General features: G+C 34.7%; 58 protein-coding genes and 2 pseudogenes (2 of these 60 running past the window's edge). 49 read left to right on the top strand and 11 right to left on the bottom strand.

Features of this window, described 5'->3' with window-relative positions; all coding sequences use genetic code 11:
- A protein-coding gene (locus I583_RS02900) for an ROK family protein (protein WP_010763058.1) crosses the window boundary here: on the bottom strand, nt 1–76 show its start. Its footprint begins 824 nt before the window's first position; the window shows 76 of its 900 coding nt (coding positions 1–76); the start codon lies at nt 74–76; its stop codon lies beyond the left edge, outside the window.
- 110 nt (nt 77–186) lie between these two features.
- Between I583_RS02900 and I583_RS02905 the strand changes: the two genes are divergently transcribed.
- The 3 genes and pseudogenes from I583_RS02905 (at nt 187) to I583_RS17090 (ending at nt 2,006) form a co-directional block, all read left to right on the top strand.
- Complete coding sequence (locus I583_RS02905) at nt 187–924, top strand: MurR/RpiR family transcriptional regulator (protein ID WP_010763059.1); 738 nt, start codon at nt 187–189, stop codon at nt 922–924.
- 88 nt (nt 925–1,012) lie between these two features.
- Complete coding sequence (locus I583_RS02910; RefSeq protein WP_010763060.1) at nt 1,013–1,804, top strand: ankyrin repeat domain-containing protein; 792 nt, start codon at nt 1,013–1,015, stop codon at nt 1,802–1,804.
- Nucleotides 1,800–2,006, top strand: a pseudogene (locus I583_RS17090) (hypothetical protein). The gene I583_RS02910 and the pseudogene I583_RS17090 overlap by 5 nt, the downstream one beginning before the upstream one ends.
- A 12-nt stretch (nt 2,007–2,018) precedes the next feature.
- Here I583_RS17090 and I583_RS02915 read toward each other — a convergent pair.
- A complete protein-coding gene (locus I583_RS02915) occupies nt 2,019–3,368 on the bottom strand; it encodes a PTS sugar transporter subunit IIC (RefSeq protein WP_010763061.1) in 1,350 nt (449 codons plus the stop codon).
- The gene (locus tag I583_RS02920) at nt 3,368–4,822 is read right to left on the bottom strand and encodes a glycoside hydrolase family 1 protein (protein WP_010763062.1); all 1,455 of its coding nucleotides are present in this window, start codon (nt 4,820–4,822) and stop codon (nt 3,368–3,370) included. The genes I583_RS02915 and I583_RS02920 overlap by 1 nt, the downstream gene beginning before the upstream one ends.
- A gap of 229 nt (nt 4,823–5,051) precedes the next feature.
- Between I583_RS02920 and I583_RS02925 the strand changes: the two genes are divergently transcribed.
- The 8 genes from I583_RS02925 (at nt 5,052) to I583_RS02960 (ending at nt 14,077) form a co-directional block, all read left to right on the top strand.
- The gene (locus tag I583_RS02925; RefSeq protein WP_010763063.1) at nt 5,052–5,927 is read left to right on the top strand and encodes a YitT family protein; all 876 of its coding nucleotides are present in this window, start codon (nt 5,052–5,054) and stop codon (nt 5,925–5,927) included.
- A gap of 333 nt (nt 5,928–6,260) precedes the next feature.
- Nucleotides 6,261–7,298, top strand: coding sequence for a sugar-binding transcriptional regulator (locus I583_RS02930; protein WP_010763064.1), 1,038 nt, complete (start codon nt 6,261–6,263; stop codon nt 7,296–7,298).
- A gap of 40 nt (nt 7,299–7,338) precedes the next feature.
- Nucleotides 7,339–8,340 (top strand): type I glyceraldehyde-3-phosphate dehydrogenase, encoded by a 1,002-nt coding sequence (gene gap / locus I583_RS02935; protein ID WP_010763065.1) that lies wholly within the window; start codon nt 7,339–7,341, stop codon nt 8,338–8,340.
- A gap of 135 nt (nt 8,341–8,475) precedes the next feature.
- Nucleotides 8,476–9,669: a phosphoglycerate kinase gene (locus I583_RS02940; RefSeq protein ID WP_010763066.1), complete on the top strand. Its 1,194-nt coding sequence runs from the start codon at nt 8,476–8,478 to the stop codon at nt 9,667–9,669.
- A gap of 171 nt (nt 9,670–9,840) precedes the next feature.
- Nucleotides 9,841–10,596: a triose-phosphate isomerase gene (tpiA, locus tag I583_RS02945; RefSeq protein WP_010763067.1), complete on the top strand. Its 756-nt coding sequence runs from the start codon at nt 9,841–9,843 to the stop codon at nt 10,594–10,596.
- Nucleotides 10,597–10,754: 158 nt separating this feature from the next.
- Nucleotides 10,755–12,053: a phosphopyruvate hydratase gene (eno, locus tag I583_RS02950; RefSeq protein WP_010763068.1), complete on the top strand. Its 1,299-nt coding sequence runs from the start codon at nt 10,755–10,757 to the stop codon at nt 12,051–12,053.
- 166 nt (nt 12,054–12,219) lie between these two features.
- Nucleotides 12,220–12,618 (top strand): hypothetical protein, encoded by a 399-nt coding sequence (locus tag I583_RS02955; protein ID WP_010763069.1) that lies wholly within the window; start codon nt 12,220–12,222, stop codon nt 12,616–12,618.
- Between the two features lie 73 nt (nt 12,619–12,691).
- Nucleotides 12,692–14,077, top strand: coding sequence for an aldehyde dehydrogenase family protein (locus tag I583_RS02960; RefSeq protein ID WP_010763070.1), 1,386 nt, complete (start codon nt 12,692–12,694; stop codon nt 14,075–14,077).
- A gap of 56 nt (nt 14,078–14,133) precedes the next feature.
- Here I583_RS02960 and I583_RS02965 read toward each other — a convergent pair whose 3' ends face one another.
- Complete coding sequence (locus I583_RS02965; RefSeq protein WP_010763071.1) at nt 14,134–14,625, bottom strand: DUF3955 domain-containing protein; 492 nt, start codon at nt 14,623–14,625, stop codon at nt 14,134–14,136.
- A gap of 343 nt (nt 14,626–14,968) precedes the next feature.
- On the opposite strand from I583_RS02965, the gene I583_RS02970 reads away from it, so the two are divergent.
- The 13 genes and pseudogenes from I583_RS02970 (at nt 14,969) to I583_RS03025 (ending at nt 25,200) form a co-directional block, all read left to right on the top strand.
- Complete coding sequence (locus I583_RS02970; RefSeq protein ID WP_010763072.1) at nt 14,969–15,676, top strand: DUF975 family protein; 708 nt, start codon at nt 14,969–14,971, stop codon at nt 15,674–15,676.
- A 185-nt stretch (nt 15,677–15,861) separates the two neighbouring features.
- A complete protein-coding gene (locus I583_RS02975) occupies nt 15,862–16,821 on the top strand; it encodes a DUF4822 domain-containing protein (protein ID WP_010763073.1) in 960 nt (319 codons plus the stop codon).
- Nucleotides 16,822–16,899: 78 nt separating this feature from the next.
- Complete coding sequence (locus I583_RS02980; RefSeq protein WP_010763074.1) at nt 16,900–18,363, top strand: sensor histidine kinase; 1,464 nt, start codon at nt 16,900–16,902, stop codon at nt 18,361–18,363.
- 13 nt (nt 18,364–18,376) lie between these two features.
- Entirely contained in the window at nt 18,377–19,078 is a 702-nt protein-coding gene (locus tag I583_RS02985; protein WP_010763075.1) for a response regulator transcription factor, read from the top strand.
- A gap of 24 nt (nt 19,079–19,102) precedes the next feature.
- Nucleotides 19,103–20,149, top strand: coding sequence for a hypothetical protein (locus I583_RS02990; RefSeq protein WP_010763076.1), 1,047 nt, complete (start codon nt 19,103–19,105; stop codon nt 20,147–20,149).
- Nucleotides 20,150–20,223: 74 nt separating this feature from the next.
- Nucleotides 20,224–20,508 carry an SHOCT domain-containing protein gene (locus tag I583_RS02995; protein ID WP_010763077.1) on the top strand — a complete coding sequence of 95 codons (285 nt, stop codon included), beginning with the start codon at nt 20,224–20,226 and terminating at the stop codon, nt 20,506–20,508.
- A 244-nt stretch (nt 20,509–20,752) separates the two neighbouring features.
- On the top strand, nt 20,753–21,952 hold the full coding sequence (locus tag I583_RS03000) for an MFS transporter (protein ID WP_010763078.1): 1,200 nt from the start codon (nt 20,753–20,755) through the stop codon (nt 21,950–21,952).
- A 60-nt stretch (nt 21,953–22,012) separates the two neighbouring features.
- Nucleotides 22,013–23,182: a M20 metallopeptidase family protein gene (locus I583_RS03005; protein ID WP_010763079.1), complete on the top strand. Its 1,170-nt coding sequence runs from the start codon at nt 22,013–22,015 to the stop codon at nt 23,180–23,182.
- A gap of 262 nt (nt 23,183–23,444) precedes the next feature.
- Nucleotides 23,445–23,741, top strand: coding sequence for a DUF3784 domain-containing protein (locus I583_RS03010; RefSeq protein WP_010763080.1), 297 nt, complete (start codon nt 23,445–23,447; stop codon nt 23,739–23,741).
- Between the two features lie 23 nt (nt 23,742–23,764).
- Complete coding sequence (locus tag I583_RS03015; protein ID WP_010763081.1) at nt 23,765–24,019, top strand: hypothetical protein; 255 nt, start codon at nt 23,765–23,767, stop codon at nt 24,017–24,019.
- 99 nt (nt 24,020–24,118) lie between these two features.
- Nucleotides 24,119–24,475 carry a DUF2200 domain-containing protein gene (locus I583_RS03020; protein ID WP_010763082.1) on the top strand — a complete coding sequence of 119 codons (357 nt, stop codon included), beginning with the start codon at nt 24,119–24,121 and terminating at the stop codon, nt 24,473–24,475.
- Nucleotides 24,476–24,784: 309 nt separating this feature from the next.
- A pseudogene (locus I583_RS17120) lies at nt 24,785–24,868 on the top strand (hypothetical protein); the annotation flags it as partial.
- 92 nt (nt 24,869–24,960) lie between these two features.
- Nucleotides 24,961–25,200: a helix-turn-helix transcriptional regulator gene (locus tag I583_RS03025; protein WP_010763083.1), complete on the top strand. Its 240-nt coding sequence runs from the start codon at nt 24,961–24,963 to the stop codon at nt 25,198–25,200.
- Between the two features lie 100 nt (nt 25,201–25,300).
- Here the strand turns inward: I583_RS03025 and galE are convergent, their stop codons facing one another.
- The gene (gene galE / locus I583_RS03030; protein ID WP_010763084.1) at nt 25,301–26,293 is read right to left on the bottom strand and encodes a UDP-glucose 4-epimerase GalE; all 993 of its coding nucleotides are present in this window, start codon (nt 26,291–26,293) and stop codon (nt 25,301–25,303) included.
- A 735-nt stretch (nt 26,294–27,028) separates the two neighbouring features.
- On the opposite strand from galE, the gene I583_RS03035 reads away from it, so the two are divergent.
- From I583_RS03035 to I583_RS03045, 3 genes are read left to right on the top strand one after another with little or no spacing between them, the layout of a single operon-like run.
- A complete protein-coding gene (locus I583_RS03035) occupies nt 27,029–30,160 on the top strand; it encodes a type I restriction endonuclease subunit R (protein WP_010763085.1) in 3,132 nt (1,043 codons plus the stop codon).
- 16 nt (nt 30,161–30,176) lie between these two features.
- Nucleotides 30,177–31,829 (top strand): type I restriction-modification system subunit M, encoded by a 1,653-nt coding sequence (locus I583_RS03040; protein ID WP_010763086.1) that lies wholly within the window; start codon nt 30,177–30,179, stop codon nt 31,827–31,829.
- Nucleotides 31,819–33,051, top strand: coding sequence for a restriction endonuclease subunit S (locus I583_RS03045; protein ID WP_010763087.1), 1,233 nt, complete (start codon nt 31,819–31,821; stop codon nt 33,049–33,051). Before I583_RS03040 ends, I583_RS03045 begins: the two co-directional genes overlap by 11 nt.
- Nucleotides 33,052–33,096: 45 nt before the next feature.
- On the opposite strand, the gene I583_RS03050 is transcribed toward I583_RS03045, so the two are convergent.
- The 3 genes from I583_RS03050 to I583_RS03060 form a co-directional block, all read right to left on the bottom strand.
- Entirely contained in the window at nt 33,097–34,026 is a 930-nt protein-coding gene (locus tag I583_RS03050; protein WP_010763088.1) for a site-specific integrase, read from the bottom strand.
- A gap of 80 nt (nt 34,027–34,106) precedes the next feature.
- On the bottom strand, nt 34,107–35,327 hold the full coding sequence (locus I583_RS16265) for a restriction endonuclease subunit S (RefSeq protein ID WP_341853148.1): 1,221 nt from the start codon (nt 35,325–35,327) through the stop codon (nt 34,107–34,109).
- 33 nt (nt 35,328–35,360) lie between these two features.
- The gene (locus tag I583_RS03060; protein ID WP_010763090.1) at nt 35,361–35,639 is read right to left on the bottom strand and encodes a hypothetical protein; all 279 of its coding nucleotides are present in this window, start codon (nt 35,637–35,639) and stop codon (nt 35,361–35,363) included.
- A 1,452-nt stretch (nt 35,640–37,091) separates the two neighbouring features.
- Here I583_RS03060 and I583_RS16405 point away from each other — a divergent pair.
- The 6 genes from I583_RS16405 to I583_RS03085 all read left to right on the top strand — a co-directional run bounded on the left by I583_RS16405 (nt 37,092) and on the right by I583_RS03085 (nt 40,050).
- The gene (locus I583_RS16405) at nt 37,092–37,214 is read left to right on the top strand and encodes a putative holin-like toxin (RefSeq protein ID WP_069646809.1); all 123 of its coding nucleotides are present in this window, start codon (nt 37,092–37,094) and stop codon (nt 37,212–37,214) included.
- A 286-nt stretch (nt 37,215–37,500) separates the two neighbouring features.
- Nucleotides 37,501–37,854, top strand: a complete 354-nt coding sequence (locus I583_RS03065; RefSeq protein WP_010763091.1) for an MmcQ/YjbR family DNA-binding protein — start codon at nt 37,501–37,503, stop codon at nt 37,852–37,854.
- 170 nt (nt 37,855–38,024) lie between these two features.
- Entirely contained in the window at nt 38,025–38,447 is a 423-nt protein-coding gene (locus tag I583_RS03070; protein WP_010763092.1) for an SRPBCC family protein, read from the top strand.
- Nucleotides 38,448–38,637: 190 nt separating this feature from the next.
- Nucleotides 38,638–39,114: a hypothetical protein gene (locus I583_RS03075; RefSeq protein WP_010763093.1), complete on the top strand. Its 477-nt coding sequence runs from the start codon at nt 38,638–38,640 to the stop codon at nt 39,112–39,114.
- Between the two features lie 62 nt (nt 39,115–39,176).
- Nucleotides 39,177–39,500, top strand: a complete 324-nt coding sequence (locus tag I583_RS03080; protein ID WP_051094838.1) for a hypothetical protein — start codon at nt 39,177–39,179, stop codon at nt 39,498–39,500.
- Between the two features lie 34 nt (nt 39,501–39,534).
- On the top strand, nt 39,535–40,050 hold the full coding sequence (locus I583_RS03085) for a GNAT family N-acetyltransferase (RefSeq protein ID WP_010763094.1): 516 nt from the start codon (nt 39,535–39,537) through the stop codon (nt 40,048–40,050).
- Nucleotides 40,051–40,220: 170 nt separating this feature from the next.
- On the opposite strand, the gene I583_RS03090 is transcribed toward I583_RS03085, so the two are convergent.
- Genes I583_RS03090 through I583_RS03100 form a run of 3 tightly spaced genes read right to left on the bottom strand, consistent with a single transcriptional unit; the run spans nt 40,221 to nt 43,667 of the window.
- Nucleotides 40,221–41,555: a hypothetical protein gene (locus I583_RS03090; RefSeq protein ID WP_010763096.1), complete on the bottom strand. Its 1,335-nt coding sequence runs from the start codon at nt 41,553–41,555 to the stop codon at nt 40,221–40,223.
- A gap of 50 nt (nt 41,556–41,605) precedes the next feature.
- Entirely contained in the window at nt 41,606–42,916 is a 1,311-nt protein-coding gene (locus I583_RS03095) for a GHKL domain-containing protein (protein ID WP_010763097.1), read from the bottom strand.
- Nucleotides 42,909–43,667 (bottom strand): LytR/AlgR family response regulator transcription factor, encoded by a 759-nt coding sequence (locus I583_RS03100; RefSeq protein ID WP_010763098.1) that lies wholly within the window; start codon nt 43,665–43,667, stop codon nt 42,909–42,911. Before I583_RS03100 ends, I583_RS03095 begins: the two co-directional genes overlap by 8 nt.
- A gap of 196 nt (nt 43,668–43,863) precedes the next feature.
- Here I583_RS03100 and I583_RS16270 point away from each other — a divergent pair, with 196 nt between their 5' ends.
- The 16 genes from I583_RS16270 to I583_RS03185 form a co-directional block, all read left to right on the top strand.
- Complete coding sequence (locus I583_RS16270; protein ID WP_010763099.1) at nt 43,864–44,553, top strand: winged helix-turn-helix domain-containing protein; 690 nt, start codon at nt 43,864–43,866, stop codon at nt 44,551–44,553.
- 56 nt (nt 44,554–44,609) lie between these two features.
- On the top strand, nt 44,610–45,284 hold the full coding sequence (locus I583_RS03110; RefSeq protein WP_143139981.1) for a hypothetical protein: 675 nt from the start codon (nt 44,610–44,612) through the stop codon (nt 45,282–45,284).
- 10 nt (nt 45,285–45,294) lie between these two features.
- Nucleotides 45,295–46,368, top strand: a complete 1,074-nt coding sequence (locus I583_RS03115; protein ID WP_010763101.1) for a WxLIP family cell surface protein — start codon at nt 45,295–45,297, stop codon at nt 46,366–46,368.
- Nucleotides 46,369–46,380: 12 nt separating this feature from the next.
- Nucleotides 46,381–46,692 carry a hypothetical protein gene (locus I583_RS03120; protein ID WP_010763102.1) on the top strand — a complete coding sequence of 104 codons (312 nt, stop codon included), beginning with the start codon at nt 46,381–46,383 and terminating at the stop codon, nt 46,690–46,692.
- A 305-nt stretch (nt 46,693–46,997) separates the two neighbouring features.
- Complete coding sequence (locus I583_RS03130) at nt 46,998–47,726, top strand: WxL domain-containing protein (protein ID WP_010763104.1); 729 nt, start codon at nt 46,998–47,000, stop codon at nt 47,724–47,726.
- Nucleotides 47,727–48,046: 320 nt separating this feature from the next.
- Complete coding sequence (locus I583_RS03135) at nt 48,047–48,304, top strand: WxL protein peptidoglycan domain-containing protein (protein WP_081631825.1); 258 nt, start codon at nt 48,047–48,049, stop codon at nt 48,302–48,304.
- Nucleotides 48,305–48,540: 236 nt separating this feature from the next.
- A complete protein-coding gene (locus I583_RS03140) occupies nt 48,541–50,817 on the top strand; it encodes an RICIN domain-containing protein (RefSeq protein ID WP_010763106.1) in 2,277 nt (758 codons plus the stop codon).
- Between the two features lie 126 nt (nt 50,818–50,943).
- Nucleotides 50,944–51,999, top strand: coding sequence for a WxLIP family cell surface protein (locus I583_RS03145; RefSeq protein WP_010763107.1), 1,056 nt, complete (start codon nt 50,944–50,946; stop codon nt 51,997–51,999).
- A gap of 159 nt (nt 52,000–52,158) precedes the next feature.
- Complete coding sequence (locus tag I583_RS03150) at nt 52,159–53,619, top strand: amidase (RefSeq protein ID WP_010763108.1); 1,461 nt, start codon at nt 52,159–52,161, stop codon at nt 53,617–53,619.
- Between the two features lie 9 nt (nt 53,620–53,628).
- On the top strand, nt 53,629–54,474 hold the full coding sequence (locus I583_RS03155) for a transporter substrate-binding domain-containing protein (RefSeq protein ID WP_010763109.1): 846 nt from the start codon (nt 53,629–53,631) through the stop codon (nt 54,472–54,474).
- Nucleotides 54,475–55,155, top strand: a complete 681-nt coding sequence (locus I583_RS03160) for an amino acid ABC transporter permease (RefSeq protein WP_010763110.1) — start codon at nt 54,475–54,477, stop codon at nt 55,153–55,155.
- 138 nt (nt 55,156–55,293) lie between these two features.
- Nucleotides 55,294–55,482, top strand: coding sequence for a hypothetical protein (locus I583_RS03165; protein ID WP_010763111.1), 189 nt, complete (start codon nt 55,294–55,296; stop codon nt 55,480–55,482).
- 30 nt (nt 55,483–55,512) lie between these two features.
- Nucleotides 55,513–55,896: a PTS sugar transporter subunit IIB gene (locus tag I583_RS03170; RefSeq protein ID WP_010763112.1), complete on the top strand. Its 384-nt coding sequence runs from the start codon at nt 55,513–55,515 to the stop codon at nt 55,894–55,896.
- Nucleotides 55,897–56,007: 111 nt separating this feature from the next.
- Entirely contained in the window at nt 56,008–56,430 is a 423-nt protein-coding gene (locus tag I583_RS03175; RefSeq protein WP_010763113.1) for a helix-turn-helix domain-containing protein, read from the top strand.
- 101 nt (nt 56,431–56,531) lie between these two features.
- The gene (locus tag I583_RS03180; protein WP_010763114.1) at nt 56,532–57,530 is read left to right on the top strand and encodes a LacI family DNA-binding transcriptional regulator; all 999 of its coding nucleotides are present in this window, start codon (nt 56,532–56,534) and stop codon (nt 57,528–57,530) included.
- Nucleotides 57,531–57,604: 74 nt separating this feature from the next.
- A protein-coding gene (locus I583_RS03185) for an alpha-glucosidase (protein ID WP_034683078.1) crosses the window boundary here: on the top strand, nt 57,605–57,671 show its beginning. Its footprint extends 1,613 nt past the window's final position; 67 of the gene's 1,680 nt are visible here — the first part of the coding sequence; its start codon is at nt 57,605–57,607; the stop codon falls past the right edge of the window.

Genomic DNA, 57,671 nt, shown 5'->3' on the forward strand with positions numbered 1-57,671 from the left:
GCCCTAATGATCCATCAGTCATTAAGCCATATTTGATGAATGTACCACCAATATCTAACACAAGAATTTTTTTCATCCATGTTCCCTCCTAAATGTTTAAATGAACAAATTGAATTCGCTTCCTTTACTTATACCAAAAGCTTTACTATAATGTACACATAAATTTAACATAAGTAGGGTAAGCGAATGCTAGAAAAAATATCATCAGTCAAACAGTTGTCTGATGCCGATGAAGTGCTACAAAATTATATTTTTAGAAATCTAGAAACTGTTTTTACACGTTCTGCTCGAGAAATTGCAGCACAAATTCCATGTTCTCCGTCAACCGTTACCCGTTTTGTAAGAAAGTGCGGCTTTGATTCCTATCACGATTTTCAACGTTATGTCAAAAATGAAGTAAGCCAACTTGCGGGTAAAGGCATGACTGATACGATTTCACTTGAACAGATCTTTGTGAATCAAGTTTTTGCTGAAAATGTACTTGAACAAGTAGAGACAGCCAGTGTTTTATTAAAACAATCAAGTTTCATTTACTGCGTAGGAATGGGTTCTTCTGGTATTATGGCCAGTTATGCGGCTCGGAAATTTAATACAATTGGGTTCAAAGCGATGTATTCAAATGAGCCCTACGCACCATTTCTGTCTACTCAAATGAAAGAAAACAATAGTGTCATCATTATTTTTTCTAGTTCAGGCGAGACGGCAGAAATCATCGAAATGGTTCAACTTTTAAAATCTAGCAGCAACCAAATTATCAGTATAACCAATACTCATAATAATACTTTAGCTAGACTTTCAACAATCAATATTCCATATTATATTGAGCATCAACGGTTGCCATATAATTTTGATTTATCCTCTCAGATACCAACAGTCGCTTTAATTGAATACTTGGTGGCTTTTTGTTTTAACAAGAAAAAATAGTTCATCGTTCACTTAGCGGACAACGTTTATAATTTGTTTATATCTATCCTTTATACTAAGTGTAAACGTAGTTAAAAGGAGGAGCGCTATGACTAAAATGCTATTCCAAAAGATATCAGTCCTGTTTTTTACTTTAATTCTTTTTTCGGCGTGCCAAACTAAAACAGCTGATACAAAACAATCGGTAAAGGAGAGTACAAGTATGACAACGGAAAAAAGTAGTACAGGTCAAACAAATGAATTAGAAACAGTTTCAACGAGTAGTACACAACAAGCTAATCAAACTTTTCCAGCGGGAACATTGATTCAAGCAGTGAGAGAAAATGATGCTGCCAAAGTAGCAACAATACTTCAAGACAAAAACTACGTGATCGATGAAGTGAATGATAAAGGTGAGACGCCGCTATTGATCGCAACACATGAAAACTTTATCGACATCGCCAAACAACTGATCGATGCAGGTGCTGATATCAATGTTCAGGATCAAATTTCGGATAGTCCATATCTTTATGCTGGAGCCCAAGGGAAAACAGAAATTTTAGCATACATGTTGGACAAACAAGTGCCAGATCAACAAAAAGTGAATCGCTTTGGTGGGAACGCTTTGATTCCAGCAGCTGAAAAAGGTCATCTTGAAAATGTGAAATTGCTTTTAAAAGATGGTCGAGCTGCTATTGATCATCAAAATAATTATGGGTATACAGCGTTGATCGAAGCGGTCGCGCTAAGAGATGGCTCTGAAATCTATCAACAAATCGTCAAAGTTTTATTAGAAGGTGGAGCCGATAAGACATTGAAAGATAACACTGGGCGAACAGCTGAAGACTATGCTAGAAGTTTAGGCTATTCCGAAATGCTGAACACACTTCGTTCATATTAATAGTGACAAGACGAGGTTGGGACAGAAGTGTTTAACTCCGAGAAATAAGAAGGAATTTACGAAAATTGCTCTTCAAATTTTTGTGACCAAGTAGGTACTGTGCAACATCAACTCGTACCTTGTTGTGTTTTACAGCAATTTCGGCTTATTTCCGAAGGAGTTGCTTCTGCGCCCACCGTTTATTCGGTTACTAAGAGCCTGAAACATAACTTTTTTAGTTATGTTTCAGGCTCGTTTTTGAATTTTCTTGTTCCAGTAAATATTCCTTTTTATCGGCCATCTTGAAGAATGGATACCATACAAGTACATTGACGATCAATAAAACGATGAAAATCAATAAGTAGTTAAATCCACCTTTTAGTGCCATTGCAATAGGTGCCGGCGTTGTCCAAGGTAAAGCAATCAACGGATTATACTTGGAAAAATCTAAAATGGATAACATCCCCCAAGCAATGCCACCCATCAATAAAGGAGAGGCAACCATTGGAACAAAGAAGAAAGGATTCAACATCAGTGGCATTCCGAAAATAAGTGGTTCATTTACATTAAAAATAACTGGTGGACCTGCTAATTTAAATAAAGATTTGTATCGCTCAGATTTTGCTGTAAACATAGAAATCACTAAACCATACGTACTGCCTTGACCACCAAATGAATTGCCGCAAACATATGATACAACAGCCATCGCAAGATAAGGTAGTTCTTGATGTTGTTGGTATGCCGTCATATTAGCCAACATATTTGCTGTCATGACAGGCATGACAACACCATAAACCATATTTGGATGAATTCCGAAAAACCATAACATATTTGCCAAAGTAAAGATAAGGATAATTGCAATAGGTGAACCGGTTAACGATTGTAATGGAGCCTGGATCAAGGTTGTGATAAAAGCGAAAATATTATCAAATGGTGTGAAGGAGAAAAGGATTCTGATAATAAAAAAGAAAGCCAGAATAACACCAGATAAAATAGCAGGACTCAATGACTCAGAAACGTTTGAAGGCACTGTATCTGGCATTTTGATTGTTAGATTTTTTCTGATCAAAAAACCATATAAAACAGCGGTGAAGTAGCCAACAATAATTGCCACAAATAATCCAGTACCGCCTGTATATTGACTGGCAAACGCTTCGACGTTATTACTTGCTGTAACGACCGTTTGGGCAGGGAATTTTGTAACGGCTTGTTCCAAGGTATAAGTTTGGATCATTTGCGGCATCAAAATGAAGAAGGAGCCAATAGCTAAGAGACCAGCAGGTAGTGGGTCATGACCTTCTTTTTTAGAATAGATATAGGCGAAGTTAAATGTTACATAAACTGAAAGCAAATTGATAGTAGCACCTAATGCTGCATTAAAATGTGCTGTCATACCTGTTTTCGCTAAAAATTCGATCCATTGAGGAATTGGAAAGTTCCCGATGATCATCAATAATGCTACACCTAATGTGATCGGTGTTGTTCGCATAAAGGCTTCGGCTAACGCGCTAAAAAATTTACTCCCATTCATTTTTTGAGCAATCGGACCAATAAACTTGTTCAGAAATTTTTCTAAAGTCTCCATTATTTATTCCCCATTTCCTTTAAATAATCACCGTTCGTTTCAATCACCTTTTGATACCAATAAAAACTATCTTTTTTATAACGAGTTAAGGTACGTTCAGACGATTCATCCCGATCAACATAAACAAAACCATATCGTTTTTGATACCCATTTAACCAGCTGAGTAAATCAGTAAAACTCCAAGTGCAGTAGCCTAAAACTTGTACACCATCTGTGATTGCTTCTTGGATCTCTTGTAAGTGCTTTTGCAGGTATTCGATTCGATAAGGATCATGGATTTCTCCATTTTCTAATTTGTCATATTCTCCTAGACCGTTTTCAGTGATCAGTACTGGCAACTGATACCGGCTTTCAATCGTTCTTAACGCTATCCGAATGCCGACAGGATCGATCGTCCAATCCCAATTCGTTTGTTCAAGATAAGGGTTTTTAACAAATTTACTGACTCTAGGAATTTCCAGTTCTTTACTGGTTCCTTTTTTACCAGAGTTGTTCATACTCATATCACCTGAGAAAGAATCTGAGGTACTCGCTTTAACGGTTGCGGTTTGATAATAATTCAGTCCAATAAAATCGGGAATACCACTTGCTAATAATTGTTGATCAGCTGTTGTTATAACAGGTACTAATTGTAGTTTTTCTAATTGCTTGATAACAGTTCGCGGGTATTTACCCGTTGCGTAAACATCCAACCAGAAAAAGCCCATCAATTCTTCAGTATCAATTTTGGCTAAGACATTCAATGGATCGCTATCAAAAGCATAAGTAGGGCCATAATTGAAACTAGGACCGATCTGACCTGAATAGCCACCTTCTTTAAACGCTTTGATCACCGATGCATTGGCAAGATTGGCAATGTGATTCGCTGCAAACATTCGTTTAACATCACGAACTGCAGGTGGGTGAGTCCCTAGCAAGTAGCCATGAGTAATAAAGACATTTTGCTCATTCAAACTTACCCAATAGTTTACCCGATCAGAAAAAGCATCAAATAAAACTTTTGCATAATTCGTAAAATCTTCAATAATCTGACGTGACTCCCAGCCACCATACTCATCTTGTAGTGTTTGAGGAAGGTCCCAGTGGTAAATTGTCACGATGGGTTCAATGTTGTATTTCAAAAGTTCATCGATCAGTTGACTGTAAAAATCTAAGCCTGCATGATTAAGTTGACCTTTACCTTTTGGGAAAATACGCGACCAAGCGATGGAAAAACGATAAGCTTTCAACCCAAGTTCTGCCATCAAAGCAATATCTTCTTTAAAACGATGATAATGATCTACCGCAACATCTCCATTTGTATCTTTAAATGTTGTACCAGGTTGTTTGACAAATGTATCCCAAACAGAAATACCTTTTCCATCATCTTGATAAGCTCCTTCAACTTGATAAGCAGCGGAAGCACTACCCCATAGAAACGTTTCAGGAAATTGTTCTAACTCTTTATGACGCATAATCATTCCTCATTTCAATATAGTTTGTATAATTAGATCATAGCTGAAAAAAAATAGTTTGTAAGCGTTTTTCTTGTATGTGCAACGCGTTGCAAGATTATGAAACACCAAAACAAAAATAAAAAAATAACCATACTTTTCCTCTAATTAAACGATTGTGCTTTTTTTCCTACCCTAAAGCACGTATAATGAGAATCAAATGAATCAAGTAAAGTGAGGCTGCTTCTACATGAAAAAATTCTTTGAAAGTTTACCTGTCCACGATTACACGACAAAACTTTCAGTGTCGATCGTCTATGCGATCTTGGCATCTGTTGCGATGAACTTCTTTTATCAACCAGGAAACATTTATTCTAGCGGGATTACTGGATTGGCCCAAATTTTAACCACTTTATCAACAAAGGTTGTAGGATTCAAAGTGCCGGTCTCCATTACGTTATATGCGTTGAATATTCCGTTATTTTTCGTAGCTTGGCTCAAAATTGGTAAAAAATTTACGATCTTTACTTTTTTGACCGTTACATTGACATCGATTTTTATGCAAATCGTGCCGCAAACAAGTCTATCTAACGATCCAATCATTTGTGCGATTTTCGGTGGAGCGGTGATGGGATCTGGAATTGGATTTGCGTTGAAAAATGGCCTTTCTTCTGGAGGGTTGGATATTTTTAGCATTACAATCCGTAAGAAAACTGGCCGCTCAGTGGGGTCGATTTCGATGTATTTTAATGGATTGATTATTTTTGTAGCTGGTTACTTATTTGGTTGGCAGTATATGTTTTACAGTGCGCTATCTATTTTTGTGAGTGGAAAAGTGACAGATGCAGTTTATACGAAACAAAAAAAGATGCAGGTCATGATTATTACAAAAAATCCAGATGCGGTTATTGATGGGATTCAGCAAAAAATGAGACGAGGTATCACGATCATTCATGAAGCAGAAGGTGCTTATCGGCATGATAAACAGACGCTTTTATTAACCGTTGTAACGCGCTTTGAACTGCCGTCTTTAGAAGCGGCCATGAAAGAATCTGATCCGTCTGCATTTGTGAGTATTTCGGATAATGTAAAAATACTTGGTCGTTTTTATGAAGAGGATTTATAGAAGTTATAGGAAGTTAAGAAATCCAGATAATACTCTGGATTTTTTTGTTTGATGTAAATTATGGGACAAAGTTTTTAATACACAGGTTCTTTTAAAGAGACGTAACCAATAATTAATTTAAAAGTAGAGATGGCTAATTTCAAAAAAATAATCTCTTTTTCTTGAAAAGAGAAGTGAAAACTGTTAAACTAAGTTTGTAAGATTGAGGGGCGCTTTTAAGACTGTTAATAGAATTTAACAATGTGAAAGAAGAACGTCAATCCTATTTTTTTAAAGTTCATAGGTCGTTTTAAGTCTTACTTGGACGTTTTTAGACCAACGAAGGAGCGCATCATGCTAGATGAATTAAAAATGATTGAAGCAGTTGCTCCAGATTTGCTCGATGTAATGCAGGAAAGGTTTCATATTCTTCGTAATATTTACTGGATGCAGCCTATTGGACGTAGAAGTCTATCTGATAGTATGGGGATTACAGAACGGGTTTTGAGAACTGAGACCGATTTTCTGAAAAACTTACAACTGATAGAAACTTCTAAAAGCGGAATGGCATTAACTGAAAAAGGCTTAGAAGTTTATCAAGGATTAGAGTCAGTAATGAATCAATTACTTGGTATGCATCAAGTCGAAAAAGAAATCAGCCAATATTTTGGAATCAAGCGTTGTATCGTTGTAGCAGGCAATAGTGACAATCAGGAGAAAGTACTTTATGAGTTTGGCGATATTTTGACCGATTCATTGGATTTACTCTTACCTGAGGGTGATAATATTGTTGCCGTTATGGGCGGCACGACAATGGCTTTGACCGCAGAACATATGGGGACACTAGAAACGGAAAAACGACATAATTTGTTTGTTCCAGCTAGAGGCGGAATCGGTGAAGCAATGACGGTTCAAGCTAATTCAGTAAGTGCTGTAATGGCAAGTAAAACTGGCGGTCACCATAGAGCATTATATGTACCAGAGCAATTAAGCTTAGAAACATATAACTCGCTGCTACAAGAACCATCGATTCAAGAAGTATTGACACTGATCGAACAAAGCAATTGTGTTGTTCATAGTATTGGACGCGCGTTGCATATGGCCGCTCGCCGTAAAATGTCGGATGATGAGATGGTCATGTTAAAGCAAAATAATGCTGTAGCAGAATCTTTCGGTTATTTCTTTGATGAAGAGGGCGAAGTCGTATACAAAATCCCTCGAATCGGACTTCAGTTAAAAGACGTACAAAAAATTTCGAATGTCGTTGCAATTGCAGGTGGGAAATCTAAAGCCAAAGCAATCCGCGCTTACATGAAAAATGCACCAAAACAAACGTGGCTCATCACAGATGAAGCTGCTGCAAATGAGATTTTAAAAGGGGTAACCCTTTAAAATAAAAAAATTTTTGATTTTCATAAGGAGGAAATCTTTAATGACAGTTAAAGTAGGTATTAATGGATTTGGACGTATCGGACGCTTAGCATTCCGTCGTATCCAAGATGTAGCAGGAATCGAAGTAGTAGCAATCAACGATTTAACAGATGCTAAAATGTTGGCTCACTTGTTAAAATATGACACAACTCAAGGACGTTTCAACGGAACTGTTGAAGTTCATGATGGATCTTTCAACGTTAACGGTAAAGAAGTTAAAGTTCTTGCTAACCGCAACCCAGAAGAATTACCATGGGGCGAATTAGGCGTAGATATCGTTCTTGAATGTACTGGATTCTTTACTTCAAAAGAAAAAGCTGAATTACACTTAAAAGCTGGTGCTAAACGTGTTGTTATCTCTGCTCCAGGCGGAAATGACGTACCAACAATCGTTTACAACACTAACCACGATATCTTAACAGGTAAAGAAACAGTTATCTCAGGTGCTTCATGTACGACTAACTGTTTAGCTCCTATGGCTAAAGCTTTACAAGATAACTTTGGTGTTGTTGAAGGTCTTATGACTACAATCCACGCTTACACAGGTGACCAAATGACTCTTGATGGACCACACCCTGGTGGAGACTTCCGTCGTGCACGTGCTGCAGCAGAAAACATCGTACCTAACACTACTGGTGCTGCTAAAGCAATCGGTCTAGTTATCCCTGAATTAAATGGTAAATTAGACGGAGCTGCTCAACGTGTTCCTGTAGCAACTGGTTCATTAACTGAATTAGTAACAGTTCTTGACAAAAACGTAACAGTTGAAGAAGTAAACGAAGTGATGGCTAAAGCAGCTAACGAATCTTACGGATACAACGAAGATCAAATCGTATCTTCTGATATCGTAGGTATGACTTTCGGTTCATTATTCGATGCTACTCAAACTAAAGTAATGACTGTTGGCGACAAACAATTAGTGAAAACTGTTGCTTGGTACGACAACGAAATGTCTTATACTGCACAATTAGTTCGTACTTTAGAGTACTTCGCTAACTTATAAGATTCGTTCTTATCATTAGTGAAATTTGAACAACTGTGAAATAATAAGCGGGGAAGCATCGCGCTTCCTCGCTTTTTTTATAAGGTTAAGAAAATCATTCTTTTCAAAAATAAAATTAGATAGGAGTAACTTTTAATGGCTAAAAAGACTATCAAAGATGTAGACTTAAAAGACAAAAAAGTTCTTGTACGTGTTGACTTTAACGTCCCTTTGAAAGATGGCGTGATCACAAACGATAACCGTATCGTTGCAGCACTTCCAACAATCAAATACGTAATCGAAAATGGTGGAAAAGCAATTTTATTCTCTCATTTAGGTCGTGTGAAAACAGAAGAAGATAAAGCTGGCAAATCATTAAAACCAGTAGCTGAACGTTTAGGCGAATTATTGGGCAAACCAGTAACTTTCGTTCCTGAAACTCGCGGAACTGAATTAGAAACAGCTGTTAACAACATGAAAGACGGCGACGTTTTAGTGTTTGAAAACACTCGTTTTGAAGATATCGATGGTAAAAAAGAAAGCGGAAATGATGCTGAATTAGGTAAATATTGGGCTTCTTTAGGCGATGTATTTGTGAATGATGCATTTGGTACGGCACACCGTGCGCACGCTTCAAACGTAGGAATCGCTTCAACTGGTATTCCAACAGTTGCTGGATTCTTAATGGAAAAAGAAATCAAATTCGTTGGTGAAGCAGTAACTGCACCAAAACGTCCGTTTGTTGCGATCTTAGGTGGCGCAAAAGTTTCAGACAAAATCGGTGTGATCGAAAACTTGATTTCTAAAGCAGATAAAATTCTTATCGGCGGCGGAATGACTTACACATTCTACAAAGCAAAAGGAATCGAAATCGGTAACTCACTTGTTGAAGAAGATAAAGTTGCTTTAGCAAAAGAATTGATCGAAAAAGCTGGTGACAAACTAGTATTACCAATCGATTCAGTATGTGCTAATGAATTCAGCAATGATGTTGAAACAGTCATCACTGATGGCGAAGCTGTACCAGAAGGTTACATGGGCTTAGACATTGGACCTAAATCAATTGAATTGTTCACTAAAGAATTAGAAGGTGCAAAAACAGTTGTTTGGAATGGACCAATGGGCGTATTCGAAATGAGCAACTTTGCTAAAGGGACAATCGGTGTATGTGAAGCAATCGCTAACTTAGCAGACGCAACAACAATCATCGGCGGCGGCGATTCAGCTGCAGCAGCAATCCAATTAGGCTTTGCTGACAAATTCACTCACATTTCAACAGGTGGGGGCGCAAGCTTAGAATTACTAGAAGGTAAAGAATTACCAGGATTAGCGGCAATCAACGATAAATAAAAAAAGTTGAACAAGCAGTTTAGACCTTGAGCGTTAATGGAAAAAAATATAGCGATGTTTTTCATCGCGAATTTTAGTCCATTAATGCCGATAGGTCTAGCTTGTGAAACTGGATTGGTATAACCAATCCAAACTATGCCATATCATAATAAGAAAAGGATGTGCTTTTCCATGCGTAAACCAATTATCGCTGGTAACTGGAAAATGAACAAAACTGCTTCAGAAGCGAAAGCTTTTGCAGAAGCAGTAAAAACAAAAATTCCTGCTAATAGTGCGGTTGATTCAGTAATCGGTTCTCCTGCTTTATTCTTACAAGAATTAGTAGAAGCGGCTAAAGGAACTGAATTAAAAATATCTGCACAAAACTGCTACTGGGAAAACTCAGGTGCATTCACTGGTGAAACATCTCCAGCGGCTCTTGCAGATTTAGGTGTTGACTATGTCATCATCGGTCACTCTGAACGTCGTGAGTATTTCCACGAAACAGACGAAGACATCAACAAAAAAGCCAAAGCAATTTTTGCAAACAACATGACACCAATCTTCTGTTGTGGTGAATCTTTAGAAACATACGAAGCAGGCAAAACTGCTGAGTGGATCGAAGGCCAAATCACAAATGGTTTAGTTGGTTTATCAAATGAGCAAGTATCTTCAATGGTCATTGCTTATGAACCAATCTGGGCAATCGGAACTGGTAAATCTGCTGATGCAAACATCGCGGATGAAATCTGTGGCGTTGTACGTTCAACTGTTGAAAAATTATACGGTAAAGAAGTATCAGAAGCTGTACGTATTCAATACGGCGGTTCTGTAAAACCTGAAAACATTGCTGAATATATGGCAAAAGAAAACGTTGATGGTGCTTTAGTTGGCGGAGCAAGCCTTGAAGCTGACTCATTCTTAGCTTTGTTAGACGCAGTTAAATAATCACGTCTTATAACAATATACGCGATTAATCGAAGTTTCATTGAATAATCTATGAATTATGCAAAAAATGTTTGCATAGCGCGCGTTTATTCACTACAATCATAATTAAGGGAATCGAATCCCCTTAGTATAAAACAAACTCAAAGGAGAGACAAAACATGTCAATTATTACTGATGTTTATGCACGCGAAGTCTTAGACTCACGCGGTAACCCAACAATCGAAGTAGAAGTATACACTGAAAGCGGAGCTTTTGGTCGTGGAATGGTTCCATCTGGAGCTTCAACTGGTGAATACGAAGCAGTTGAATTACGTGATGGCGACAAATCTCGTTACTTAGGTAAAGGGGTTGTTAAAGCAGTTGACAACGTGAATAACATCATCGCTGAAGCAATCATTGGCTACGATGTACGTGACCAAATGGCAATTGATAAAGCAATGATCGATTTAGATGGAACTCCTAACAAAGGTAAATTAGGCGCAAACGCTATTCTTGGTGTTTCAATCGCTGTAGCTCGTGCTGCTGCTGATTACCTAGAAGTACCTTTATACCACTACTTAGGCGGATTCAATACTAAAGTATTGCCAACTCCAATGATGAACATCATCAATGGTGGATCTCATGCTGACAACAGTATCGACTTCCAAGAATTCATGATCATGCCTGTAGGCGCTCCTACATTCAAAGAAGCTTTACGCTACGGTGCTGAAGTATTCCACGCATTAGCTGGAATCTTAAAAGCTCGCGGATTAGCTACTTCTGTAGGTGACGAAGGTGGATTTGCTCCTAACCTTGGTTCTAACGAAGAAGGTTTTGAAGTAATCATCGAAGCAATCGAAAAAGCTGGCTATGTACCTGGTAAAGATATCGTTCTTGCTATGGATGCTGCTTCTTCTGAATTCTACGATAAAGAAAAAGGCGTTTACGTTTTAGCTGATTCAGGCGAAGGCGAAAAAACAACTGAAGAAATGATCGCATTCTACGAAGAATTATGTGCGAAATACCCAATCATCTCAATCGAAGATGGATTAGATGAAAATGACTGGGATGGTTTCAAAAAATTAACTGTTGCATTAGGCGACAAAGTTCAATTAGTTGGTGACGATTTATTCGTTACAAACACAACTAAATTAGCTGAAGGTATTGAAAAAGGAATCGCAAACTCAATCCTTATCAAAGTGAACCAAATCGGTACTTTAACTGAAACATTTGAAGCAATCGAAATGGCGAAAGAAGCTGGCTACACTGCAGTTGTATCTCACCGTTCAGGTGAAACAGAAGATTCAACAATCTCTGATATCGCTGTTGCAACAAACGCTGGTCAAATCAAAACTGGTTCTCTATCACGTACTGACCGTATTGCAAAATACAACCAATTATTACGTATCGAAGACCAATTAGGCGAAGTTGCTGAATACAAAGGCTTGAAATCTTTCTACAACTTAAAAAACAAATAATTTTTAATTGATCATAAAGCAAAAAGGGACAACTGATTTTTTTCATCTTTTCTCCTTATACTCATACGTAAAACACCTCTTGTTTTAACAAGAGGTGTTTTTTTGTCTCTTTTTTCAGTTATACTGATAGTAATTCAATCGCCATTTTAAAGGAGAGGATAACGAAATGGAAAAGTTTTTAAGGGTTATATTTATAATCGGTCTTTCAATTACCTTAACGGCCTGTTCCTCCAATAAGAAAGTCGAAAAAGTTGCTAAAAAAGCTGTAGACAAACGATTGGTACATAAATTAGCAGGTTCTTGGCTAGCAGATAGTTATGATTATGGAAACTATAAAATAGTCTACGAAGAAAATAGGTTGATTTTCAATTCAACCGAATTAGAGATTGACTATACAAAAGAGAATAAAGTTTTTACACATAAACAAAAAGATAAAACAGTTCATTACATTTTTGAAGTAAAAGAAGATGAACTGATTGTTTATCCTAGCTATGAAATTGAGCAAAATAGTGACGAACTAATGGTAGGTGGAGATTTAGCACCAATCCAGCTGAAAAAGACATGAACGATATATGAGGAATGATTATCAAAAAGAAAAAATCGGTGCTATACTTAAAAGAAAAAGAGGAGGACCTATCATGAATCAATCAGATCTCCAAGCAATTATGAAAAAGCAACGCACTTTTTTTAACACAAACCAAACAAAATCGATTTCGTATAGAAAAGAACAACTTGAGCGGCTGCTAGAAAATGTTAAAAAACACGAAGAAGATTTCTATTGGGCTTTTGAAAAGGATCTTAAAAAACCTAAAGCAGAAGTATACGCTACCGAATTAGGTCTAGTTCTTTCTGCCATTAACGATATGCTCGAAAATCTGGATAAATGGACGAAACCTGTAAACAAACCAAGAGCAATTTCATCTTTATTAAACAAAAATACGGTTTTCTTAGAACCTTTCGGAACGGTTTATATTATCGGCCCTTTTAATTATCCCTTACAATTGACCTTAGTTCCGTTGATCGGTGCTCTCGCTGCGGGCAATTGTGCTATTGTAAAACCATCTTCAAAAACACCGAATGTAGCAGCAGTGATCGGAGCAGTTCTTGGAGAAACATTTGATGAGGAATATGTCAAAGTGCTATCGCCCAATTCTATTGATAATGCGTCAGTTTTAAAAGAGCCTATGGATTTCATCTTTTTTACAGGAAGTACTAAAGTCGGGAAAATTGTGATGGAAGCTGCGGCCAAACACTTGACTCCAGTTGTCTTAGAACTTGGAGGAAAAAGTCCAGCGATCGTAACGGAGCAGGCTGACATAGAAATTGCAGCTGAACGAATCATTTGGAGTAAATTATTGAATACTGGTCAAACATGCATTGCAACAGATTATGTCTTAGTGGATGAAAAAGTCAAAAACCAATTCATCAAAGCCTTGAAAGAAAAAATCATCGAATTCTACGGTCAATCGATTCAAGAAAATCCAGATTATGGTCGTATCGTTCAGGGCTCAGCGATTGATAAGTTTATCCAATTAATCGAGGAAAATCGTCGCTCACTTATTTATGGCGGAGAGTATGATCAGAAAACAAGATTTGTTGCGCCAAGTCTATTTGATATTGGCTTGACTCGTGAGAATAGTTTGATGGAAGAAGAATTATTTGGCCCTTTATTGCCAATCTGCACATATAGTCAATTAAGTGAGGCCATTCAATTTGTTAAAGAAGGGGAGAAACCTTTAGCAGTATATTTATTCTCAGATGATAGAACAAGTCAAAAACAGATTTTACATGAGCTTTCTTTTGGTGGTGGTGGAATCAATCAAACGATTCTTCATGTAGCCAACGATGATTTACCTTTTGGAGGAGTTGGTGCTTCTGGAATGGGGAATTATCACGGGAAATATAGTATTGAAACCTTCTCTCATAAGAAATCGGTTGTTTTTGGTAGAAAAGACTCAATGGCAAAATTGATTTATCCGCCTTATGATCAGAAGAAATTCGATTGGATCAAACGTTTATTGTAAATAGAATAGAATAAAGCTTAAAGCGCAGATTATCTAAACTTGCGCTTTAAGCTTATTTAGTTTGTTTTCTCTGCCTTTATACGGACAATCTCTATGATAAATCTAATCCCCGTTACTAAAAAGACAATTATTCCCGCAAAAAGGAAAAGAAATCCGATCGGTAAAAGGTAAAAATTTTCGTGTAAAATGCCTGTTTCATCAATATATTCTACTGAATTCATTTTGATGAAAAAACAGGCAAAACCAAAAAACAGCAGAAAACTCCCAATCAATGTGGTGATCATATTTAGTTTTGCTCGTCTTGTCTTGCTACCATCCTTGATTAGCTTTTCAGTCATATTATTCACATTACTTCCTCCTAGAATCAATTCATCAAGCGAAATATGAAAAATACTAGAAATCAGGATCAATAATTCAAGATCGGGAAGATTCCGGTTATTTTCCCAGTTTGAGACCGCTTGTCGGGTCACATTCAAACGGATCGCAAATTGTTCTTGTGTTAACTGATTTGTTGTTCTTAACTCTTTAATCTTGTCTCCAAATTCCATCGTCTAAATTCCTTTCGTTAATGTACCTTAAGCATAAAGAGATATCTTGTTATATTCAAGAAAGCATAGCTTGCAGACTGAATAATATAGAAGGAAAGAGTTGCTTGCATCGCCAGTTTAGCTGTGAAAATGCGGTTTTGGTGCTTATTAGATCCAGTCGAAGTAGCAAATTTTTTCGTATAAATAAATTATAGCATCTCTAATTTATAATAGGTTGAATAAGGTAATTTAATTAAAAATGGAATAATGTGTACCAAATAAAAAATGGTAAAATGCATATGTTTTCTTTTAAGATGCTTTATTTGTTATACTAAAATTAATGAAACGAAAGGAGGAAAATTTTATGAAAACAAGAGCTGAACTAAAAAGTGAAGCGAAAGACGTTTTACGTGGACGTTGGAAAGATAGTTTGTTGATGTGTTTGGTACCAACATTAGTTTCAATTGCAATAGGACTACTTATATTTTTTCTACTATTATTACCAACCATCACATTCGTTCAAAACAACCCTGATTTTGTAAACGGCACTTCAAGCTACGAAGGTAGTTCTGGTGGCGGCGGTGGAGGTTTCTTTGGGAGCATTATAGGTGCGTTGTTTAGTGCTGGTATTTCTTGGACATTCCTTGATCTTTTAAGAGGAAAAAAACAAAAAATCACCCCTTTTTCAGATGCATTCCGCGGTTTCGCAGGACCTGTGATTTTAGGTGTCATTTGTATTAGTCTATTAACACTTGTCTTTGTTACACTTTGGTCACTACTATTGATTATCCCAGGAATCATCAAAGGGTATTCGTATTCACAAGCATATTTTGTATATTATGATGGCTATGAAGAAACGGGCGTACGTCCAGGATTTTTAGACTCGATCACTCGCAGTAGAAAGCTTATGAAAGGCTATAAAGGACAATTGTTCTTATTAGACCTAAGCTTTATCGGTTGGCATATCCTAGCAATGTTGACATTGGGAATCGGTTATTTATGGTTAACGCCATACATCACTGCAACCAAAGCAGCATTTTATGAAAACTTACCAAAAACAATAGCAGTTTAAACAAGTGAAAGTATAAGTAAAACTAGTTTTTGGTTTTGCTTATACTTTTTTATTTTGCCTTAAAAAGGAATGGAGGATTGTTTATAATTTGTTTATTTTCTTGTTAGCACCTGTTTATTTGTACCCTTTATACTAAAGATAAGCAATAAGAAGTTATAGCTAATTACAGGAGGGAGCAAGAAATCATGAACAATAAAAAAATCATTGTAGGAGTATCAAGTTTAGTCTTATTATTAGCAGGATGTAGCGTTGGTGCACAAGAAACGTTAGGGACAAAAGGAAGCAGTCAACAGCAAACAGAACAAACAAAAAAAGGAAACAACAAAACCAAAGGGGACAAATTAAACCACATTTTAGGGAAAACGAATTGGCAAGGTACGAAAGTTTATGACAAAGACAACAATGACCTGACTGCTGAAAATGCTAACTTTATTGGTTTAGCTAAATACGATGCTGAAACAGGACGCTATGAATTTTTCGATGCGCAAACTGGTGAAAGCCGAGGCGATCGTGGTACGTTTTTCATCACAAATGATGGAACTAAAAGAATCTTGATTTCAGAAACAATGAATTATCAAGCGGTCGTCGGCCTGACTGAACTGACAAATAAAAAATTCACCTACACAAGAAAAGGCAAAGACAAAGCTGGAAATGAAGTAGATGTATTTGTGGAACATATCCCGTATAATAAAGAGAAGTTAAGTTTTACTGAAGACGAAAAACCTCTGAATACAACGACTGGAAAAATTGACACCAAAAAAGATGGCGCTAAAATTTTAGGCAAAACATTATGGAATGGGACAAAAGTCTTGGATGAAGCGGGTTCTGATGTTACTGAGAGCAATAAAAATTTTATCAGCTTAGCGAAATTCGATGCTGATACAAACAAATATGAATTTTTCAATTTAGATACAGGCATTAGTCGTGGTGATTTTGGTTACTTCGATGTTTTGAATCATAATAAAATTCGCGCACATGTCTCAATCGGTCAAAATAAATATGGTGCAGCACTTGAACTGACAGAGCTTAACGATAAGAAATTCACCTATAAACGAATGGGGAAAGACAAATCTGGCAATGACATTACAGTGTTTGTCGAACATGAACCATATGCTGGGCAATTCAAACCAGCATTTAGTTTTTAAGAAAACATCCAATAAAAATGCAGGTGTTTGATTTGATTGCATCAATTGTTTTAGCGTGAATAAGTAAAGGAGAATAACATGACTATAAAAAAACGTTTCCTTATTTCATATATTGGCGGTATTGCGATTGCTTGCGTATCATTAGTTTCAATCATCTGCATTGTTTTTTATGTAACCACAGGAAAAATTCCCAGTCCTGGAACGCTTTATAAAACATTTACGCAGCAGCGTTCATTAAGCCCAGAAGAAGAACTTGCTTATATCAAATTACGCGGCATAGCCAAATCAGATCCTGATCAGCTACTAACACCAAGTGGCGAGTTAAAAGATACGATCCAGAAATTTGAAGCTGAGTCATTAGGTGTTGTTGTGCGTAAACAAGAAACGATTGCTTATTATTCGCAAGAGTTAGTTGAAAAGTCATTGGTCGTTCATTTTCCTAAATTTGATGCGAATAATATAGAAACAAGAGGAACGATCGACAATGCCGGACGCTTGTACCGGTATATGAAGTTTGATTTTTATTTTAGCGACAAAATACCAGGTAGTTTATTGGTTTTAAAGAAAGAGAATAATTTTCTGGAATTCATGACCAAGTGGGGCGTGTGGGTCATTGTCGGGATCGTCCTCATTGCGATTGCAGGCTTACTATTTTTAAATCATTTATTAAAACAAACAATCATTCGTCCGTTGGAAAATTTAGGTGCAGGAATGTCTGAAATCAGGAAGGGTCATTTGGAAATCTCGATGACTGATTCTACGAAGGAAACAGCATCGGAAGTGAAACAATTAACAGATGATTTTGAAAAAATGCGGGAAGCCTTGATTCATTCAACTGAGGAGCAAGACAAACTTGAAAATAATCGCAAAGAGCTCGTCGCAAGTATTTCACATGACTTAAAAACACCCATCACATCGATCATCGGTTATGTGGAAGGGTTGTTAGACGGAGTCGCTGACACACCAGAAAAACAAGCAAAATATTTACAAACGATCCATACAAAAGCCATCTCATTGAACGAGTTGATCGAAGAATTATTTCTGTATTCAAAATTAGATGCTGCGGCCATTCCTTTTCATTTTGAAAAAATCAATATCAACGAATTCTTACAGCATATTATTGAGGAATTCCAGTTGCAGGATAATCAGGTTTCACTACGATTATCTAATCATCAAGAAATCGCGTATTATGTCTTAGCTGATCGCATGCAGTTGAATCGAGTATTTATTAATTTAATTGAAAATAGTTTGAAATTTAGAGCTAAGGACCGTCCGCTTGCAATTCAACTCGACATTTTTGAAACGGAACAAAGCGTGGCCATTCAACTAGCAGATAATGGTCAAGGGATTTCAAGAGAGCAGTTGCTGTATGTTTTTGACCATTTTTATCGAGGAGAAGAAGCTAGACCAACAAATACGGGAGGTAGTGGTTTGGGACTGGCCATCGTCAAACAGATTATTGAGATGCATGAAGGAGAAGTTGAGATTGAAAGCGAACTTCACCAAGGAACAACGGTTACGATTTTATTGAAAAAAGCCTGAGGAGGACAGCCAAATGTCAAAGGAGATAGCACATATTTTATTGATCGAAGATGACGCAAGTATTGCCGAATTACAAAAGGACTATCTAGAAATCAACCATATGAAAGCTGAAATTGCAAGTGATGGATTGGCTGGACTAAACCGGGCTTTAAATGAACCGTTCGATTTGATTGTGATCGACATCATGTTACCATCGATGGATGGATTTGAAATTTGCCGTCGAATCAGAGAAAAGAAAAATATTCCTTTGATGATTGTTTCTGCGAAAAAAGAAGATATTGATAAGGTCAGAGGACTTGGTCTTGGGGCTGATGATTATATGACGAAACCATTTAGTCCAAGTGAGCTTGTCGCTCGTGTTCAGGCTCATATCAAACGATATCAACTATTGACAGGGACGGATCAAGTCAATGATAAGATAGAAAGCGGTCAAATTATGATCGATAAAAATGCTCGCAGAGTTTTCGTTTTGGGAAGAGAACTGATTTTTACTACAAAAGAATTTGATCTGCTGCTCTTTTTTATGGAGCACCCGAATCGAGTTTGGATGAAAGAACAATTATTTCGTCAAGTTTGGGATATGGATGATCTTGATAGTGATATTTATACCGTCGTTGTCCATATAGGGCGTATCAGAGAGAAATTGAAAAAAGGAAAATTATCAGAGATTCCTATTGAAACTATTTGGGGCAGTGGTTATCGATTTAATGCCTAATAAGTCAATCAAAGGAGGAAATTCATGAAAAAACAACACTTGCTTGCTAGTGTCCTTTTGTTTACCGTTGTCAGTTTAACAGCTTGTAAACCAGATCAACAAAAAGGGACAAAAAAAACGAGTGAAACATCAAAAGAGGCTCTCTTTATCCCTTCCTCATCAGAGGTTGACGCATCGAGTGAAGAAGGAAAAGAAAAATCTGCAAATGATCTGTCCTTTGAAAATACCTCATATAATTATGATGTTGTAACAGGGGCAACGCAAACAACATTTGGTTCCAATCCAAAACCTCTTTATTCTTATGAGGAAAAATTAAAGAAAATGTTCTGGTCAAATCAGCCGCCACTTGGGTTGATGGAAGGAAATTATTATACGAATGAAGGCTATTTTGATGTTGGAAATAAAGGCATCGTCGAAATTATCACCGATGATACAAGTAAGATTATCAATGTTGAATTTAATGAATACGCTGCTGAAAATTATTACGCATCAAACTATTCAGGTGCGAACAAACGATTATCAGATTATGCATTCTTTCAAGCTCAAAATCCTAGAACAGATACAACTTTGGTAACCGTCGTTAATGGCATTACTTTTGTAGAAAAGCAAATGCGGGAAGAAAATCGGATCGAAGGCAATTTTGAAACGGTTAAAGGTTCTTCAACAACGGCCAGACAAGGCTTAATGGCGATAGCTTCTGAGTTAAAAGATCAAATCAGGCAGCCGTCTAAGACTAAATATATCGGTTACGCAGAAGATTTTGGCGATGGGTTGATTGGCAGACTACAGTTGACTGTGACAGACGGTAAAATTGATAGTGCTCGTTATGATGAATATTTTGCAGATCAACCAGAAAAAATTGCTGTAGATCAGTTAAAGCAGTATTATCGTCAATCCAAATATTTCTCTTTGACCTATAATGAACAAACCAATAAGGATTTTGTGATTTTTTCTGATACCTTGACGAAGGAAATCATCGATAAGCAAAAGCTGACAATTGAAAATACTGAATTAACAAAGCACCCATCGTATGCGTCTTATCAAAAATTAGTGGAACACATCAAGCTGTAATCGACTGATTTACGACACACTTTTGACATATTTTTCTTTTATAATAAGAAAAAATAGGTTAGGAGAGATTATTCATGGGTCATTGTTCAGATATTTTTACAGGTGGTAGAGGAATGATGAGAGGAGGAATGCTTGGTATGGGCATTCTTTGGTGGATTTTCATTGTTATTGTAATTGTTGCTGTGGTTTATTTAATGAAAAATAAAACGAACCAACAATTAACCAACGATTTTCAGACGCAAAAACCAATAGAGCCAACCCCTTATCCTTCGGCACTTGAGATATTGGACCAAGAATTTGCGAAAGGCAATATCACAGAAGAAGAATATTTGCATAGAAAAGAACGATTGAAACAATAAGAATAAGCAAAAAGTTGACGCCTAATGGTCTGTCACCTTTTTGCTTTTTTAATTGTGTCTAGGACATATTTTTTATAAAGAGCATTATTAGACAGTTCTCTTTTTTAGATGATTTTTATTAATTAAAATTCATAATACTCTCATTTTAATCTTCATTTTAGCTGAATAATAGATTATACTAAAGGAGTAGCATTTATTTTATAAAGGCAAATAGGAATGTTGTTACCACTTATTAGGAGGGTTTATGGAAAGAAAAGAGACGAAGAAAAGAGGATTATTGTTAGTCGCGTTGTTTTTAGGTTATACCATGGTGTACATTGACAAGCTTTCAGTAGGGTATTCATTGATCCCGATTTCAACTGAATTTGGCTTAGAGCCATCTGCTAAAGGAATGATCATGAGTGCTTTTTTCCTTGGTTATGCGATTATGCAGATTCCAATGGGGTTGGTCATTAATAAGGTAGGCTCGCGAGTTGTTTTGATTGGTTCGGTATTAGGGATGGGGTTATTTTCGTTCTTATTTGGTTTTGGAACGTCATTGATCATGTTTATGTCGCTGCGTTTTTTAACTGGATTGCTCGCACACTCAGGTTATGCATCATCAGCGAGTAAGGAAGTTACGATGAATTTCCCACCAGAGAAACGAACATTTGCTCAAGGGATTTTACTATCATCTTCAGGGGTAGCAGGCTTTATCGGGCCGTTGGCATTATCGCCGATCATTACAAATGCTGGATGGAAAAATGCCTATCTTATTTTAACTGTGTTGGCTGTTGCAATTGCTATTTTTTTAATTATTGCAATTCCAAGAAACGAAAAAGCGCAGGAAAAAGCAGAAGCCGTTGCAACAAAAACGGATAAGGTTTCTATTTTAGTGATTTGGTCAGATATTCGCGTTTGGGTCTTGTTTCTAAGTTCCTTTTTCATCAACTGTTTATTATATGGACTTTCAAGCTGGGTGCCGAGTTTCTTAACTGGAGAACGTGGATTAGATTTAAATGGTGCAGCTGTGATCAGCAGTGTGGGTGGCTTGTTTATGCTGATAGGTTCGATTGGCGGTAGCTATGTTGTGGGTAGATTTTTTCAACACAAGGAAAAAGCCATTGTTGCAATTACAGCTGTCTTAGGTGCGATTTCAGCATTCGGTTCTTATTATATTGGTAATCTAGTTTTATTGTCGATCGTTATGGGCTTAGCAAATTTCTTTTTGATCATCTCATTTGTTACGATGATGAGTATTCCATTGAGAATTTTTGAAGGAGCGAAATTTGCACCAAGTTACGGAACACTTGCTACAGGAGGGATTCTCGGTGGTTTTGTTTCACCAACACTCATTGGGAAATTAGTCGAATTGTCAAATGGACAATATATTTCGACCTTTATCTTCTTTTTAGCTGTTGGGCTATTAACGGCTGTGACGATCATGTTTATCAAACAAAAATAGAACCATTATTTCATTAGTGTAAAGCATAAAAATAAGCTTAAATCAAAGGGAGGAATCACTATGACAAACATTCAAGAAAAAATGCCTCAAGCAGATATGATTAAATGGAGAAGACATTTACATCGTCATCCAGAACTATCATTTCATGAAGTTGAAACAGCCAAATACATCAAAAAGGTACTAGCTGATTTTCCTAATATAGAAGTTAGTTCATTGACAGAAAATAGTGTGATCGCAATTTTAAAAGGCAATCGACCAGGCAAAACAATTGCTTTAAGAGCAGATATCGATGCACTGCCGATTGTAGAAGAATCAGATGTTGACTTTCCATCCGAAAATCCAGGTGTAATGCATGCGTGTGGTCATGATACACATACAGCCATGCTGTTAGGTGCAATCAAAGTCTTGAGCGAAATGCAGGATAAAATTGCCGGCACTGTGAAATTTATTTTCCAACCAGCCGAAGAAGAACCACCAGGTGGTGCAAAATTATTAGTTGAAGCAGGTGTGATGGATGATGTAGATATGGTATTTGGTTTGCATATCGCACCAAATATTCCAGTTGGTATGGTAGGTACTAGAAAAGGCCCTGCTAGTGCAGCTTCAGATGTCTTCACGCTGAAGATCCAAGGAAAAGGTTCCCACGGTTCAACGCCAGATTTATCTGTTGATCCAATCATGATTGGTGTAGAGATCATCAATAATTTGAACAATATTGTTTCAAGAAATATTAGTCCTTTTGACAATGCAGTTATTTCAATTGGTGAATTTAATGCAGGAAAAACAGCGAATGTCATTCCAGATACAGCACAAATCCAAGGAACTGTGCGTACAAATGATAAAGAAATTCGACAGTTTATTAAAAAGCGTATAGAAGGAATCGTTGATAGCATTTGTAAGATGTACGATGCAACATATGACTTAGACTATTTATTAGGTTACAGTGAAGTCAATAATGATAGTGATGCAACAGATATTGTTATGGCTGCAGCTGAAAAAGTTGTTGGTAAAGAGCGGATGTTTGAAGCGCCTAAAATGATGGGCGGCGAAGATTTTTCTGCGTATACAGATGTTAAGCCAGGATCATTTTTTATTTTAGGTGGGGGAACAGCGGCAGAAGGTTGCGGTTATATGAATCACCATCCTAAATTTAAAATTATGGAAGACTGTTTCCCGGTAGGATCAGGAATGCATGCACAGCTTATTTTGGATATTTTAGGACAGGGATAGAAATTTTTGAAAGATCGGGGCAAAACCAAATATTAGTTTTGTTTTCCACTTAAATCTAAATAAACGACGAGACAAAAGCAACTACTCCGCTAGGCTTCGATCACAACAAATTCTAAGTGCTAAAGCACTATGAGTTGAAGGCTTCGGAAATAAGCTGAACGCATTTGTCTCGTCTTCTTTTACATACAATAAAGCTAGTATTTAGCGGGAAACTTTGGCAAAATAGAAGATAAGAAGTTCTTAAAAATAGGAAGGTGAAAAAATGGTTGATTTGATTATGATTCTTATTTTTATTATCTGTGGGGTGCAGCTTTGGCGGGGCAAGTGGTCATGGTTGATAGCTGGATATAACACCGCAAGTGAACAAGAAAAAGCGAAAACAAACGAATGGGCTTTAGGAAAAGTAATGAGCATCATTCTTATTATTTCTGCAATGTTGATTGGATTAGGAAGGTTATTTCTCCAACTTCAGTTAGTTATTGCAATCGCAATCACCATACTTGTAGGCGGAGCGATCGCTTATATCAATACATCACCACGATTCAAAAATGAGATCTAGCAATAATAAGGAGTTGAAACGTCATGTTTATACTAATAATAGCTATTTTACTGTTCTTTTGTGTATTTATACTAATAGATAAAGAGAAAAACAAACAAAACAGTCCAATACCTCAGAAAAAGAATCCAACAACAAAACTTTCCCTTGATCAAAAAATCAAATTAGAAAAGGCAGAAAGCATGCAACAAGTTACCTCAAAGATCAGACAAATTGAAAAACAAACAATCAAGAATCTCCTATCCGTTTTGAATCATCTAAAAGAAAATACGAAGAGTTAATTTTTGTAAATAGAACTGAAACACTAAAATTCAACAATGACTAAAATAAAGTTATAATAAGACAAAGCAAACAAAATACTTAATAGAGGATGGAAAAAAATGGAAGCGAAAAAACCAAAAATATTTGCGATGTCCTTTGCCAGCGTTTACCCGCTATATATCAAAAAAGTAGAAAAAAAAGGTCGAACAAAAGAAGAAGTAGACGAAATCATCATCTGGTTAACTGGCTATGATGAAGCTGCACTACAAAAGAAAATAGCTGAAAAAGTTGATTTTGAAACGTTTTTTTCAGAAGCACCACAAATAAATCCTAATGTATCATTGATCAAAGGTGTGATCTGTGGGTATCGCGTAGAAGAAATAGAAGATGAGTTAATGCAGAAAATTCGCTATATGGATAAACTAATCGATGAATTAGCGAAAGGAAAAGCAATGGAAAAAATATTAAGAAAATAGCCAATAATAATCAGGTACATAACAAAACAGTCTTGTCAGTTTGAGCTAGAAGGGAACCAGTCTGCTTAATCGATGGGATTGTTTTTTTGTGGATTTTTAGTACTAAGCTATTCACACCTCATAAACCTCAAAAATACTTCGGATTTCTAGAGATCAACTCCTTTAATCTTAAAGTTTCTTAAAGTACGCAAAAAATAACATATAATCGAAAAAAAATACCGATATCTTATGGATATAGTACAACGTAACATCAAAATTGCTTTTTAAATCAGTCTTAGTATGTGATATTTAAGATAACGCAGACAGGAGGGGACAAACATGAAGGAAAACATTTTTACGAATGTCGAGGGAATAGCTTCTTTGATGAAGGAAATGTCTCGGCAAATCACGTAATAGAATAAAATGACATCGTTACGTAGTTTTTTATGTGAATTTATAAGCTAGTGACAAGCATAAAAAATGTTTTGAAGGTAGGTTGACAGAATATGGAGATTGGAAAATTATTAAAAATCCGCAGAGAACAAAAAAATTTAACTCAGCAGCAAGTTGCTGCAAAATTTCATGTAACAAGACAAACCGTCTCACGTTGGGAAAATGAGAAATCGTACCCTAATATCGATACATTAGTTGAATTAAGTTTCTTTTTTGATTTTTCTCTAGATGAAATTTTAAAGGGAGATGATTTGATGGTTAGTGAAGAAAGTAAACGTGATGATGAACTTTAGAATATGAAGAGTCAGCTAATCGTTGAATAGTAATAGAAGAAGCCTATATGTAAGAGTTCTTGCTCTCACATATAAGCTTCTTCTATTTTAGGCTCATCTATCAGTCATTTTCATATCCAGTTGGATGATCAGTATGCCATCTCCAAGCCCTATCAATAATCGACTCTAAATCAGTGTATTGAGGTTTCCAGCCTAAAATCGATTCGATTTTTTTACTTGAAGCAATCAAAGAATGAGGATCACCTTCTCTTCGGTTGTCGTATTTTATAGGAATCTTCTTCTGCGTATAGTCTTCGACTTTATTAATAATTTCCAATGTTGAAAAGCCAGTCGAGCTGCCGACATTGAAAATAGTACTTTCTTTTCCTTCTAGTAAATAATCCATCGCCAGTAAATGAGCATTCGCTAAATCCACCACATGTACATAATCCCGAACCGTTGTCCCATCTTTTGTATTATAATCATCTCCAAAAATGGTAATATATTCTCTTTTTCCTAAAGGAACTTCTAAAACGATGGGGATCAAATGCGTTTCTGGTTGATGATCTTCACCAATTGTCCCAGATAAATCAGCCCCAGCCACATTGAAATAGCGCACTACGACATAATTGATGTCATAGGCAGTATGGCACCACTGAATGATCGTTTCCATCATCCGCTTACTTTCTCCATAATGATTCTTAGGAAGCGTCTCAGTATCTTCTGTGATCACTTCTTCTGAAGTATCTCCGTAAACCGCTGCGGTAGAAGAGAAGATGATCGTTTTCACCGCAAATTCATTCATGACTTCTAAAAGAGTAATCAGACCTGAAACGTTATTATCAAAATAAAGTAATGGATCTTTCATGGATTCTTCCACAGACGAATTAGCGGCAAAATGAAACACAATATCAAAGGATGTTTCTGTGAAAAGATTTCTGAGTAAGGTTATGTCTTTCACATTTCCTTTGATAAAAGTTGCTGGTTTGGGGACAGCTTCAGCGTGTCCTGTTTGTAGATTATCTAGAACGATGACTTTGTGGTTTGAGTTGATTAATTGTTTGACGATATGTGAGCCGATGTAGCCAGCTCCTCCGAAGACTAAGATGTTCATTGATAACCTTCTGATTTAAGAGCTTGTCCTGTATTGAAAAAAAGTTGTATCTGCTTTCATTATAAGTTATCAAAATTTATATAGATAGATTCAACCATTGTAGTTATGAAATGATTAATAAATTCAATTGAGTAATAAAAAAAATTCGTTTGTGTTGCAAATTGTACTACTTGCAAAATGTGTCTGAGATAGTATTTTGTTAAGTGAAAAAACATCTTAAAATTAAAAATTTACTCTATTAGTTTTATATTGCTATTTCTTATCCATTATTAGCAAATTGAAAGATGTTTATTTTGGTTTATAGTTTACTGATTAAAAAAATTGTACAAAAGTCATTTTTGAAGTTTAGTCTATCGCTTAGTACTCAGTATAGATAATATATCCCCAAAATAACTGGTGTTCCCAGTTGTTATTTTTGTGAATTATTAATATCAAAGAGACATTCAATCACTGTTAAAGGGAGGTGGTATTCTAAGTACAAATGAATATGTTTGAGTGTAATAAGTACTCATTTAGAAATATTTGATATGAATAAAGTACTATCTGATTTATGGGCTAAATAGAAATGGACTCTGTTAGAAATTACTTACTCATGATATAATTGTGTTATATAGACTCACGATTTAACGAAGCGTTAGTAAATTATAGTAGGAATCAAATTATTTAAATATTTTTTTATTTTATATTATTTGATATTTGTAAGGTCTTAGAATTTGTTAGAGAGGATAATAATAAGTGAATGAAAATCAATTTGAAACAGAGTTAATAAAACATATTAAAAATATTGCTGGAACGAAACAGTGGCAGTATGAAGAAAATATCAAAACAACAGAGGCACTGTGGTTCAACTTCAAAAATATTTTGGAACAACATAATCAAAATCTGCTGGAAAAACCGCTAAGTGAAGCAGAATTTTCTCAAGTGAAAAAAGTTATTTGTGACATCAAATCACCTTATGAAGCAGGACAATTTCTATATGGACTAAATGGAGTTTCACAAATAGAAATTGATTTAGATGATGGAAGGCATGTATTTTTAACAGTTTTTGATCAAAAACAAATTGGAGCAGGTAATACAATTTATCAAGTAGTAAATCAGATTAAACGTCCGGCTGTTATTGTCGGGAAAAAAGATAGAAGGTTTGATACAACTCTTATGGTGAATGGTCTTCCAATTATCCAAATTGAAGAAAAAACTGATACTCGTGATGTTAATGAAGCATTGAATCAGATGCATCAATATGCAGATGAAAAACAGTTTCGTGATATATTTTCAACGTTACAAATTTTAGTAGCTATTACACCAAACAATGTAAAATACATGGCAAATACACCAAGCAATAAATTCAACAAAGACTTTGCATTTAATTGGCAGCGCAAAGAAGATAACATGATTGTTCGAAATTGGAAAGAATTTGCAAATTCTATGCTAAGTATTCCGATGGCTCATCAAATGGCAACAAATTTCATGATTTTGGATGGGACTAAGAATAAACAAATGCTTAAAGTCATGAGGCCGTATCAAGTATACGCCACGCAAAATGTAATGGAAAGTCTAAAAAAAGTGGACTTTGAACTAGGTGTGAATAAAATTGGCTATATTTGGCATACAACAGGTTCAGGGAAGACAATTACAAGTTTTAAGACAGCTTGGTTGGCAAGTCGAATGCCCAAGGTGGATAAAGTTGTCTTTGTTGTTGATAGGATTGCATTAACAAAACAAACAAATGAAAATTATCAGGCATACGATCCTGATGGAGATATAGATGATTCAAAAATAGGAAATGTTCAAGGAACAAATAGTACGAATGACTTAAACCAAAAGTTAAAGAGTAAAGATAATCAGATTATTGTGACCTCAGTTCAAAAATTAGGTACATTAGTAAATCGTCAAAATTTTGAATCACCTGATAAAAATATCGTTTTTATTGTAGATGAAGCACATCGTTCAACTGGTAGCAATAATTTTGCAATGATTCAAAAAGCATTTAAAAAGGCTTGTTGGATTGGTTATACTGGAACCCCAATGTTTGATGATACAACGAAAGGTTTACGTACAGAAGATATTTTTGGAGAATTATTACATGCTTATACGATTCGTGAAGCAATTTCTGATAGAAATGTCTTAGGATTTAAAGTTGATTTCGAAACAACTATTGATGAAGAACAGGTAAAATCAGATTATTTACCAAAGTTTTATAAAGAGCGATACCCAACTTGGACAGATGAAAAAATCCAAGAAAAAATTGAAAACCTATCTCCAGAAGACATGGATGATGCAGTTGAACCAAGTTTCTATGATGAAAATGCCGAACATATTAAAATGGTAGTTGAGGATATTTTTAAGAATTGGCGTAATCGATCGAATGAAGGAAGATATAATGCATTGTTTACTACTCATGTTGGTGGTGGCAAAGCCAGTACACCAATGGCGATGATGTATTTTAATGAGTTTCAACGAGTGAATGTCGAAAATAAACAGAATGGAAAGCAAACACTAAAAGTGGCGGTTACCTTTAGTCTTAACACGTCAAATAATGATTCTCAATTATTAACAAATCAAGGTTTATTTGAGGCTATTCAGGCTTACAACGATGAGTTTGGAACTAGTTTTGGAATGGATGATGTCTCTGGATACACGCAAGAAGTTACAAGCCGTTTAAATCGAACAATAACCGATAAAAAATATTTGGATATAGTCATTGTTGTGGATCAACTATTAACAGGATTTGATGCTCCTGAGTTAAATACTTTATATGTCGATAGGACACTAAAAGGTGCAGGCTTGATTCAAGCTTATTCCAGAACCAACCGTATTGCGGATCTCCAAGAAAAGCCTTGGGGACGTATTGTCAATTATCGCTGGCCTGCACAAAATGAAAAGCTAATGAATCAGGCATTGGCTATTTACGCTAATAAAGATTCTGCTATTTTGTCAGAAGAAGAGCAACGTGAGAGTAATAAAAAAGAAGGTATTGTTGCCAAACCGTTTTTAGAAGTATTTAACGAAGTAAAAAAAATAGTTGCCAAGCTTGATACTTTGACAAGTGAGTTCCAACAACTACCACCAAGTGAAAAGAAAAAAGAAAAAATGTTTGATCTTCTAAAAGAGTATAATGCGGGGATGTCTAAGTTAAAACAATATGATCCATCTGAAGTTGATGGGGATACAGTAGGGTTTAACTATGATGAGCCAGATGAGTTAGTAGCAAAACTCGGAATGACAACTGATCAAGAAGTGATGCTCTCGACAGTACTATCAAATGAGTTGAAACAACATATTGCCAAAAAGAAAGATGTTCCTTTTTATCAAATCGAATTGAAAATGACACATGTTAAAGATATCAAAGTTGACTATGATTATTTGACAGAACTTGTGGAACGCTTGTTAAATCAAGTTCATGATAAACAATATCAAGAAGCTAAAGAAACAAAAGAAAAGCTGGATCAATTTGCCGATGGTTTGGATGATAGAAAGTATGCTGAAATGATCAAAAATGCTGCGACAGCTATTTATAAAGGGCATTTCATTGTGGAGAAATATCCAGCAAAATTAAAAGAAAGTGACTCGATTATTCAACTAGCTAGCAATGTAAGTTTAGATCGCCGATTTCAAGATTTTAGAATCAAGTGGGGCATTATTGATATTGTGACGAGTGCTGAAATGCGTAAACTGTTTGAAAAACATCGTTACGGCCAACAAGACCTAGATGATACAGGACAGATTCGTGAGATTGTTTCTAAAGCTAGTATAGATTACCAAACGTTAGCACATGATGAAGCCATACAGTCTTTATCAAGGATTAAATACCGTAACGGATTACGTGCAGAAATATATAAATTAGCAGATGAGTTAACTAGAGACTAAATGCGGAGGGAAAAATATGTCAGATAATAGATTACAAACCATTACAAGTAAGCTTTGGGCTATGGCAAATGAACTACGAGGAAATATGGATGCTGGTGAATTTAAAAATTATATCTTAGCCTTTATGTTCTATCGTTATTTGTCAGAGCATCAAGAAGAGTATTTAGTGACAAATAATGTCATTGATGTTGATAAAAACGAAACAGTAAATGCAGCATATATGCGGCAAGCAGTTGGTGTAGATGCAACTGACTATTTAGATGATATTTCTTCAAGTTTAGGTTATGCAATTGCACCCAATGATACGTGGGTTTCCTTAAATGAAAAAATTGATAATTCTATGATTATTCCAAGTGACTATCAAACTATTTTTGATAATTTTAATAAAAATGTTGAACTAAATAAAGATGCAGCGCAAGATTTTAGTGGTGTATTTAATGATATAAATTTAGGGGATTCTCGTCTTGGTAATTCTACAACAGCTAGAGCAAAATCATTAAATAATATTGTGAAGTTAGTTGATGACATTGAATATAAATCTGATGAAGGGAAAGATATTTTAGGAGAAATCTATGAATATTTGATTGGTCAGTTTGCTGCAAGTGCAGGGAAAAAAGGTGGAGAGTTCTATACTCCTCATCAAATAAGTAAAATTTTAGCTAAATTAGTCACGAATAATTTAACTGAATCTGAAAACACATTCACTGTATATGATCCGACTATGGGATCGGGCTCACTACTTTTAACTGTTAGGGGAGAAGTACCAGGAGGAGACAGATCTGGGGCTGTAAAGTTCTTTGGTCAAGAATTAAATACGACTACCTATAATTTAGCTCGAATGAATTTGATGATGCATAATGTATCATATAGTAATATGACACTGAGTAATGCTGATACACTAGAAAGTGATTGGCCAGATGGTTTGGATAGTCAAGGCATTGATCGTCCTAGAAGTTTCGATGCAGTAGTTGCTAATCCTCCATATTCTGCTAAATGGGATAATACTGAATCAAAATTAAAGGATCCTCGTTTCAGTGAATATGGAAAGCTAGCACCAGGTTCAAAAGCAGATTTTGCTTTTATTTTGCATAGCATTTATCATCTGAATAGTACGGGAACCATGGCAATTGTCTTACCCCATGGAGTGTTATTTAGAGGGGCAGCGGAAGAAAAAATTCGTCAAACGTTAATTGAAAAAAACTACCTTGATGCAGTGATTGGTTTACCTGCAAACCTTTTTTACGGAACAAGTATCCCAACTACAATTTTGGTCTTTAAAAAAAATCGAAAAAAACGTGAAATTTTATTTATTGATGCAAGTAATGAGTTTGAAAAAAATAAAAATCAAAATAATTTGACTGACGAACATGTTGAAAAAATTATTCGAACTTTTCAGGAACGTAATGATATTGAAAAATATGCACATTTGGCAACACTAGAAGAAATAAAAGAGAATAGTTATAATTTAAATATTCCTCGATATGTTGATACTTTTGAAGAAGAAGAACCTATTGACATAGTTGCGCTAAGCAAGGAAATGGTCACACTAAATTCTGAAATTAAAAATGCTGAGAGTGATTTTTTATCATTATTGAATGAGTTGGCTGCAACTCCTGATGTAGCGGACATGATTAAAGCAACAAAGGCGGTATTTTCAAATGAAAGATGAGGCAAAAAATGTTCCTGTAGTCCGATTTAATGGTTTTTATGACGCTTGGGAACAGCGTAAGTTGGGAGAATTAGGAGAAGTAACTACTGGAAAAGCATTTAGTAGCACAAATTTTGATGCTCAAGGTGAGTACCTAGTAATTACAAACAAAGATATATCAGATAGTTCTAGATCACAAAATGTTATGACTGACAGAATTAGTGTTTCGGATGATGAAATAATTCAAAGGTATAATCTAGGTGGGGAAAATATTCTAGTTACGATGGATGGTGTTAATTTAGGGAAAACAGCAATGTACAGTGATGACAAAGCTTTACTTGCACAAAGAGTTGGCAGAATTAAATCCAATCAATTGGAATTTATATATCAAATAACTTCTAGCAACACTTTCTTAACGGTTATGCGGAAACTATCAGTTGGTAATGCTATTAAGCACATTTCCTTAAAACAAATTTCAGATTATTCTAGCATAGTACCTAAAGATATTGTTGAACAACAAAAAATCGGCTCTTTCTTCAAACTACTCGACAACACTATCGCTCTTCATCAACGTAAGTTAGATGCTATGAACCAGATGAAAAATGGTTTTTTGCAGCAACTGTTTCCAGAAAATGGAGAGAAATTTCCTAGAGTGAGGTTTGCTGATTTCAAAGATGAATGGGAACAGCGTAAGTTAGGAGAAGTTGGTGATTTTTATTACGGAAAGAGCGCTCCAAAATGGTCTGTTACCGAAGTCGCTACTACTCCTTGCATTAGATATGGAGAACTATATACAAAATTTGGAGCTAAAATTGATAGAATATATTCTTATACAAATATTCCAAAAGAAAATTTGAAATTCAGTAAAGGTTCTGAGGTCTTAATACCTCGTGTGGGTGAAGATCCACTAGACTTCGCAAAGTGTAGTTGGCTTACTATTCCCAACGTAGCAATAGGGGAAATGATTTCTGTTTATAACACCAATCAAAATCCACAGTTTATAGCTATTTATTTCCGTGCCAAAATGCGTCTTGAATTTGCTAAAAGAGTTGAAGGAGGAAATGTGTCAAATTTATATTATTCGTATCTTGAAAATATACTATTATCGCTCCCTCCTTCAGAAGAGCAAGTAAAAATAGCAGAACTTATTTCGCAAATAGATAATATAATTATTCTTCAGCGGAATAAATTAAATAAGCTTAATATTCTAAAAAAAGCTTATTTGCAAAACATGTTCGTATAAATCATTTCCCATCTAGCATATCAAAAACTAGATGGGAATTTTTTGTCACATTAGCATTGATAAATGTCGTATAATCTTGTCGTTATCTTGATTTTCAAGCTCCTGAATAATATGAAGATATGTTTCCTGAGTTGTTGTCATACTTGAATGTCCTAATCTATTCGCAACACTAGCAATCGAAACACCCGCAAACAATAACAATGAAGCGTGAGTATGTCGTAAACTGTGGATTGTAATGATTGGTATATTTGCACGACTACATAGTATTTTTAAGCGATTGTTAATAGTTGAATTGAATACTCTATTTTTAATAAAAATTGGTTTATTTTGTTCTTTCTTATTTATTAATTGTGAAAATTGCATTGCCAGTTGCCAGTCAATTTGAATTTTTCTATTGGAAGATTCATTTTTTGTTGGTTGAAAAGAACCATTTGACTTTTTATAATTCCAAGTTTTATTAATAATTATTTTTTGTTTGGAAAAATCAAAATCTAATGGTGTCAATGCCAATGCTTCTGAGAAGCGAAGACCTGTTTTAATGACTAATAAGATAAAATAATCCCAATTAATGTCTTCTGTTAAATCCAATTCTTTCAATAAAGCTTGTACTTCAAATTGATTTAGAAATTTTGCTTTTTTAGGTCGAGGTGTTTTTCCTTTGATAACAATTTTTCGTGTAGGATTTTGAGTAATGATACCTTCATCCACAGCATCTAAAATAGCTCCTTTAAGTTGATGATGAAAATCCATAGTAGTTTGTTTCTCATGGGTAAGGGCATAATCATTTAGCAATTGTTGATAACTATAACGATCGAGCTCTTTTAGTTTTAAGTTCGGCACAAGTTCCTGTAATTTTTGTTCTGTTACATAATATTTTTGCAAAGTGATTGAACGAATAGCATCAACTTTATAAAGTTTTACCCAATCTTTAAAATACTCATGAAACATTTGCTCTTTTCTTCTTTTTGTTGTCATAAAAAAACCTCCTAAATAATAAATCGATGAATTAATCATCTTTGTTTATTATCTAAGGAGATAGTTTAAGTGTAAATATGTTATATAAACATATTTTGTAGATATTTTTTTTTTAGCTTTTTTAGTCTATCAAGTTTATTTTGATGAAGTTTGATAGTATCATCAAGTTGTTTGAAAAACAAACCAATTTTTTCTTGTTCCTCATATTTTTTTGGAATCATAATTTCAGTTTTAAAGAAATCTGTCGAAGCGATATTAAGTAACCCGTGGTTACGTGCTCCTTCAGCAGCATATTTTGAAACCTCTTTATACCAATATGTTGTATCGTAGTATTTGGTCAAGAAAGTTGAATCAATATCGATTGGCTTGAATATGATGTAAAGTGTTGATAGGACACCTATTTTATAATTATCAAGACGTTTTACTGCACCCCAAGGATAACCATTAGAATAAGATTTATTGTAGGCAAATTCACCATTTTTAATGAGATAATATCCACTTAAATCACGACTTGCCACATTCTTATTAAAGAACTTATTTTGGTCTATTAAACCATTTTGTGCTGAAATAGTTAAAGGTAACCTTGATTCAAGTTCTTTGTTTTTACGAGTAACTTTTTTTACAACTTCTCCTAACTTACGCTGTTCCCATTCATCTTTGAAATCAGCAAACCTCACTCTAGGAAATTTCTCTCCATTTTCTGGAAACAGTTGCTGCAAAAAACCATTTTTCATCTGGTTCATAGCATCTAACTTACGTTGATGAAGAGCGATAGTGTTGTCTAACTGTTTGAAGAATGTCCCAACTCTCCATTGTTCTTCTATTGCAGGAATATTTACTTTAATACGATAAAAATTTGGATGTTTTAAATCTGGAATTGTAGATGCCCCAGCTCCAATCATTATTTCTTTTTGGACATACTGTGTATTTAACAAATAATATAAAAATAACCTATCAGTTTTTGATGTTTCATAGGAAATCTTAAAAAAATTATTATGGAAAGCTCCAAAGACATTTGTTACAACCTTTCCAGTATTACCAGTACGCGTCATTAAAATATCATCAGTATTTGCAATAACAGATTCTGCAGCATTTTCTATATAGTACTTTAGAGTTGATTTAGGGTTTAAAAACTCATTTGTAATATAAAAAAGTCTGTTTTCCCCCTCTTCTACAAAACGATCAGAAATTGCTATCTGTAGTCCTTGAGAAATTTTTGTGAAATCTTTAAACTTACGCTGTTCCCAAGCGTAAATAATCTTTAGTAAGTAACTGTCTAGAAAATTAAATTTTATCAGTATCTCTTAATATAAAAAATAAGCTCCCATTTCCATTCAGGAATTAACCTTCCTCTCCCCATCCAATTTCCTCACCTTCTCCTCCTCAATATCCATCAACCGCAAAAACTCCTCAAAAAAAGCATGAAACAAATGCCCACAAGCATAATACTCCTTCACAACCTGTTTCTTATTAATCGGCCCTTTCCGAAACTGAAAAAAATGATCCAACACAGCAAGCGGCTCCTCCCAAGACTGCAACCGATCCAACGTATGCTGTAAATCCGTAATATCCTGATAAGGAATCACCTTCAAACTCTGACCTTCTTTTTTCATAACCCATTTCCTCCCTTTTAAAAAATACTCTTAAAACCAGTAACATGAAGCGCTGAACAACAACATCCAACGCCTCATATACATAACTCATCTATCTGCGCATTGACTAGGGCAACTAGTAAACAAACCAGTGATAAAAACGACTTATGGATGATTTTTCTAAGCCCTGCGGATGTTCCAATCACTTTCTTCTCAAAGCAAAACAAAAAACGCTATTGTAGTAATCAGTGAGAAAAAGCTGCTTTGAATCACAAAGAACGTAGTGATTTGATGATGAAAAGTACAAGGACTGTAAAATAGTCGTTGCTCCCTTTGTATCTAATCAAATGTTCAATGTGTCTTATAACTTTTTATCATCCTAACTTAACTACCAATACCGTCATCAATCCCCTAGATAAAGCCCAAACACTCCATAAAATACAAAATCCCGACCAAAAGTTTCCAGACAGACTAGAAAATCCCAGTAAAATTAGGTACAATAAAGAAAGCTAGTGCTTTTGTGCTAGCAATTGGCAACTTGTATAGATAGTTTACGCTCTCTATGCAAGGCTTCATCAACTGATTGCTGTCAGATGATGAAGTGCCTTTTTATTTTGCATCACTACGTTCTATTTTGATCTCATCAATTTCTAAGAGCTAAAGCTCTAAAAATTGAAGGAGCTCGACTAACCAAAGAGAAGAGTGGGTGATGCAAAGTACAAGGTGAACGAAATGAACGCTGTCTGCTTGTCTTATATCTATCATTGATTATTTGCTTTACTTTGAACGAAACCTCCTTTCACTAGATTTGTAGAATAGAAAAAAACGATATAAGGTAATATCACCCAATATCGTTCACAATAGTCCCAAAGAATCATCTACCACTTTTTCAAAGTAACCCAAAAAGAATCCAAGAAACCTATAGAAAAATAGGCAGACTTTAGGTACAATGAAAGAAGCTAGTACATGTTGCTAGCACTATTGGCAACTTGTTTGGGCAGTTTACGCTGTCTTTACAAGGCTTCAAATGCTTGGTTGCTGCCAGGCTTTGAAGTGCCAATTTATTTTTATATTCAGATTTGAACAGTTCATACCAATATGAGCTGTTTTTTATTGCACATCACAGCGATTACTTGTAGAGCTGATGATGCGCAATACTTGGCGACCGAAGAGAGAGAAATGTCCCTCGTTCTATTCTATCCTTTAAGTATATCCGAAAAGAATACGAACACGCAACATAATTTTTCTTACTAAGGGCATTAAATAACACCAAAAATCGCTCTCTTATATATAAGGAAAAATAACAAAAAAATTTTAGAATTTTGTTTTTAATCGTACCAAATATCGTTTATGATAGGAAATTTATTCATTCAAAAAGTCTTTCAGGTATGATATACTTTTCATTGTAGAGAAGTTATGACGGTGGCGACTTCTGAAAGGTGGTGGTGCTTATGGAGATAAGTACTGAAATCTATGGAAGGAGAAAGCCTTTTGTCAGCATTGGATACAATTAAACTGATCCTAAGCTTTGGTATGTTTACTATCGCTTTAATTCGTTTAGTTGTAGAATTGCTTAAAAACGACAAAAAGAAATAACCAGTCATTAACTTTAGTAGGTTAACTGGTTATTTCATAATCATATAAAATACTTGCTACCGTCTTAAACGGCTCTACATAGGAGAGGTATGTTAGCGCATATCTCTCTTATCACTTATAATTATAGCATAAAACAAATTTTTTTGCCATATCCATAGAAATGCTTTCAAAAAGATCAAACAACAGAATTCTTTTGCATGTGACGCTAAAATGTAAAAGTAAAAAATCAGAAAGCAGCCATTTTTAAAATAAGAAGGCTCAGTTTGATGAAAGGAAAATCAAAGCCATGATTGAACGTGAAGAGATAATTGAGTATATAGTTGAAACGTACACGATCTATCCAGAATATATTTTTGAAAAATTCCCTAACTATTGTGTCTTTCGACAAAAACGGAAGAAAAAATGGTTTGGACTGATCATGACGATTCCTAGAAATAAACTTTATGGAGAAGAAGAGATAAAAATAGATGTCATAAATTTAAAAATAAATCCAGAATTAAATGAGATAGTAAGAAATAAAAACGGATACTATCAAGCGTATCATATGAATAAAAAGCATTGGATCACAATAGATCTTTCTGCTGTAGAGAACCTTGATCAAATCGCTGGATTAATCGATGATAGTTTCAAACTAACTTGATGCTCAAAACCGACTGTTCTTAATTTTTTTAAAAGTAACACTATAAAATATAGCAATTTATCAATCAGCAGTATGTGTAAGACTATACTGAGTCCGCTTATATGTTATACTATAGCTACAATAATTCACTAAAATGATATCAGCAAAAAGACGCAAAAGGAGGATTTACAATGAAACACATCAAAAAAGAATTCTTACTTAATTGTACTCCTGAAAAGGCTTGGCAGCTTGTCGTTGATCGTAGCAAATATGAAATATGGGCTGCCGCTTTTCAAGCAGGATCGACCTATTCTGGTGAAATGAAATTGAACGAAACGATTTCATTTGTTGATGAAACAGGGAATGGTTTGGTTTCTAAAGTCGTCGTGTTTGAACCAGAGAAAGAAATCAAGTTCGCATTCTTAGGAGAAGTTACGGATGGTCAGTATGTGGAAGTACCTGAATTTGCCGAGATGCTTGAACACTACCTTTTTGAACCAGTAGGAAATCAAACGAAAATGCTCGTGGATGTTGTCATGGATGATGAATATTATGATATGATGGATGGTCTATGGGATAAGGCAGGAACGGAACTGATAAGATTAAGCAATTAGCGTATGAGAAGAGTTAAATAGATCGTTTTAATAAAAAAAGTAAGAGAATAATCGGGAAAGTTGATTATTCTCTTATTTTTTTCAATTTAAGAGTACACAAAGAGCATTCAAACCTGTAAAATCAAAGTAAGGTGTCATAAATAGCCTAATAAAAATCTTCATTTTTTTACTAAGAAAGGATGGTATCAATATGAAAAAGAACATTTACCTAGCCAGTTTTTCACTAGTTTTACTAGCCGGTTTTGCAACATATACTATCTATACAAAGACGAGCGACACTCAAAATAGCGAGGAAACGAAACGCACAAATCAAGTAATAGCGAAAGAAACGCTTGAAGCATCTAAGAAAAAATCAAACGAAAGAAAAGTAGACACATTTTCAATTGATCTGAAAAATGCGGATGCTAAAAAGATATATGAAACCTTTAAAGATTCAAACGTAGATGATATTATCACTCTTTTAGAAATGGATCATGATGATTCAGATAGAATTTTAGTGTCTCCAGATGGGACGATACTAACCGGGCAAATTGGAGATGAAAATGGTAGGAAAGTTGATTCTAATACGGATAAAAATAGTATAACAGTCAAAGAGCTTAAAGACTTGGTTCTGTTACACAAAGAAGAAATCGATGAATTAGCCGCTCAAAATAGTCCGCAAGAATAATTAAGTTAAGCAGTCACAGGTTTCATTTTCTGTTAACGTTTTAATTGGATGGTGTTACAGCTATGAAAAGAAAAAATATACACAAACAATTACTTACTTGCTTACTTTATATCCTGATCCCCTTATTATTAGGATCATTAGCAAGTATCTGGATCAACTTATCACTTTTCTCGATTACAGCCATTCTTTATGGCATCATGCTTGTTTTTATGATTCCATCAGATGTTTTTTTCAGCAGTACGTTAGATTACAATATAAAATCTGTTAACCCAAGTTATAAACATGAAAAACCAGATTTTGTCGGTGGGACTAAGCAGCAGTTGCTCTATTTTGTTGTGGTCACGCTTGGATTAGTGGTTTGTTTGTTGCTTGTTTTGCTTGACTAATTTTGATAAAAAAAACTCGAAAGAAGGCAAAATAATGATTGAAATCAAAAAAATAACCCTAAATGATCTAGTAGCGTTGAAAGCATTAAGTATCAAAACATTTACAGATACCTTTGCGAAAGACAATACGCCAGAAGATTTAAAAGAGTATCTTGACCAAGCATATACAGAAGAAAAATTAGCAAATGAGCTTCAAAATCAAGATTCAGAGTTCTATTTTATTTATTCAGAGGATCAACTTGCTGGATATTTAAAAATCAATGTAAATGAGGCTCAAACTGAAACCATTGAGGAAGATGCTTTAGAAATTGAACGGATTTATATCGATTCCAATTTTAAGAGATTGGGACTTGGGAAAATGCTTTATCATAAAGCCATAGAACGAGCGAAAGAGTTGAACAAGACTTCTATTTGGTTAGGTGTTTGGGAGAAAAACTTTTCTGCTATGAAATTCTATCATAAGATGGGATTTACTCAGGTAGGCCAGCATTCTTTTTATATGGGAGAAGATGAGCAGATTGATTTGATTATGAAGATGGAGCTGGTGTGAGCATTTGACTATTTACTCAAACCGTGTTGCTTCATCTGTTTTAACAAGGAGAGACCAAACAAGAAGTTTATGTGAATAACATTTAAAAATAACCATCAAAAACGGTAAGTTTCCGTTTTGATGGTTATTTTTAATTAAATCTTTAGAGATAGTACTGTATTCTGGTGACATCAATATGAGGTGCTGGAAGGAATGCTATCGAGATCAATTTTTCTACTAGATAAACCAGAATCATTTACTGGAAAATCAAATCGAAGTTGAAAATATTGATCATGAGAATTAAGTTTAAAAGACGTATTCTTATATTTTCTTAGTATTTTTTTGACTCGACGCAACTCAGATTTTTTCACATTTTGTTTCTCATCATTTAGATGTTTGAATAAATTTTTCGCACTACTATCTGTTGTATTGTTATTTAATGTGATATGGATTTGATTTTGCTCTTTTTTTATAATCAGAAGAATATTTTCGTGAACGTTCAAAGCATATGAAAGTGAAGTCGATAAACACTGAATAAAATCAGCAGGTTGTATAGAAATATCTGTTTCATGAATTGGAGTAGAGATTGACAACTTAAGCGTGATTCCCTTACGTTTAGCAAGATCAAGAAATTGAATCAATAGCCCTTGAATTGCTGGAATTTCTATATGAGACAATTGTTCATAAGGTGAATCTTCTAAAAGTGGTTGTGAATAATTGACTATTGAGGAAATAAAATCCAATGCTTCTTCTGCTTCCCCATTTTGAATATAGCTGTTGAGACTCAATAGAATATTCCGATAATCATGTCGAAACTCGTCAGATAAGGTGATTTTTTCTATTTCTTGATTAAATTGTCGAGAAAGAATATTCTTCTCTAACATCTGTTGATAATATTGGCTATAGATATAGGCAGTCAAATGAACAGTCACGCTTAAAATCAATAGTACGACTGTAATATAAAAAAACGACTCTGTAAAATGCCCATTAACAATAATTCTTCTAACAATTCCTAAAATAATCAAAAAAATGACCCCTATAATCGATTGGATTTTATATTTTTTGTGAATTCGAGAAATAGAATCGAAAATCAAAAATCGTTTATCAAAGTAATTAAAGCCCTGAATAAACAGAAAAAGTAGCAATTGTTGCAAGAGCATTGATACATTTGTGTACGTTTGAAATTGTTGTAAACTGATAGAATCGGTTTCAAATAATAGTTTTAAAAAATCATAGCTAAACAACCAAGAGAGAATTAAAAACGAATTATTTAAAAATAAAAATAAAGTCATTAAAATCCAACTATTTAAATGGCGGAGTACAAAAATAGGCTGAAGTACAAAATAAGTTAGTAGAAACAGATCACTATTTCCTATCTGAAAAATAGTTGAAATGAATTCAACTATTAGAATCAAGGTAAGGATAACAGTTTGTTTTTTACTAGTGTACTTTTTATAACCTAAAAACCAAGTTAGTTGTAAAAAGCCAAGAGTGAAAAAAATATAATAATACATTTGTGTTTCCATTTACATGATTCACCTCAATTCATCCACGGTATAAAAGTTCTCAAGAATTTTTATACTGTAGGATTTTTTAGTTTAGGTATAGAAAATACGATAATAAAAAAACTATCTTTCTTTGAAATTCTATAAGTTGCTTTTTTATAAGAAGCAACGATTTTGGAAAAAATATATAATCCTTTTCCTTGATGGTTCTCTTTGGTAGAAAAATTATTCTGGAAGAAATCTTGTAAGGCGATTTCTGGGTTCTCAACATAAGTATTTTTAACTGTGATCGTTATATAGTTTGGGTCACCTTCAATTTCAATAGAAATCGACTTTTCTTGGCTGACGAGAGTTGCATCGTAGGCATTATCCAAAAGAATCGAAAAGCAACGAATAAAATCAACAAGATTCATCGCACTAGAACTGAGCTCCTGAGAGACTTGAAGCGACAAATCAATCGAAGCAGTATCACATTTTTTAATAAAATTAGTTAAAAGACCTTGAATAGATGGCGTATTGACAAGAGCAATTTTTCTATAAAGATTTGGCGTAAGAAAGGAATCTGAATAATCAATAATGCTGTTAAGTTGTTGAGAAGCATGATCCAAATCATTGACCTCTAAATCAGCTGTTAGATTCGTTAGTAGTTCTTTATAGGTATCTTTAAATTTTGTTGCTAGTTCGATCTTTTGTTTTTCTTGTGTATACATTTCAGCTAAGAGTATAGAGTACTGTTTTTCTTTGTAGTATTTGGTAAGTAAAAAAATATTCCAAGAGAAAAAAATATTAAATCCAATGACAATAAACGTACTATAAAAGTAAGCAACGGAATAGCCTTTAAAAACGCCTAATTGTTGCAATCCGATGGAAAGAAATAAGCAAAAAAGAATAGCAATTGACAGACCACGATTTTTTTTAGGAAGAAGTGCTAAAGAATTTAATAAAGCTAATCTTTTCAAAATATAACGTGTAATGAAAAATAATAGTGCTAATAAAAGTTGTTGCGCGATGACGAGAAAAAAAAGATTGGTCGTGTAAGTCTTAAGAGAAACAACACTTTTGAGTAGAAGTATATTCCATAAGTCAACTGTTGGTAGCCAAGAAATTAAGATGAGGGCATCTTCAAAAACTAATAATAAGGAGGAAATCAACCAATCATTTAATTTTCTCGTTACGAAAACAAATTGTGCGAGGAAGAAAAATAGTAGGAGCAATGTAAAATATGTATTATCCAACCAAATACTAGTAATCCCCTGAACGACTAATAAGGAGGTTAAAATAAGTGACTCTTTAAGGGATAAAAATTGTTTATAAGCAATTATCCAAACGGCTTGAATATAATTAAGCGATAGTAAAAACACGAAATAAACATTATCAATCATCGCTATATACCCGCAACGCTTTTTTCACCTTGTCAATGCTCTTGGCACCAATTGAAAGTAACTGCTGCCCATCAAATAAAATCTGCTCATTTTTTCTATCAATCGAAATGATATTTTCAAGATTAATGATATAAGATTGCAAAGAAGTCATCATGTACTCTTGCTGTAACTGCTTCTTGATTTTTCCGATTTTCGCTTCAATGATTGTTTCCTCCGTTAAGGTTTTAACTAAAACCCGTCCATTAAATCCTTTCAGTGATTGAATATAACAAATATCACGGGCATTAAAAAACAATGTTTCAGAACCGCTAGAGAATTCAACTTTATCTTGTTTAAAACGCCAAAAATTTTTAGAAGTTAATTGACTTTTTTTTATCATTTCAATAATTATTTGTTTTGTCTCTGAAGGATTTTTAAAATTTTTAATAAGATATCCTAAAGGAAAGATATTATTATTTAATACACTGATGGCTTGATCTTCTAAACTAGTCAAAAAAATGATAGAACATTTGGCATTATATTTGCGAATTTCTAATGCTAAATCAATTCCTGTATAGGTAGTCATTAAATCAATATCTAAGAAAAAAACATCATTATCATTGATCGTTAACTTAGGAATTTCCTCCATAAACGTTAAATGATTAGAAAGTGTGGAAATTTTTAAATCAAAAAAAATATGTTTACATTCATTTAAATAATGAATAATTTGTTTTCTTTGTTGATTATCGTCTTCAATAACATATATATTCATTTATTTCTCCTTAATAATTTTATTTATGAATGATAGTAACACTAATTTTTTTAAAAATAAAGATAAAAATTTTATGTAGTTAGGAATTTTAAACGCTTACATGTCATTTTGTTCTAATCTGAAAAAGAATAAACTATATTCAGTGAGATAAAAAACAAATTTTTTTTGAATAAAAAAGTGAATTTGGAGGACAAAGATGGTTAAATTAGGTTTTATCACATTGAATGGTGAAAAAGAAGAATGGTTTCACCAATTACAATCTTATTCTGATATTGAAACGAGTCGACAAGAGGAGGTTACTAAAAATAGTGAGTGTGACGCCTACTTTATTATTGGAGGAGATACACAGCTTGCCGATATATGTAATGTTTATATGAAAATTCTAGAATATAATTCTTGTCCAGTCTGGATATATAAGGAAGAATGTAACGAAAATGATCGACTATTATTATATAACATAGGCGCTATCAGCGTTTTCAGTGAAGAGATGTATCAAGAGGAAATAGTAAAAGCAATACATAATGGATTGGTATTATTGCAGAATATCAGAGGGAATAAGAACAAAGAAAAGAACCAAAAAAACAATGAAAAAAACTTTAAGCTGATCAATGAAAATCTCTGTGTACTTCTTGATAACAAAACACCAATTTATTTGACAAAAAAAGAATATAAAACACTCTCGATTTTATACGCAGCTTCTCCAAAAGCAGTTTCATATAAAGAATTGTATGAACAGATATGGGGATTACCTTATGACGAGAAAAACTATCGAATAGCGAATATCATTTTTCACTTACGATTGAAATTAGAAAAAGATGTAAGCTCTCCAAAAATAGTCAAAACAGTTAGATCTAATGGGTATTTATTTAATGATAATTATAAATAGCCTGAAAAAAATAGATAAATTAAATGAGTATATAAATGAAATGGAAGGTAAACAATGTGACTAAATTAAGTATTGACTATTTTAAAAAGTATAAACTGTATTATGTAGCTGGAGTAACTGTAATCATTGCCTGGTTTGTGTATTTAGTGTTTTTTTGGAACTTTTATCATGAAATGTATTTTTGGGTGGATAAGGATGTACGTTATGTCGTTCAACTAATTTTTATCTCAAGTTTCTATTTAACAGAAATTATGATAGTTACCACCTGTTACTTTTTATTATTATTGTCCAGTTTATTCTTACTATTTTTCTTCTTTTTCAAAAATATAAAGGAAGTTAGTTTTGGAAAAAGTACTTTAGTGACAATGATTTGTTTTGGAATCGTTCCGCTATGTTGTTCTATTTCATTACTTGTGACACTTTGTTGGCCGTATTTCTTGGCAATGTTGATTGCTTCCTTTGCAATCGTCTATATTACATATGCCATTACCAAGTACTTATATGAGGATAATCAGGAACGTTATACAGATAAGGAATGTATAAAAGAAGCGGGACCCTTTTCTCAACGAGAAGAGGCTGAAACGTATTCAAACGAATTTATTTCGTATTGGATGCCATATTTCAAAAAGCAATCATTTACATTAGTAAGTGAAATCAAACATAAAGATAAAGGATATCTAGTTGAAATCTATACATCAGAGCATCAAAACGAATTCAATTCATTTAGTTAGGAGAATTTTTTTGAAAAAGAGAATTTATCATGCACTCATTTTAGTAAGTTGTGCATTTATGAGCCTAGTGTCAACGAGAGAAGTGTTTGCAGAAGACGAGAACAATTTAGGATATGTGGTGACACCACTCCAACCGACTACCCAAATTGACGTAGGAAAAAGTTATTTTTATATAAAAACAGCTCCAGGCGAAACCCAAACATTACAAATGCGTATTGCAAGTACAAAAAAGGAAGAAGTTCATCTGAAAATTTATGGTGTTAACGCGATGACCTCAAATAGTGGCACGATTGAGTATACAGAAGATTTAGCCAATAAAGATGAATCGTTGAAAGAACCTCTATCTAGTTTAATAAAAGTAGAGACACCAGAAATTACCGTGGGTAACTTCGAAGAAAAAACAGTTAAAGTTCAAGTAGCAGCACCAAAGGAACACTATGAAGGAGTGAAAATGGGTGCGCTTGTCGTAGAGCTAGTGCCAGATAAAAAGAAACAAAAAGGAATCTCGACAAAATACAATTACAAAATAGGTTTAATGACAGCGGAAAACGGTGACGAATTTACCAATGGGAAAACGTTAAAACTAAATGGAGCCAAAGCATCCATTCTTCATGGAAAGAAAATGGTGCTAGCTAGTCTACAAAACCCAGAGCCAAAGGTCATCGACAATTTAAATATTGTCGCAACAATGATAGAAAAAGAGTCTGGTAAGGTTATCAAAGAAAAAACGGTTCAAAATTATAAATTAGCGCCTAATAGTCACTTTGATTTTGAATTGGATTGGGGCATCACTGATTTACCTTCAGGAACCTATACCTTAAAGATGGATGCAAAAAATTATGACGAAGAGTGGCATTTGTCGAATGATTTTAAAATCACAAATGAAGAAGCGCAAGAAATCAATGCATCTAGTGTTTTTAAAATCAAAACCCCTACTTGGTTAAAGGTAGTCAGTATTGTAATGGCAATGTTGAGTGTAGTCTTAATGGGTACTCTTTTCTATAGAAGAAAAAAATGGGAGAAGGCTTGGAAACGATTGAGAATCGCCAAGAAAAAGAAGAAGAAAGGAAAAAATAAAAAGTAGGGAGGGAGAACAATGAAAAAGTTTTTACACGTGTTTGCTTTGGTGTCGATTTTCTTTATCCTTCCGATACATACGGTGTTAGCCGTGGAAAATGAAGAATCCAATGGTCTCGTTATACAGATCGAACCAGCTGATAAACCAACGGATAAAGGAATAATAGGAAAACCAATGCCTAAGGTTCCGAATACGAGTGGGCCCAAAAATGGTTCTTTACCTCATTTAGGTCAAATGATTACATCGTTTATTCTCTTACTATCGGGCATCGCTTGTTTGATCGTATTTTGTGGCGTACTTAGTTTTAAAAAAATTTATTATAGTGTATAGGAGTAGAAAATGATTGATTATTTATGGATGTATATATTAGGAGCGATTTCTTTTGTAACGCTAGTGTATTTTTTAATGTCGTTTTCAAGAGATGTCTTTTTAATGAGAAGACTAAAGTTGAGTAAATCAAATTTAGTGATTAATTTTAGCTTATTACTTCTTACTTTGAGCAGTTTGATTTTGATTATTTATTTATTCGTCTTATTAAAAGAACAAATTAAATTACTAGGTTAACAAAAACGATGAACGATTTACAACAATAACTGTTGCTAACCTGTCTATAATCAAAGAAAGGTGATAAACAAATGAAAAAAGGGTTATTAGCAACATTACTAGTATCAGCGGGGGTTTTATCTTTAGCAACAGTTCCAACAAATGCACATGCGGCTGATATTGTTAAAGCAGATGAAACGGATTTACAAATTACCATCGATCCAGATGGCGGAAGCAAGCCTGGGGAAAATCCTTTACAAGATAGCTTAGCTGTAGCATTTATTCCAAGTAATATGGATTTTGGTACTAATGCGAATACTGGTAAGGGTGCAGGTGCGGTTCAAGTATTTAAAGATAAAGGAACTAAAAAATCATATTTGGTAGTAAGTGATGATAGAGCTGCTGCTGAAGGAACTAAATTAGCAAAATGGAGAGCAGTTGCAAAACTTAGCGATTTTGCTGTTGATGGTAGCACAGAAGAAGCAGACAAATTAGCAAATGCACAACTAGAATTTAATACTGGTGCCGTACAAGATTATACTCTTACAAAAGATGAAGAGGGGAATATTACTAAAGCACCAGATCCATCTACAGATGGTGTATTGACAGCTCACACTGGTACTGATATTACAGCTGTACCTGTAAAAGCTACTGCTGGTGGTTCTGCAGTTCCTGTTCTAATAAAAGCGCAAGAAAATGATACTAAAGGTGCTTATGCGACTGAAATTACAGACAGACAATTACGTGTAGCTTTACCTCAAAGCCAAGCTGGTAAAACATTCACTGCACAACTTACATGGAGTTTAGAAGATACATTTTAGTCAATTTAAATAAAAAAACAATAAAATAATGTGAAGAGATTATAGATGGATTAGTTAACAGTTATTGTTGTAAATCGTTCATATTCAAAGATAGAGTTTCTATGACTGTTAATTTGGGATTATAGAGACTTTATCTTTTCGTTTTAGCTCATATAAAGGAAGTAGTACATGAAACATGGGTTCGTTTATCTAGTTCTACTGGTTTATTCGATCATAAGTTACGGTGAAGAAGGAAATGTCGCTACCTTAAGAGATTTCTCTTATAAAGTCAATTTTCCAAAAAATCATCGGAGAAAAAGCTAGGGTATTAGGATCTACTTATACAACCTAGGAAAAACAAAATAATTCAATTGAAATTAAATAATTTATCTACTTATAAAATGACATTATTCTTAAAATTTAATAGTGCTAAAACTAATGAGAGTAGTGTGATTGAACATAGTCTGAATATTTTTATCAAAGATCCTTCTTTAGCGTATGATTTATCTAGTAATGTGACTGGTACAGATAAGGTAGAACTTGAATCCAAGAATAATAAGGTAGTGACGTTAACCATTCGTCCTCCAATTGAAGTATAAGTAGGTGAAATTCAAATAAAACCTAGAAATGCGTGGTATATCAAATTCTTTTCTCCTCTTTTTGCTAATAGTAGTACCAGTCATCGTTGTTAGTATCGCTGTTTTATTATTTCTTTGGTACAAAAGATGTAAAAACCTCAAAAAAGAGTCGGAAATCGTAGAAAAAATGATTCAAAATAAATGTTTAAATAATGATAAAAGCAAATCAGGATTAATTGTTAAAGGAGCGTTAAAAAATGAAAAAGAGACTTATCCAAGAAAAAAATGTAAATTGTTATTGGAATGTTATTTTGCCAGTTCTCATGTTAACTCTATTCATTTTACTACAAGCTGTGCCAGCATCAGCTGCGAAAGTAATTTCTGATGATTTATATGTAGCCTATCCGAAAGTAAATGAAACTTTTGCTATTGATATCAGTCAAGATGAAAAGTCTCCAAACTACGAATCACTCATTACTTACGCAGCTCACGGTAAAGGAAATCAACTGTTAGGCTACGAATATAGACCAGAAAAAGATGGATATGTCATCTATGAAGGAAATAATGTTCAGAAAATTATAGGAAGCACAAAGGACAATACTGCAAAAATAACGACATTTACCGTGCCTATTAATAGTTATACTGAATTTAGTGATGACTATATTTGGGATATTATTCAGGCTGAAGGAACATATTATAAGATCAAAAATAGAAAAACAGGTACGTACCTTACTGCGAGTAAACCAAGCAATAATGCGTTGATGACACTGACATCAGATAATGGAGAGGACAGTCAAAAATTCAATTTGAAAACGATGAATGGTGTATATAAAATTCGTTCAGTAGCTTCTTATAGCTATAAATATTTATGGGATGTGTCAGGTGAGCCTGGAGTAGGCAAAGAAGTGGCGAGTTATCCTGAAAAAGGTACTAAGTCTGGTCAAGTGTGGATGATTTTATTTAAGCCTAGTGATAATGCCTATGTTATTTCAAGCTACGACCAAAAGGATTTAATAATGACACAAGAGACAGCAAGTAGTTCTCCAAAGCTAAAAAAAAATGAAGCTTCTTTTGAAACACCTTTAGGATTGAAAAGCGTATTTGATTTTCAACTAATAGGAAGCACGCCAGAGGGTCAAAGTAAAGTTCGAATCAAAAATAGTAATTTCAGTGGCTACTATATAAAAGACTATACTGTGACTGGAGGGATAAGTAAACTTTCATTATATTCTTTAATGCCAAATGATGGCAATCAACAATGGATTCTAGATAAAGTCAAAGACATACCAAAACCAGAAATTAAAAATTTAAAGATAACAAGTGCTAATCCGCATTCAGACTCATTTTTTTACGTTGGAGAAGAACTAACGGTAACAGGAGATTTTCAAGGATCTGGTTATAGTACGTACAATCTATACTCAGTATTTAACACGGATGAACCTGTATTAAACCAAGAAGGAATAAAAGTAGATACATCAGGCGCTTCTACTTTTTCAAGTAAAATAGATACGAGTCAGTATAAAGAGGGAACATTTTATATTGAAGTCTATGCAAGAGCAGATTCAATGTTCCAATCAAATAGGGTGAATGATAAGTACAAATTAGTCTATCCGACACCAAGTGGTGAGGCAGTTCCGCAAACAATCAAAAAAGGAACACCTATCAGTACATTAAAACCTTCAGATTTTGTCAAAAATCTACATGACGAAATGGGAAATCCAATTACGGCAACAAAAATTGAAGGAATCAATACCAATGTGTTTGGACCGCAAGAGGCTAAAGTAACTATTGAGAACCAATATAAAACCGAAATAATTACAGTACCTGTTTCAGTTGTAGGAGTAGATCGAACGGTTACGGTTAAATTTCAAAAAGGAGAAAATTCACCCGTTCAACTGCATGCTGATACAAGTTTTAAAAGAAAAATCGGTGAAAAAATCAATTTATTAGACGATCCCGAAATTGCTTCAATTGTAAATCAAATTGAACATGTTGATGGAGAAAAAAGAGACTATTCTTTGAGTAACCGAACGGAAATAGAAAATTATGTGGTGAAAGATCAAGTTTCTCAAGAAATTATTGTCAAGTTTGCTGGAAATCTAACCATTGACTCTATCCCTAACACCTTTCGATTTAAAGGGAGGTATCTTGGAAAAGAACGATTGCAAATCATACCATTAGTTACTACAGCCGATACTATTTTAGCGGTTCACGACAGCAGAGCAGAGGGGCAAGGCAATTTTTCAGTAAAAGCGAAACTAGAAAAAGATATTTTCAACGTATTAGATCCCAATTACACAATAAAAGATGGCTACATTAAATTTGCCAATCATTTGAAAATCAACTCGAAGGATTTTTCGTCGTTAGCAGAATCAAATGGAACAAAAGATCCTAAGCAATATCTATATAATTTTACATTAGGCGAAATAACAAATCCTGATAATAACATCAAACTTGTCATTCCAAAAGACTCAATGGATAAAGTCGGAAACTACACCGGAACGATCCTTTGGGAAATTGAAAATGGACCCTAAAAAGATGTAGACCTTTTAAAAATGATGCTGCTGCCTATTCAATCATAAGGAGCATCATCATTTTTAAAGTAGTTTTGACTATCAAGATACATAACTGCAAAGTTACATAGAAACGGAGAAACGGACATGAAAAAAATGCATGCTATTTTTGGAGGACTATTATTGATAGTAGTTATCTTTTTCAGTGAGGGAATAACTACTTTTTCAGAAGGTGTAGATCCTGGAATTGTAACGCCTATAGAAGTAAAAGCAATCATACCAGAAAACCAAATCGACAAATCAAAAACCTATTTTGATCTGCTTTTAAATCCTGGACAAACGCAAGACTTAGAGGTTCAATTATCTAATTTTACCGAAGAAGATCGAATAGTTAAAGTAGAAGCTAATACTGCAACGACAAATGATAATGGCATTGTAGATTATAGTCAACATGATAAGAAAAAGGACCCTTCACTGATCAATGCTTTTTCTGATATAAGTAAAACGACAAATGAAGTGAGAATACCAAAGCAATCAAGTGTGATAACTAAAGTAACGATTCAAATGCCAAGCAAGTCTTATGAAGGAATCATTGCAGGTGGAATCTACATATATGATAAAGAGGACAGTAACACCAAACATGATGGTGGAGCAATCAGCAATAAATTTGTTTATTCCTTAGGGGTTCAATTAAGAAATAACGTTGATTTAACAAAAATTGAGCCAAAATTAGTAGTAGATCCCCAAAAAATAACACTAGTTCACTCTGATTATTTAAACGGAATCAACATACCTATTCAAAATACTTCTGCTTTATTCATTAAAGAAGTGGAAGTTGAAGCGAGACTTGTTGATCCTTCTAATGGTGAAGTGTCACATGAACTAAAACAAACTAAGCTAAAAATAGCTCCTAATTCAAACTTTTACTTACCTTTTACTTGGACAGACGATGAAGGGACTCCTTTGAATCCTGGGGACTATCAAGTGGATATAAAAATAAATTCCGCAGATGTAAAAAAGAAATGGACGTGGACAATTCCTTTTAAGGTAGAGGGGGAAAGTTCTAAGAAAGAGGACAATCAGCTACATATGAAGGATTCAAATGATAAGCATGCGACTGTTTATATCGTGAGTATACTGTTAGTTGTTGGGGTTATTGTAACTGGTTTGATTCTTTATAGAATCAATAGAAGGAAAAAATAGATCAATAGCTTATTTGTTGTTTTCAAAGGATTAAGTTAGCTAAGCGTACTCTATAATAGTTCTTCTTTAAGTATGTAGAAACTCTCTTCAAGCAAAATCCTCCTAAAAAATCCCCAACAACCTGTATAATAAAACCATCGAGACATAAGGGGGATGATCATGAAAGACGGCTTGTACTACGCAACACAATTTAGAGACAAAAAACGAAGCGTGACAGAATGGATCGATGAGCGAACGCAACAAGTAAAGAAGCTAAATCCTGAACTCAATGCATTTGTTGATTGGGATGCAGAATCAGCAAAAGAACAATACGAAGCTAGAGGAGCAGAAACTGGTCCTTTTTTTGGCTTGCCAATTCCGTTAAAAATGCTAGGCCAAGATAAAGCAGGAATGAAATCAACATCTGGTTCTCGTTTATTTCAAGGAAACCGTGCCACTTCTACGGATAATTTTGTAAAAGGGTTAGAACATTTAGGCTTCATCCCCTTAGGAAAAACCAATGCTCCAGAGTTCGGTTTTAAAAATATCTCTGATCCGACGATTTACGGACCAGCGAGAAATCCGTGGAATCTTGATTATTCACCAGGTGGTTCCAGTGGAGGCGCTGCGACAGCTGTTGCTAGTGGCTTATTTCCAATTGCTGGTGCAAGTGATGGTGGCGGTTCGATTCGAATTCCTGCTTCTTTTAGTGGACTGGTTGGATTAAAACCAACTCGTGGCAGTATGCCAGTGGGACCTGATGGCTGGCGTGGTTGGCAAGGTGCCTCGATTGATTTTGCGTTAACCGTTTCGATGAGAGACACAGAAACTCTATTTTATCATTTACGCGGAACCGAAAAAGCTGCGCCCTATCAAGCGCCAAAAGCGGAATGGAAACATCAATCAGCGGCAAAGAAACAAGTCTTGAAAATCGCCTTTTTAACGGAATCACCTGTCGGAACACCCGTTTCAGCGGAAGCAATAAAAGCGGTGCAAAATGCAGCAACATTTTTAGAGCAACAAGGGCACGAAGTTACCGAAATCCCGTATCCAGTCAATGGACGTCAATTAATCGACAGTTATTATTTAATGAATGGCGCAGAAACAGCTGCAATGTTTGAAGGAATTCAAGCGGCAATCAAGCGGCCGGTTACAAAAAACGATATGGAGTTGATGACTTGGGGAATCTACCAATATGGTTTACAGATACCTGCAAGTCAGTATACAAGATCGCTTCAACTGTGGGATCAAGCGGCATATAAAATGGAGCAATTATTCGAGGAATATGATTTATTATTAACGCCGACCGCCGCTGATGTCGCGCCTAAAATCGATGCAGAACTGCAGAGTGATCAGATTCGTAAAGACTTATCACAAGCGGAGTCACTTTCCGTTTTACAGTTGCAACACTTAATCTATGATATGTTTGAAAAAAGTCTGACGATCACGCCTTTTACTCAGCTTGCTAATTTAACGGGACAACCAGCAATCAGTTTACCTACTCATGTAACAGCATCAGGTTTACCGCTAGGCATTCAATTTATGGCATCAAAAGGTCGAGAAGATGTATTATTTCAAGTTGGAAAGTTATTTGAACAGGAGAAAAAATTCTTATTACCAAAATATTATCGTGAATCATAGGAGGTTCAAATGAAGAAAGTATTCGCTAGTTTTAGTATTGTTGCATTAGGTTTAGTATTAGTTGCTTGTGGTGGCACAAAAGAGCAGACTGCTGGAAAAGATAACAGCTGGCAAAAAGTCGAGGATGCGAAGAAGTTAACAGTTGCAACCTCAGGAACCTTATTCCCATCTTCTTATTATAATGATGAAAACAAATTGACAGGTTATGATGTAGATGTCATTACAGAAGTTGCTAAGCGTTTAGATGTTGATGTTGAATTTAAAGAATACAATGTAGATGGCCAAATCACGTCAGTGGATAAAGGTGAATCTGATTTAGCTGCCAATGATTTCGGTTTATCAGGGGATAGAGGGAAAAAATTCATTTTATCTTCCCCAATCAAATATTCGTTTGACAGTATGATCGTTCGAAAAAGTGATGATTCTGGGATTGCTTCTCTTGAAGATTTAAAAGACAAAAAAGCGGCTGGAGAGCCAAATACAAACTATATGAAAATCGCGGAAAAATACGGAGCAAAATTAGTCACCTACGATAATGCGACAAATGATCAATACCTGACAGATGTAGCGAATGGTCGCACAGATGTTATTTTAAATGACTATTACTTACAAAAAATGTCTGTGGGAGCTTTGCCAGATATTCCGGTAAAGATTTTAGAGAATGTTTATTTTAATGCAAATTCTACAGGCTTTTTAATGAAAAAAGACAGTGTTGCATTAAGTAAAAAAATTGATGGCGCATTAAAAGAGATGCAAGAGGATGGAACTATGAAAAAAATCTCTGAGACGTATTTCCAAACAGATGTTTCAGTGGAGCCGAAAGAAAAAGTGACAGAAAGTGTTTCAGCTGAATAGATGTATATACCAAAAATCGATTTTCAGTTAATGATCGACTCGATTCCCTTTCTGCTGACTGGTTTACCTTATACAATTGGCATCAGTGTCGTGACGTTTTTGATGGGGAATGTTCTTGGTATTCTGTTGACGGTTTTAGGAATGTTGCCTTCAAAAGTGATTAAAGGTTTTGTCCGATTTTATATCTCTTTTTTACGGGGAGTTCCAGGTTTGGTTTTATTATTTCTGCTGTATTTTGGTCTGCCCTATCAATTAAGTGCCTTAACTGCGGCGTGTATTTGTTTTAGTTTGACGAGCAGTGCGTTTATTGCTGAAATTTATCGAGGATCGATTGCTGGAGTGGATGCAGGACAGTGGGATGCGGCGTATGCGTTAGGGTTGCCGTTTGGTAAAGTGATGCGCAAAATCATCTTACCGCAAGCTTTTCGGATTTCGATTCCAGCTTTAGGAAATGTAGCGATGGACTTGTTAAAAGGCACGTCTTTAGCTGCAATGATCACGATTCCAGATATTTTTCAAAAAGCCAAAATCGTGGGTGGAAGAACCTTTGATTATATGACGATGTATATTTTAGTAGCGGTGATGTATTGGCTTCTATGCGTTGCGATTGGCTGGGGACAAAGTTGGTTGGAAAGACATTATATCAATCGTTATAAAGGAAAATCAGAAGTGAGAACGTAAAATAAACTGTGTAAGTGGCTGAGAAATAGAAGGCTGCTTATACAGTTTTTTTGTTGTTAGGATTTATTATTCTTTTCTTCTCAAAAAACGAGTATAATTAATTTAGACGATAATGATGAATAGAAAGTAGGAATAACAATGGATAAGAAAGAAATAAAAGAGACAAGTCAATTTTTAGTTACGGAATACAAAGACAGTCTTAAAAATGGATTTATCGAAACACCTAGTCAGTTTATGATGCGTATGAATGTAAAGTCAAAAGTTGAAGAATATGTCCGTCCTTTGTTAAATCAAGCAGAACAAGAATTTAAAGAGCGTACGAAATAATCGATCAATATTATTTTAGGGAGGAAGAAGATGCTCGTTTACATTTGTTGTGCTGGTGGTATGACATCTAGTATGTTTTGCCAAAAAATCGCAAAAGCGGCAGATCCTAACGAGGTTTATTTTGGACAACTTCATGATGTAATTGCTGATGTTCAGAATTTATCAGCTACGTATTCTACGCTGATTGCATATGGTGGGGAAGGCGAAATTAATAAATTGAGTCTAGAACCAATCTTTAAACCGTATGTTGATCGTGTTATAGTTTGTCCGCAAGTTCGGTATAAAACGATAAGTTTACAAAGACTTCTATCACCTTTAGACACTCCTTGTACAGATATTGATATGAAAACCTTTGGGAATATGAATGGAGAAAAGGCGTTAAGAGAGATTTTAGAATTTCAGACAGAAACTTAGTCTGTTAATGGTCGAATCGAAGGTGCAAATTTATTTAGCTTGCCACAATGCAAGCTTTTTTTGCGTGATTTTGACCCTGATTTAAGCGATAATAAACGAGAGGTGAGCAAGATGACAATTGGTGAAATCTTAAAAGAAAAAAGAGAACAACTTGGCTATACTCAAAAAGAGGTTGCTCAAAAGTTGTATGTATCTAGACAAACAGTCTCTAATTGGGAAATTGGAAAAACATATCCTGATATAGAGAAATTATTAAATCTAAGTGATTTTTACGGACTCTCTTTGGATGAACTAATTAAAGAGGACTACAGAATGGTCGATAAGCTAAAAAGAGACACCTATGAGCAAAAAATTCGAGTATATGGTTTTTTATCAGAACAATTATCGGCTATGATTTTAGGATCTATCCTGACTTGTCTCTTTTTTGGCGTTCATTTTTCAATGCTGGTTCAAATAATACTTATTGTATTGACGCTGAGTTGTTTTATTTTTCTTTTGTGGCGTAATGGTTTAGTTGAAAAGTTACTAAGGTAAGAAGTTAGACTTGCTAAAATAGTAAGTTTTCATTTTTAGCATTGACAAAAATAAAAAGATACTCTATATTTATGGTATCGATATCACAAAAGGAGAATACCATGGCTACGATCAAAGATGTCGCAAAAAAAGCTGGTTTATCGGTTTCGACAGTTTCACGTTTTTTGAATGATCATCCGTATATTTCAGATGATAAAAAAGAACGAATACAACAAGCAATGGATGAACTAAACTATGCGCCGAGTGCGATTGCAACACAACTTCGTTCAAAAAAATGTACCACAATTGGTGTGTTGATTTCAAGAATCACTAATCCTTTTTTTTCTTATTTAGTGGATGCAATCGAAAAACAAGCAAAAGAACATGGCTACCAGCTGTTGATCATGCAAACATATGATGATCCAAAAGCAGAGTTGAAAATGCTGGAGTATTTAAAACAACAAGTGGTTGCTGGTGTTATCATGACTTCTATTGAAAGCGATTCACAAGTGATTGAAAGGTATTCAACATATGGTCCAATTGTCTTGTGTAATGAACAATTAGAAGGAACAGGTATTCCAAACATTTCCACTAATCAAGAAGAAATTAGTTATGAAGCAACCAATTATCTTATTCAAAAAGGGTATCGTAAAATCGCCTATTGTACCGGTGGAAATCTAACCATTGGTGGACATGGTCAGCGTCGAACGAAAGGGTTTGAACGAGCACTTGCTGAACATAATTTACCCATCAAAAACAAATGGATTTTTAAACAAGTCCATAACATGAAAGATGGTCAAAAAGTAGCAAAAGAGCTATTGGCTCTACCTAAAAAGGAGCGGCCAGATGCTGTATTTAGTGGAAGTGACGAGGTTGGGATTGGAATTATCCAAGAAGTGCTTCAACAAGGATTACGTGTACCAGAAGATTTGGCAGTATTAGGGTTTGATAATCAGCCAAGCACAAGTATTATTGCCGTCCCACTAACCACCATCAATCAGCCAACAACAGCTTTAGGAATGGAAGCTACGAGATTGATGGTTGCGTTGATTGAAGGAACAACCTACAAAGTAAATAAACAAGAGCTTATTTTATCGCTAATCGAGCGTAAATCCACCTAGGTGGATTTATTCTTACGAAAATATGATATCGATACCACACGTGGTGAAAGGATGAATAACGAGTGAATATAGACATGAAAGACAATAAATGGTGGGAAAAAGAAGTGATTTATCAGATTTACCCAAAAAGCTTTAAGGATT

The organism is Enterococcus haemoperoxidus ATCC BAA-382, assembly GCF_000407165.1.
Classification (GTDB): Bacteria; Bacillota; Bacilli; order Lactobacillales; family Enterococcaceae; genus Enterococcus_L; species Enterococcus_L haemoperoxidus.

Bases quoted from the DNA above. Each gene is read 5' to 3' on its own strand.
- I583_RS02960 (WP_010763070.1), top strand. From the start codon at position 12,692: ATGAATCAATCAGATCTCCAAGCAATTATGAAAAAGCAACGCACTTTT.
- I583_RS03155 (WP_010763109.1), top strand. From the start codon at position 53,629: ATGAAGAAAGTATTCGCTAGTTTTAGTATTGTTGCATTAGGTTTAGTA.
- eno (WP_010763068.1), top strand. From the start codon at position 10,755: ATGTCAATTATTACTGATGTTTATGCACGCGAAGTCTTAGACTCACGC.
- tpiA (WP_010763067.1), top strand. From the start codon at position 9,841: ATGCGTAAACCAATTATCGCTGGTAACTGGAAAATGAACAAAACTGCT.
- galE (WP_010763084.1), bottom strand. From the start codon at position 26,293: ATGAACATCTTAGTCTTCGGAGGAGCTGGCTACATCGGCTCACATATC.
- I583_RS03015 (WP_010763081.1), top strand. From the start codon at position 23,765: ATGTTTATACTAATAATAGCTATTTTACTGTTCTTTTGTGTATTTATA.
- I583_RS03090 (WP_010763096.1), bottom strand. From the start codon at position 41,555: ATGGAAACACAAATGTATTATTATATTTTTTTCACTCTTGGCTTTTTA.
- I583_RS03065 (WP_010763091.1), top strand. From the start codon at position 37,501: ATGATTGAACGTGAAGAGATAATTGAGTATATAGTTGAAACGTACACG.
- I583_RS03070 (WP_010763092.1), top strand. From the start codon at position 38,025: ATGAAACACATCAAAAAAGAATTCTTACTTAATTGTACTCCTGAAAAG.
- I583_RS02990 (WP_010763076.1), top strand. From the start codon at position 19,103: ATGAAAAAACAACACTTGCTTGCTAGTGTCCTTTTGTTTACCGTTGTC.
- I583_RS03160 (WP_010763110.1), top strand. From the start codon at position 54,475: ATGTATATACCAAAAATCGATTTTCAGTTAATGATCGACTCGATTCCC.
- I583_RS03045 (WP_010763087.1), top strand. From the start codon at position 31,819: ATGAAAGATGAGGCAAAAAATGTTCCTGTAGTCCGATTTAATGGTTTT.
- I583_RS03050 (WP_010763088.1), bottom strand. From the start codon at position 34,026: ATGACAACAAAAAGAAGAAAAGAGCAAATGTTTCATGAGTATTTTAAA.
- I583_RS03100 (WP_010763098.1), bottom strand. From the start codon at position 43,667: ATGAATATATATGTTATTGAAGACGATAATCAACAAAGAAAACAAATT.
- I583_RS03010 (WP_010763080.1), top strand. From the start codon at position 23,445: ATGGTTGATTTGATTATGATTCTTATTTTTATTATCTGTGGGGTGCAG.
- I583_RS03005 (WP_010763079.1), top strand. From the start codon at position 22,013: ATGACAAACATTCAAGAAAAAATGCCTCAAGCAGATATGATTAAATGG.
- I583_RS03130 (WP_010763104.1), top strand. From the start codon at position 46,998: ATGAAAAAAGGGTTATTAGCAACATTACTAGTATCAGCGGGGGTTTTA.
- I583_RS03080 (WP_051094838.1), top strand. From the start codon at position 39,177: ATGAAAAGAAAAAATATACACAAACAATTACTTACTTGCTTACTTTAT.
- I583_RS03040 (WP_010763086.1), top strand. From the start codon at position 30,177: ATGTCAGATAATAGATTACAAACCATTACAAGTAAGCTTTGGGCTATG.
- I583_RS03025 (WP_010763083.1), top strand. From the start codon at position 24,961: ATGGAGATTGGAAAATTATTAAAAATCCGCAGAGAACAAAAAAATTTA.
- I583_RS03165 (WP_010763111.1), top strand. From the start codon at position 55,294: ATGGATAAGAAAGAAATAAAAGAGACAAGTCAATTTTTAGTTACGGAA.
- I583_RS16405 (WP_069646809.1), top strand. From the start codon at position 37,092: ATGGAAGGAGAAAGCCTTTTGTCAGCATTGGATACAATTAAACTGATC.
- I583_RS02975 (WP_010763073.1), top strand. From the start codon at position 15,862: ATGAACAATAAAAAAATCATTGTAGGAGTATCAAGTTTAGTCTTATTA.
- I583_RS03180 (WP_010763114.1), top strand. From the start codon at position 56,532: ATGGCTACGATCAAAGATGTCGCAAAAAAAGCTGGTTTATCGGTTTCG.
- I583_RS02970 (WP_010763072.1), top strand. From the start codon at position 14,969: ATGAAAACAAGAGCTGAACTAAAAAGTGAAGCGAAAGACGTTTTACGT.
- I583_RS03120 (WP_010763102.1), top strand. From the start codon at position 46,381: ATGAAAAAGTTTTTACACGTGTTTGCTTTGGTGTCGATTTTCTTTATC.
- gap (WP_010763065.1), top strand. From the start codon at position 7,339: ATGACAGTTAAAGTAGGTATTAATGGATTTGGACGTATCGGACGCTTA.
- I583_RS02910 (WP_010763060.1), top strand. From the start codon at position 1,013: ATGACTAAAATGCTATTCCAAAAGATATCAGTCCTGTTTTTTACTTTA.
- I583_RS02955 (WP_010763069.1), top strand. From the start codon at position 12,220: ATGGAAAAGTTTTTAAGGGTTATATTTATAATCGGTCTTTCAATTACC.
- I583_RS03175 (WP_010763113.1), top strand. From the start codon at position 56,008: ATGACAATTGGTGAAATCTTAAAAGAAAAAAGAGAACAACTTGGCTAT.
- I583_RS02985 (WP_010763075.1), top strand. From the start codon at position 18,377: ATGTCAAAGGAGATAGCACATATTTTATTGATCGAAGATGACGCAAGT.
- I583_RS03150 (WP_010763108.1), top strand. From the start codon at position 52,159: ATGAAAGACGGCTTGTACTACGCAACACAATTTAGAGACAAAAAACGA.
- I583_RS02980 (WP_010763074.1), top strand. From the start codon at position 16,900: ATGACTATAAAAAAACGTTTCCTTATTTCATATATTGGCGGTATTGCG.
- I583_RS03140 (WP_010763106.1), top strand. From the start codon at position 48,541: ATGAAAAAGAGACTTATCCAAGAAAAAAATGTAAATTGTTATTGGAAT.
- I583_RS03085 (WP_010763094.1), top strand. From the start codon at position 39,535: ATGATTGAAATCAAAAAAATAACCCTAAATGATCTAGTAGCGTTGAAA.
- I583_RS03170 (WP_010763112.1), top strand. From the start codon at position 55,513: ATGCTCGTTTACATTTGTTGTGCTGGTGGTATGACATCTAGTATGTTT.
- I583_RS02965 (WP_010763071.1), bottom strand. From the start codon at position 14,625: ATGGAATTTGGAGACAAGATTAAAGAGTTAAGAACAACAAATCAGTTA.
- I583_RS02920 (WP_010763062.1), bottom strand. From the start codon at position 4,822: ATGCGTCATAAAGAGTTAGAACAATTTCCTGAAACGTTTCTATGGGGT.
- I583_RS02940 (WP_010763066.1), top strand. From the start codon at position 8,476: ATGGCTAAAAAGACTATCAAAGATGTAGACTTAAAAGACAAAAAAGTT.
- I583_RS03075 (WP_010763093.1), top strand. From the start codon at position 38,638: ATGAAAAAGAACATTTACCTAGCCAGTTTTTCACTAGTTTTACTAGCC.
- I583_RS03145 (WP_010763107.1), top strand. From the start codon at position 50,944: ATGAAAAAAATGCATGCTATTTTTGGAGGACTATTATTGATAGTAGTT.
- I583_RS02995 (WP_010763077.1), top strand. From the start codon at position 20,224: ATGGGTCATTGTTCAGATATTTTTACAGGTGGTAGAGGAATGATGAGA.
- I583_RS03000 (WP_010763078.1), top strand. From the start codon at position 20,753: ATGGAAAGAAAAGAGACGAAGAAAAGAGGATTATTGTTAGTCGCGTTG.
- I583_RS02905 (WP_010763059.1), top strand. From the start codon at position 187: ATGCTAGAAAAAATATCATCAGTCAAACAGTTGTCTGATGCCGATGAA.
- I583_RS16270 (WP_010763099.1), top strand. From the start codon at position 43,864: ATGGTTAAATTAGGTTTTATCACATTGAATGGTGAAAAAGAAGAATGG.
- I583_RS02915 (WP_010763061.1), bottom strand. From the start codon at position 3,368: ATGGAGACTTTAGAAAAATTTCTGAACAAGTTTATTGGTCCGATTGCT.
- I583_RS02925 (WP_010763063.1), top strand. From the start codon at position 5,052: ATGAAAAAATTCTTTGAAAGTTTACCTGTCCACGATTACACGACAAAA.
- I583_RS02930 (WP_010763064.1), top strand. From the start codon at position 6,261: ATGCTAGATGAATTAAAAATGATTGAAGCAGTTGCTCCAGATTTGCTC.
- I583_RS03060 (WP_010763090.1), bottom strand. From the start codon at position 35,639: ATGAAAAAAGAAGGTCAGAGTTTGAAGGTGATTCCTTATCAGGATATT.
- I583_RS03095 (WP_010763097.1), bottom strand. From the start codon at position 42,916: ATGATTGATAATGTTTATTTCGTGTTTTTACTATCGCTTAATTATATT.
- I583_RS03020 (WP_010763082.1), top strand. From the start codon at position 24,119: ATGGAAGCGAAAAAACCAAAAATATTTGCGATGTCCTTTGCCAGCGTT.